Genomic DNA, 53,948 nt, shown 5'->3' with positions numbered 1-53,948 from the left:
GCCCTCGCGGCCGTGGACGCGCGGGGACTCACCGCGTGCTTCGTCGATGTCGTCGAGGATGGTCAGCGCCGTTCCGCTCGGGGCGTCGCGCTTGGCGTTGTGGTGCGTCTCCGTGAGTTCGATGTCGTAGCCGTCGAGGGCGGGAACCGCCTCGCGGACGGCCCGGCGGAGCGCCGCGATGCCGCGCGAGAAGTTCGAGGCGTACAGCACCGGGACCTCCGATGCGGACTCGCGGAGCGCGTCGAAGCCGCCCTCGCTCAGCCCGGTCGTCCCGGTGACGAAGCCGACGCCCGCCTCCGCGCAGGCCGACGCGTACTCGATGCAGGAACCCGGGCCGGTGAAGTCGACCACGACGTCGGGGTCGCGCGAGGCGAGCAGGTCGGCGAAGTCGGCCGCGTCCTCGACGGCGACGCCCTCGACCTCGTCGCCGGGCGAGCGGCTGACCGCGAAGGCGACCGAGAGGTCGTCGCGGTCGGCGGCCGCGGCGAGGACTTCCCCGCCCATGCGGCCGGTCGCGCCGGTGACGCCGAGAGAGACCGTCACTCGGCAGCACCCCCGTCCGGAATCGCCTGTTCGGCTTCGAGGTCGGACAGCAGGCGGCGCAGTTCCTCGGTGTTCTCCTCGGTGAGGCGGGTGAGCGGCGGGCGCAGGCTCGCCGGGCCGTAACCCCGAATCTCCATGGCCTCCTTGACCGGGATGGGGTTCGTCTCGGAGAACAGGTGGCGGTTCAGCGGGGCGAGGTCGTGGTGGATGTCCCGGGCGCGCTCGTAGTCGCCCTGCAGCGCCGAGTGGACCATCGCGCCGACGCGCGCGGGCTCGACGTTCGCCGTGACCGAGATGGCTCCGACGCCGCCGACCGAGAGAATCGGGAGCGTGAGCGCGTCGTCGCCCGACAGCACCGCGAACTGCTCGTCTCGGGTCCGCTCGACGACCTCCGAAATCTGGCCGAGGTCGCCGCTGGCGGCCTTGTAGGCGGTGATGTTCGGGTGCTCGGCGAGCGTCGCGGCCGTCTCGGGGAGGATGTTGCTCCCGGTGCGCCCGGGGACGTTGTAGACGATTTGCGGCAGGTCGATTTCGTCGGCGATGGTCCGGTAGTGCTCGACGAGACCGCTCTGCTCGGGCTTGTTGTAGTACGGCGAGATGAGAAGCAGCGCGTCGGCCCCGGCGTCGGCGGAGCGCCGAGAGAGTTCGAGCGCCTCGCGGGTCGAGTTCGACCCGGAGCCGGCGACGACGGGCACGTCCTCGACGGCCTCGACGGCCGCCTCGACGACCTCGACGTGTTCGTCGTGGGTGAGCGTCGCCGACTCGCCGGTCGAACCGACGGGCACGATGCCGTCGACGCCGGCCTCTTCGAGGCGTCGCACGTCGGCCTGGAACTGTTCGAAGTCGATACTGCCGTCGTCGTGGAACGGCGTGGTCATCGCGGGATAGACGCCGCGGAAGTCGAATGATGTCATGTGTCGGTGATGGGTGTGGTGACGGTCGTGGGAAGGTCGGTATCGGTCGTGTGACCGGAACGTGCGTCAGCCGAAGGCCGCCCGAGACGGGGTCGCTACTCCCGCAACGAGCGATTCAGTACGCACGTTTTTTCGAAAAGAAAGCGGCACGCGACGCTGTCGAGGGTGTGGTGACCTCCGAGGGCCGCGTCGCGTCGTTCACACCGGATGCAGGTGCTGGAAGCGTAATATAACTTGCGTCGTCTGCAGGACCTGCCGGACCTCGACGGCCCGCCTCCGGCGGCTTTGGGGCGCTCTCCGTCCGGTTTCCGGTCACCGAGGTGGACACTCGTCCGACGCGTGCCCGCCTCCCCGGACGGTTATTAGCCCGCGCCGCCCAAGCGTCGTACGAATGACCGAGATTCACCCCGACCAGCGCGTCGCCATCCTCGCCGACGCGCAGAACCTCTACCATACGGCACAGAGTCTGTACTCGCGGAACATCGACTACTCGTCGCTCCTCAAGAAGGGAACGGCGGGCCGCGCGCTCACCCGCGCCATCGCCTACGTCATCCGAGCGGACTCGCCCGACGAGGGGAGTTTTTTCGATGCACTCGTCGACATCGGTTTCGAGACGAAAATCAAGGACATCAAGACGTTCGGCGACGGCTCGAAGAAGGCCGACTGGGACCTCGGCATCGCGCTCGACGCGGTCAGCCTCGCCGACCACGTGGACACGGTCGTCCTCTGTTCGGGCGACGGCGACTTCGAGCGGCTCTGTACCCACCTCCGCCACGAGGGCGTCCGCGTCGAGGTGATGGCGTTCAAGGAGTCCACCGCGGACGAACTCGTCGAGGCGGCGGACGCGTTCATCGACCTCTCCGAACGAAAAGAGACGTTCCTGCTGTAGGTCGCAGGGCGATTATTCGAACTGCGGAATCACCGAGTCGCCGTCGATATCGGGGCCGGCCGTTCCGGCCGGTCCGTTCGAGCCCGAGTCGTGGGCCTCGAAGAAGGCGACCGCGTAGACGTACTGGAACGTCGCCAGAACCATCTGCGTCGCCAGCGAGATGGCGGCGATGGCGGCGATTTCGGTCGGCGAGAATCCGAGGCCCGCCTGCGCCGCCGCGGGGTTCGCCGCGTCCTGTACCTGCTGGACGTTCTGGAACGTCCGAAAGACGATGAATCCCGTGACGGGGATGCTGATGAGGAGGCCGACGACGAACCGGATGACCGAGTAGCCGAGCGAGGGGACGATGTTGTTCCGGACGAGTCGGTAGCTCTCGCCGAACGACTCGATTGCGCCCTTGTCGCCGACGACGACCGCGACGGGGTAGAACTGAACGAGGAAGATGACGACGAAGTACGCCAGCCCGATGAGGCCGAGCACGGCGAGGCCGACGAGGAAGCCGCCGCCGAGAGCGAAGTTGGAGACGTCGCCACCGCCGGCGGCGAGGCCGCCGAGGCCGAGCGAGATGGCCATGACGACCGCGGCGATGAGGAACACGATACCGAAGGCGATGACGATGCCGAGTTGGACGATGTTCGCGAGGAGCATCGGGACGTACTTCTCGCGGCCGACGTCGGTCAGGGTCGAAAGCGAGGTCGACCCCCCGCTGTCGACCGCCTCGTCGGCCATCCCGTAGAGGCCGGCGGCGACGAACGGCGTGACGAAGAACGTCACCGCCATCAGGGCGGTCGGGACGATGGGTATCTGCGCCAACTGCGTGGCGAGTTGCGGGAGCGTGACGAGACCTAAGGCGAGCCCGGCGAGGAACAACACCGGGTTCGAACGGATGCCTCGGAGGGCGGTCTGGAGGGAGCTAATCGCAGCCATACCTCGACGTGTCGATGCGATAATACGTAAAACGGGTGGGTCGAGACGGCGGCGTACTGGGGTCGCGGCCGAGCCCGCGAGCGGCGTGTCAGGCCGTTGGCGTCGCCAGTCGGGCGACGGTGGCGACCGCGCCGAACGCCGCGATGGCGGCGAGCACCGTCGGGAGCCGCCAGTCGAGCGCCGTCTGGGTGAGGAGCGCGCTGCTCGCGAGCAGCAGCACAGTCCCCACGGCGGCGAGTCGAACGTCCACAGACATACTCCGACGGGGGTCTGTCCCGTACTTAGGGCTTTCCGTCTCGAACGTGCGTGCTAACCCGGTACACGCGGCCGGGCGGGACCGCGACCCACTTTAGCCGGCGGGGCGAACGACTGGGTATGACCGAAGGCCACGCGACCGATTTGGACGACCTCCGGGTCGTCGCCGACTACCAGTTCGGGGCCGGCGCGGGCGACGCGCTGTTCCCGACCGACGCGGACATCGAACTCTCGCGCTCGCGCAGCGGCCGCCCGCGGCAGGTGTACGTCGAGGGCGACCGCGTCACCTCCTACGGCACCGACGGCCGGTTCACGCTCGGCGTCGCCGGCGGCCGCCGCCTCTACGACAGTCTCGACGGCGACGCCTACGTCGTCCGCGTCGGCGACGAGTCGGTTCCGTTCGTCAGCGACGGCAAGAACGCCTTCGCCAAGTTCGTCACCGACGCCGACCCGGCGGTTCGCTCGGGCGACGAGGTGTGCGTCGTCGGCCCGGACGGCGACCTGCTGGGCGTCGGCCGCGCGGAACTCTCCGCGGACGCGATGCTCGACTTCGAGGCGGGGATGGCGGTTCGCGTCCGCGAGGGCGCGGACGAAGAATAGGGAAAGCAGACGCGGCCCGCGGACCTCGATTCTACAGGTACGGCGCGAGTCCGAGCGCGGAGACGAGCGGGACGCCGGCGACGACCGAGCCGACGAGGTAGCCGCCTATCGCGCCGCCGTTGAGAAGCGGCAGACCGGCGTGCGCCCGCCCCTTCATCACGGCCCACATCAGCCCGCTGAACCCGGCGAACGTCCCGACCATGGCGAGGAGCGCCGGGAGATTGAGCGCCGGAAGCGCACCAAAGCCGAGCGACGGCGCTTCGGAGAAGAACGCGCCCGAGGCGACCATCACGGTCGGCATGACCGCGTCGCCGAGGCCGATGAAGAACGCGTCGCGGTCGCCGGGGTCTGACTCGTCGGCGTCGGCGTCGGTATCTGCGTCAGCCGCTTCTGCGTCAGCCGCTTCTGCGTCAGCCGTCTCCGCGTCGACCGCACCCGCGGGTTCGCCCCCGTCAGTCGCGTTCTCGCCGTCGCCGACCTCGTTGGCGTCGCGGGCGAAGTCGTCGTCGAGAAGCGAGTACGACAGCGTCGTCGGGATGACGAGCACGACCGGGATGCGGAGGTCCATCACGCCCTCCGCGAGGTCGAGCATGTGCTTCGTCTTGTAGACGCTGATGGCGTCGTAGATGGCGAGGACGGAAAGGAGCACGATGGCCGGGAGGAGGCCGAAGCTGATGCCGAACAGGGCGGCCGCGCCGGCACCCATGAGCGCCCCGGCGGCGTCGATGACGTACCACTCGGGGTAGACCAGCAGGGCGAGCGAGACGCCCGCCGAGAGGGCGATGGCGACCAACCCGTTGGGGACGAGCGCGGCGAAGACGTACCACGCGAGCAGGCCGCTCGTGAAGACGATGACGAGGCGGATGAGCTGGTCGAGGTCGTACTTGAACGCCGCGAGCATGAACGCGGTCATGGCGATAATCGCGCCGATGTAGAGGAGGCTGTTCGTCGGGTCGGTGGGGTCTTCGACCGTCTGGTACCCCTGTTCGAAGAACGTCGGCACGAGGGCGAGCGCACCCACCTGCACGACGAGGAAGATGAGGGCGGCGAGGGCGACCCCCCGATAGGCGCGGCGTGACATGCAGGGGCGTTCCCACCCGAGGAGTATGGGGGTTGCGCTCTGGAGTCGTCAGCGAGCGTAGAGCTTGCTGCCGACGAGTCGGGCGGGCGAGCCGTCGTCCGCCGTGACGGCGACATAGGGTCGGTCGACCGGGCCGAACACGTCCACGATGCGGCCGACCGTCGACAGCGACTCGTCGAGGACCATGGTTCCGATGTCGGGCGTGTCGTCGTCGTCGAGGCGGACGATAGCGAGCCCCTGCGCCGTTCGGGAGACCGTGCCGATTCGCCGCATCAGTCGCGGAGGATTCCGACGTAGGCGGCGACCGCCTGCACGATGTCGTTTTTCGTGGCGTCGTCGGCGTTGTTCACGAGGACGCGCCCGCGGGTTTCGAACTCCCGAGAGTACCGCTTGTCCCGTTCGATGACGGCGTCGTAGCCGACCTGCTGGACGGCCTTCGCAATCTCGTCGACGGTCGGCGCTTCGACCGCCGCGGACTGGGCGACCCGTCGGCCCTCGCTGCGCGAGAGCGCGGCGTCGAGGTAGGCGGGGTAGATGACGTTCTCGACCATACCCGTGTGTCCGCCATCCGCCGGTAATACGGTTGTGGTCTCACGGAGCCGGACGACGAGAAGTGGAAAACGACGCGCGGGTCGGTCCGGTTACCGGCGACGCGCGAGCAGGACGACCGCGCCGATGGCGGCGAGGCCGACGACGACGCCGAATCCGGGCGCGTCGCTCTCGGTGGTCGATTCCGACGACTCGGTCGTCGCGGGCGACTCGGTCGCGTCGGTTTCGGTCGCGTCCGCGTCCGCGGTCGTCTCAGTTGCGTTCTCGGTGGCGTCCGTCGCCGACTCGGTTTCGAGCTGCTGGTAGCGCTCGTAGGCGTCGGGGTGGACCGCTTCGAGAATCTCCTCGCTCGCCTCGATGGCGCGCGGGGCGGGCTGTTGGAGCTTGTGCGCCTCGATGACGATGACGTTGCCCTCCTGTATCGCCGTCGTGCTGTTGTACGCCGGACTGCTCGGCACCGGCGCGTGGTCGGGGACGACGATGTACTCGGGGTTCATGTCGACGACGAGTTCCTCGTTAATCTGGGCGAAGCCGGTGAGGTTCGCCTCCGCCGCGCCGTTGCGCAGGCCGGCGGTCGTCATGATGTCGGAGATGAACGTCTCGGAGCCGGAAGTGTAGCCGAAAAAGGAGTTGAGACCGACGGGACGCTCCGCGCCGTCGAGGGCCTGTCGCATGTGCTCCATCGACTCGCGCATCTCGCCCGCGCGCTCGACGCCGGCCTCGCAGTTGCCGGTCATGCGGCCGACGCGCTCGGTCTTGTCGGCGACGGCGTCGAGCGACTTCCCGGACTCGAAGACGACGACCGAGATGTCCGCCGAGCGAAGCTGTCCGACGCGGTCTGGCTCGGCGTTGTACGAGGAGTTCGGGACGAGCACGAGGTCGGGTTCGAGGCCGATGACGGCCTCGACGTTGAGGCCGCCGGAGCCGGAGACGTTCCCCTTCTCCGACGCGCCGTCGAGGTACATGGCGTACTGCGAGACGCCGACGACCTCGTCGCGCGCGCCGAGCTCCCACATGGTCTGGGCGGCGCTCGGGTTGGTCGTGACGACCCGCTCGGGGTCGTCGGTGATGGTGACTTCGGTTCCCGTGGCGTCGGTGACTGTCATCGGGAACGTACACTGCGCGGGCTGCTGCTGTGCGGTCTGGTCTACCGCGGCCGCGGCCGGTGCCGGAACCCCGGCGAACACGGTCGCGAGCGCCAGTAGGGCGACGACGAGTTGTCGGTTCACGGTAGTGGCCTCAGCGACTGTTCAATAAATATTTACCTACTGAAAGCGCGGTTGTGTTCAATGAGCGTTCGCACGCGGGCGACCACGTGGTCGCTCGGCCTCTCCGGGCTCTTGCTTCTCGTCGTCGTCGTGAGCGCCGGCATCGGGGCCGTGACCATCCCGCCCCGGACCGTCGCCGCCATCCTCGCCGACGCGGTTCCCGTCCCGGTCGGCGTCTCCCTCGGCGGCGCGACGGTCCTCCCCCTCGTCGGGCCGGTTCCGACGCCGACGCTGGAGTTCGTCTCGCCGTTCGCGTTCTCCGTACCGAGACCCGCCCGCATCATCGTGCTGTCGGTCCGCCTGCCGCGCATCCTCCTCGCGGCGCTCGTCGGCTTCGCGCTCGCCACCGCGGGAACCGTGATGCAGGGCTTCTTCCGCAATCCGATGGCCGACCCCTCCATCGTCGGCGTCTCCTCGGGGGCCGCCGTCGGCGCGGTCGCGACCATCGTGCTTTCGCTTTCGATTCCGTTCGGTCTCGAGGGCGCGGCCTTCGTCAGCGCCGTCGTCACCGCCTTCGTCGTCTACCTCCTCGCCAGCGAGAACGGTCGGACGCCCGTGGCGACCCTGCTTCTCGCGGGCGTCGCCATCCAGACGTTCCTCGGCGCGGTCATCTCGTTTCTCCTCCTCCAGAGCGGCGAGAGCCTCCGACAGGTCGTCTTCTGGCTCATGGGCCACCTCGCGGGCGCGACGTGGAGCGAGGTCGGCATGCTCGCGCTCGTCCTGCCGCTTCCGTTCGTCGTCTTGTTGGTCCACGCCCGCGACCTGAACGTCCTGCTGCTCGGCGAGGAGGACGCCCACGCCCTCGGAATCGAGGTCGAGCGGACGAAACAACTGCTCCTCGCCACCGCGAGCGTCGTCACCGCCGCGGCCGTCTCGGTCTCCGGCGTCATCGGCTTCGTCGGCCTCGTCGTCCCCCACATGCTCCGACTGCTCGTCGGCCCCGACCACCGGGTGTTGCTCCCGGCGTCGGCGCTGGCGGGCGCGTCGTTCCTCGTCGCCACCGACACCGTCGCCCGCTCCGGCGGCGCGGAGATACCGGTCGGCGTCGTCACCGCCGCCGTGGGCGCGCCGTTCTTCCTCTACCTGCTCCGCACGCGGGAGGTGCGCTCGCCGTGAGCGACTTCGACCGCTCCGGCGACACCGACCTCGGTGCCGACGCGGACTCCGCCGACTCCGACCCCTTCGGCGACGCCGGCCCGGCGATTCGACTCGACGACGTGTCGCTCTCGCTCGGCGGACACTCGATTCTCGACTCCGTCTCCGTCGACGTGGGCGAGGGAACGTTCGTGGGCCTCATCGGTCCCAACGGCGCGGGGAAGACGACCCTGCTCCGGACGCTCAACGGCGCGCTCGCGCCCGACGAGGGGTCGGTCCGCGTCGTCGGCGAGGACGTGCACGCCCTGTCGTCGAAGGCGGCGAGCAGGCTCGTGGCGACGGTCCCCCAGACGACGAGCGTCACCTTCGACTTCCCCGTCCGCGACGTCGTCGAGATGGGGCGGACCCCGCACCGCGGGCGGTTCGACGGCTGGCGCGAGCGCGATACGGCCGCCGTCGACGACGCCATGCGTCGGACCGCCGTCGAGTCGCTTGCCGACCGTCCCGTCACGGAGGTCAGCGGCGGCGAGCGCCAGCGCGTCCTCATCGCCCGCGCGCTGGCACAGGAGACGCCCGTCTTGCTCCTCGACGAACCCACCGCCAGCCTCGACATCAACCACCAGGTCCGCACGCTCGAACTCGTCTCCGACCTCGTCGCGGACGGGACGACCGCGGTCGCGGCCATCCACGACCTCAACCTCGCGGCCCACTACTGCGACGCGCTCGTCCTCCTGTCGGGCGGGCGCATCCTCTCGGCGGGCGACCCCGCGGCGGTGCTCTCCGAGGAGCACTTACGCGAGGCCTTCGACGCCGAGGCGGTCGTCTCCCGCCACCCCGTCACCGGTTCGGTGTACGTGACCGCCCTCCCGCCGTCGTCGGACGACGCCAACGGTCGGGTTCACGTCGTCGGCGGGGGCGGCACCGGCGCGCGGGCGCTCCACCTGCTCTCGGCGGCCGGCTACGCCCTCTCAGCCGGCGCGCTCAACGAGGGCGACACGGACGCCGAGGCGGCCCGCCGGGTCGGCGCGGACCTCGTGACCGTGCCGCCGTACTCGCCCGTCGACGACGCCGCGCGGGCCGCGGTCGAGTCGCGGGTCGAAGCCGCCGACGTGACCGTCGTCGCCGACGTGGAGGTCGGAGACGGCAACCTCGCCAACCTCGACGCGGCCGCCGAGGCCGACCGCCTCGTCCTCGTCGAGGAACGCCCCTTCTCTGAGCGAAACTACGCGGGAGACGAGGGCTTCGCGGTCTACGAGCGCCTCCGGGAGCGCGGCACCATCGTCGAACCCGGTGACCTGCTCTCGGTCGTCGGCGAACTCGCCTGCGACTCGTTCCGCGAGCGCGACGACGGCGCGGACGGCACCCGCGACGGCGAAACCGGTCCGGGCGACGCCGACGCCGGCGCGAACGACGCAGAACCGACCCACGACGACGCCGGTGGCGACGACACGGCGGCCGACCTGTTCTCCGATTAAGCTGTCGTTGCACAGCGCTACGCACAGCATATTCAAGGCCTGAGCGCGCGTCTAGTGGTTCGTTTTCTGAGAGGAACACGGACATGAAACTCGCACTCATCGGTATCGGACAGGCTGGCGGCAAGGTCGTCGACGCCCTCGTCGACTACGAGCGGCGGACGAAGACGGGGTTCGTCGTCGACGCCATCGCGGTCAACTCGGCTCGCGCGGACCTCCGGGGGCTCCGAAACGTCCCCGAATCGCGGCAGGTGCTCGTCGGTCTGACGCGCGTCAAGGGCCACGGCGTCGGCGCGGACAACGAACTCGGCGCGGAGGTGACCGCGGAGGACGTGGGCGACGTGCTCTCGATGGTCGACGACCTCCCGGTCCACGAGATAGACGCGTTTCTCGTCGTCGCCGGGCTCGGCGGCGGCACCGGCTCGGGCGGCGCGCCCGTCATCGCGCGCGAACTGAAGCACATCTACACCGAGCCCGTCTACGGCCTCGGTATCCTCCCCGCGCGGGACGAAGGCGGCATCTACACGCTCAACGCCGCGCGGTCGCTCCAGACGTTCGTCCGCGAGGTGGACAACCTCATCGTGTTCGACAACGACGCCTGGCGGAAGACCGGCGAGTCGCTCGAATCCGGCTACGGCAGCCTCAACGCCGAACTCGCTCGCCGCCTCGGCGTGCTGTTCAGCGCCGGCGAGGGCGACGGCTCCGGCGCGGTTGCGGAGTCCGTCGTGGACGCCTCCGAGATAATCAACACGCTCGGGAGCGGCGGCGTCTCGACTATCGGCTACGCCGCCGTCGAACTCGACCGCCCCAAGCGCGGCCTGCTCTCCCGGCTCTCCGGCGGGAAGGCCGACGCCGAGGACGGCGGCGACTCGACGAACCGAATCACCAGTCTCGTGCGCCGCGCCGCCCTCGGCCGGCTCACGATGCCCTGCGAGATTGCCGGCGCGGAGCGCGGCCTCGTCGTCATCGCCGGCCCGTCGGACGTGCTCTCGCGCCGCGGCATCGAGCGCGCGCGGACGTGGCTCGAAGACGAGACCGGGACGATGGAGATTCGCGGCGGCGACTACCCCGTCGGCTCGGACTTCGTCGCCGCGGTCGTGCTCCTGTCGGGCGTCTACGACGTGCCGCGGGTGAAAGAGTTGCAGGCGGTCGCCATCGAGACCCAACGCGACATGCTCGCCAAGCGCGAGTCCAGCGCGGCGTCGCTCGACGACCTCGTCTCGACCGGCGACGACCGCATCGAACCGCTGTTCTGAGCCTCCCGCTCCCGGTTTCTCTCAGCTTCATCCACGGGAAGGGTCATAGTGCCGCGGTACCAATTGACGACCGATGGCCGAGTACCCGCTGAAACAACGGTTCGTGCTCGACACCTCGCTGTTTCTCTCCGAGGAGATTCGAGACGACGACGAGACGTTCGAGGAGGGAATCGAACGGCTCCTCGACACCATCGCCGCCGCGCGGCTGGACCTGAACATCTCGTGTTACATGCCGCCGTCCATCGCCGCGGAGCTGGAACACATCCTGCGCGAGCGCGGCGTCTCGGAGGACGTACTCGGCAAACTCGACACGTGGGTCATCAAGAAACACCCCGACCGCTACGAGGTGTACATCCCCGCGGAGGTCGTCTACCGCTTCATCGACGAGATGTCCGACCGGGTCAACCGCGGGCTCCGCGTCTCCGAGAAGGCCGTCCGCAAGGCCGAGGAGTCGAAACAGCGGTCCAACGGCGGGTCGAAGCTCTCCGACGTGGACAAGGTCATCTCCGACCTCCGCGAGGACTACCGCGGCGCGCTCAGACAGGGCGTCCTCGACTCCCGCGAGGACTTCGACCTCCTCATCCTCGCCCGCGAACTGAACGCCGGCGTCGTCACGGAGGACACCGGCATCATCAGTTGGGCCGCCGACTTCGGCCTGCGGAACCTCCGCGGGCGGGCGTTCCCAACCCTCTTAGAAGAGTACCTCATGGCGCTCGACAGCCCGCGCCCGTGGAGCAGGGGCGACGACGGCGCCGACCCGGACCGGCTGTAACCCTCCGGTCACGCCGACACCTACTCCATCGAGTCGAGGTCGACGAAGCTCCCTTCGAACGCCGATAGCCATCGGGTCAGTTGCTCCTCGGGCGTCGCGTCGGCGGGGTAAATCGTGCACTCCTCGCGCCCGTCTGGATGCGTGGTCAGCCGAGACGCGAGCCGCGGACGCACGGGGTGTTCGGTCCCCGAATCCGGCGGGTGTGCCGGCTCCGACCCCATCAGCGGTCCCCACCGAGGGCGACTTCTAGCCCCCGTTCGTCGTTCAACGAGACGGTGACCGACTCGACGCTCGACCGGTACTGGTGGGTGTGGGTCCCGTTCGCCCGCAGTTGGAGCGTCTCTTCGAGCAGGGCCGCCTCCGAGAGCTGTTCGACCTTCCGGTAGGTCGTCGACAGCGGCACGTCGCACACCTCGGAGAGGTCCTGTGCGGTCATCGGCTCGGTCGCGCTCTGTAGCGTCGTGAGGATTCGCCGGCACGCGCGGTCCGAGAGCGCTTCCAGCACCTGTTCCGCCTCCAGTTCGGCGGGCTTCGGTCCGGTCGGCGTGCGTCTGAGGCCGGTCTGCATGCTCGCCCGTAGATTAGCCCGCGTCGCCCGTCGAAGGGCACCCAGAATATGCGGGGCGCTTTATACACCCCGCGACCCGCCGTGGTCCGCGCGACGGCAGTCAGCGGGGGAAACGAACCACGATATAAAGGCCCGGTGTATCGGGGGTGTTTATATCAGGGGGTGGAGCGACTGCATACTCTTATGACGAGCGCAGCGGGCATCAGAGCGGAGTTGAAAGTGACGGGGCCGGACGGCTGTCCGGTCGCGACCGTCTCCGAGGGCGACACCTCGGGCTACGCGCTCTCGCGGAGCATGGCTCCCAACGAGCGCGGGTCGGTCGTCGAGGAGTTCGTCTTCGACGACGACGCCGAGGTCCCGGAGGAGATGGAGGAGTTGTTCGAGTACGGCGACGGGAGCGTCTACCGGTTCGACCGCGAGGGCGGCATCGGCTGTCCCTGCGAGCGCGTCGAGGCGTTCGACTGCCCGGTCGTGGACGTCCAGACGCGCGACGGCGCGCTGTTTTTGACCTTCCACGCGCCCGACGTGGAGACGCTCCGCGACGTGGTCGCCTCCCTTCGAGAGTCGTCGGGCTCTGTGGACGTGCGCCGACTGCTCCAGTCGTCGTCCGACGAGTCGCGGGACCTCGTGTTGGTCGAGCGCGGCCAGCTCACCGACCGTCAGCGCGAGGTGCTGGAGACGGCCCACGAGATGGGCTACTTCGACCACCCGCGGCGCGCGAACAAGGGCGAGGTCGCAACCGAACTCGGCATCACGACCTCGACGTTCTCCGAGCACCTCGCCATGGCGCAAAAGAAGCTCATGGGTGCCATCCTTCAGGGGTGACGAGATGAGACGCGCCGACGGGGTATCAGCCCCCCGCGAATGCAGGGTGCGCCCCCTCGGGTCTCCGCGGCGTACCGCTACCCGGTGAGCAACGATGCGCGAGTTCGACGTGACCTGTCCCGAGTGCGGCGAGCGCTATCGGGTCAACGAGCCGATGATGCGGACGCTCCGGGAGACCGGCTGCGTCCTCTGTACCGCACCGCTGAACGACGCCCTGCGGTCCGCGTGACGCCGACGCCGGCCGGCCTGCCCGCGGACTGAGGGGCGAGGAGTTCACTCGCCCGCGACGACGCGCGGACGACGACGCGAGGACGACGACGCGCGCTTACTCGACGACGACGACGCCGACCATGCCGAGCGTCTCGTGCGGGACGCAGACGTACTTGTACTCGCCGGACTCCTCGAACGTGTACTCGAAGGTGTGGCCCTCCGAGACGGTGAGTTCCGACTCGAACAGCCCGTCTTCGCGGTTGACGACGTTGTGGGTGCCGCCGTTTCCGGTCCACTCCCAGACGACCGTCGTCCCCGGCGAGACCTCGGCTGCGGCGGGGGCGAACGCGTAGCCGCCGCCGTTGCCGTCCGCGCCGACCGCGACCGTGACGGTGTCCTGTCCCGTCAGGTCGTGGACGCCGTCGTAGTTCCCCGTCCGGTCGAACCAGCCGCCGAAGTCCCGCATCTCGCGGTCGGCGGTGTCCTCCCCGCCGGACGAGTCGCCGCCGTCGTCCGCGCCGCCGGAGCCGTCGCCGGACGAACTCGAACAGCCCGCCAACAGCGCGATACCTGTCGAAGCCGCCGTTGCGCGGAGAACCGACCGCCGGGTGAACCGTTGCGTCATTAGCTGGCCGTAGTGAGTGGCCGAACAAGTCTAAAGCTTCGATTCCCACGCGCTGAAAACGGGCGAAACGAGCGTGGCCACTCCACCCGAAGGCGACGACATGGACGACGACGACCCGAGGCGACGACCGCGAATCGACGGCAGCCGCCAGTGGGAAGTGTTCTCCCGCGACGCGTCGGCCGAGCCGATGCGCCACGTCGGCAGCGTGAGCGCGCCCGCCGAGGACCTCGCGACCGAGCAGGCGCGGACGCTGTTCGGCGACGGCGACGCGGACCTCTGGCTCGCGCCGGCCGACGAGTTCCTCCGACTCGGCGGGAACGACCTCGCCGCGAAGGGCGACGCGGCGGACGGCGAGACGGCGGGGGCCGCCCGCGGTGCCGAAAACGGGGTGTCGGTCGAGTGATTTCCATCAGCAAGCTCCTGTGCGGGCAGGGCGCCGAGGGCGACGGCCTCCGCTACGACGACCCCGACGCCGACATCGACCAGATACGCGAGGAGAAACAGAAACGTCCGGTCGTGGTCTGGAACACGACGCGGCGCTGTAACCTCTACTGCGAACACTGCTACGCCGGGGCCGACCTCGACCCCGCACAGGGCGAGCTCTCGACCGCCGAGGCGAAGGGGCTCATCGACGACCTCGCGGCCTACGACGTGCCCGTCCTGCTGTTTTCGGGCGGCGAGCCGCTCGTCCGCGAGGACCTCGTCGAACTCGTCGACTACGCCACCGACGCCGGCATCCGGGCGGTGCTTTCGACCAACGGGACGCTCATCACCGAGGAGAAGGCCCGGGCGCTCCGCGACGCGGGGCTCTCCTACGCCGGCGTCTCAGTCGACGGGTTAGAGGAGCGCAACGACCGCTTCCGCGGGAAAGACGGCGCGTTCGACGCCGCCGTCCGCGGCATCGAAAACTGCCTGTCGGTGGGGCTCAAGACCGGCCTCCGGTACACCATCACCGAGCACAACGCCGCCGACATGGAGGACGTGGTCGACCTGCTGTACGACGTGGGCGTCGACCGCTTCTGCTTCTACCACCTCGACTACGGCGGCCGCGGCGGCGACATCGCCGACGCCGACCTCGACGACGAGGCCCAGCGCCGCGCCGTCCGCCGGCTGTTCGACATGACCCGCGAGTACCACGCCGAGGGCGAGGAGATAGAGACGCTTCTGGTCGGCAACTACGCCGACTCCGCCTACGTGGTCGAGTACGCCCGGGACGAACTCGACGCCGAGCACGCCGAGCGGATTCACCGGTATCTCCGCGTCAACGGCGGCGACCCGACCGGCGAGCGCGTCGCCGACGTGGACTACCGCGGCGACGTCCACCTCACGCAGTTCTGGCAGGGCTACAGCCTCGGCAACGTCCGCGACCGGCCGTTCGGCGACATCTGGGACGACGAGTCGAACCCGCTTCTCGCCAAGCTCCGCGAGCGGGAAGAGCATCTGACCGGCAAGTGTGCTTCGTGCCAGTATCAGGACGTCTGCCGCGGCTCCTCGCGGCTTCGGTCGCTCGCGGCGACGGGCGAACTGTTCGGTCCCGACCCGCAGTGCTACCTGACACCAGAAGAGCGCGGCGCGGGTGCCGACGCGAGTCCGGGCGCGGCCGACTGACGACTGCGGGCGGGCCGCGCCCGTCGGACCGCAACCGCGTCCCGTTTCACCCGCTGGGAACGCTCCGCACGCTTATTTTTCGCCGACTCCAACCGCGGGGTATGGAAACCAAACGAGGGGTCCCGAACATCCTCGGGAACGGTCTCGTCGGCGTCGGACTCGTCCTCTTCGCCGTGGCGGTCGCGGGCGCGGTCGGCGTCGTGGACGTGCGCTTCTCCCCGGGGGTCTACCTCATCTTCGTGGCGATTAGCTTCATCCTCGCGTGGCTGTTGCGGTCGCTGACGTAGGGAGCCGAAGAGAAATCGAGTGAGATGAAACCCGAACGCCGAGCGCGGAGGTCGCTCGCTCGCCTTACTCGGCCGCGCCCGCGGCCGCCCGCTTTTCCTCGCGTTCGAGCTCTTCGAGGTAGTCGTCGGCGTCGAGGGCGGCCTTCACGCCCATGCCGCCGGCGGTCGCGGCCTGCTGGTAGTGGTAGTCGACCACGTCACCCGCGGCGAAGATGCCGGGCACGTCGGTCGCCGTCTGGCCGCCGCCGGAGCCGCCCTTGGCGACGATGTAGCCGTCGTCGTCGCGCTGGACGCCCGTCCCCTCGAGGTAGTCGGCGTTCGGCGTGTGGCCGATGGCGTAGAACACCGCGCCCACGTCGAAGTCGAACTCCTCGGTCTCGGGGTCGTCGAGCTTGTCGCTCGGGTGGCCCTCGGGGTTGCGGACGAGCGTCACGTGGTCGACGCCCTCCTCGGGCGAGCCGTGAAGCTCCGTCGCCTCGGTGTTGAGCATGAGTTCGATTTCGCCCTCGTCGACCTTCTCCATCAGGCGGTCGACCCAGTAGTCCTCGGCGCGGAACTCCTCGCGGCGGTGGACGAGGTAGACCGTCGAGGCGAACTTCGTGAGGAAGTTGGCCTCCTCGACGGCGGCGTCGCCCCCGCCGATGACCATGATTTTCTCGCCGCGGAAGAACGCGCCGTCGCAGGTCGCACACGTCGACAGGCCGTAGCCCATCAGGTTCTCCTCGCCGGGGATGCCGAGGGTGCGGGCCGACGCGCCCGACGCCGCGATGATGGCGTCCGCGGTGTACACGTCGCCGTTCTTGAGCGTGACCGTGAACGGGCGCTCGGAGGCGTCCACGTCCTCGATGATGCCGTGGCGAATCTCCGTGCCGAAGCGCTCGGCCTGCTCTTTCATGTTGTTGATGAGCTCCGGCCCGGAGATGCCCTCGGGGAAGCCGGGGTAGTTGTCGACCTCGGTCGTGAGCGTGAGCTGTCCGCCCGGCTCGTCGCCCTCCAGCACCAGCGGCTCGTTGTTGGAGCGGGCCGCGTAGATGGCCGACGAGAGCCCGGAGATGCCCGAGCCGGCGATGATGAGTTTCCTGTGTTCCACGAACGAATCGGCGTCCTCTGTCATAGCCGATAGTTCGCTACACCGGTGTCTTAAGGTTTCGCTGTATTGCGAGGAGCGCTACAACACCGGCACGATAACGCATGCCACGGGCTCCGAAGCGCGCGGAGCGAAAGACCGGTATCCGTCGCCGACGCATCACTCCGCATGGCCGCCGACCTACAGGAGAAGACGAACCGCTACGAGGGGATGCTCGCCGACGCGCTCGACGAGGCGGTGCAGGCCGTCCCCGACGAGACGCACCTCGGCGACGCAGCCGCCGACTGCCTGGAGATGGCCGGATCCTACCTCGACGACGGCCGGCACTTCAAGGCCGACGACGACTGGGTGAACGCGCTGGCGTCGTTTTCGTACGGCTACGGCTGGCTCGACGCGGGCGTCAGGATGGGGCTGTTCGACATCCCGGACGACTCGCACCTGTTCACGATGTGACCCGCTTCGCACCTGCCTCGCACCCGTTCGGCGTGTGACCGGTTTTTCTCCGGCGGGGTCGTACGAATACGCGAACAGATGTCCCCGACGACCGCCACCGCCCGCGTTTCGGACGCACAGCGAACCCTCGAACAGCGGTTCGCCAACCCGTTTCTGCGTCGCGTGCTCCGCTCACCGCTCCATCGACTCGCCAGTCGCTGGTTCGTGCTCGTCTCTTACGTCGGCCCCAAGAGCGGCCGGCGGTACACGTTCCCCGTCGCCTACGCCGTCGCGGGCGGCGGTCTCGTCGCCGTCACGCCCGAAGCGGAGAGCAACTGGTGGAAGAACTTCCGCCGGCCGATGGCGTGCCGCCTGTGGTACCGCGGCCGGCGGCGGGACGCGACCGGCGAGGTCGTCACGGGGGAGTTCGCCGCGGACCTGCTCGACCGCTACGCCGCGGCGCACAGCCTGTTGGCTCGCGAACTCGGACTCTCGGAGAACGGCGGCGGTCGCACCGCGGCCGACGAGGCGGCGCGAGACGACCTCGCAGTTGTGCTGTTTCGGTTCGACTGACTACTCGAAGCGGAACGTCGCGCCGTCGGGGCCGTCTTCGACCTCGACGCCGAGCGCCGTCAGGTCGTCGCGCAGGTCGTCGGCGCGCTCGTAGTTGCCGGCATCGCGCTCGGCCTCGCGCACGTCCAAGACGAGCTGCACGAGGTCTTCCGCGACCGACACGTCGCCGCCCTCGCCCGCGCCGCCGAACGAGAGCCCGAACACCTCGCCGCCGAGGTCCTCGAACGCCTCGATTGCCCGCCGGAGCGCGCGGTAGTCGTACTCGTCGGCGTCGGCGACGTGGCGGTTGACCGCGCCGGCGAGGCCGAGCAGTTCGGCCATCGCCTCGCGGACGTTGAAGTCGTCGTTCATCGCCTCGCGGAAGCGCTCGCGGGTCTCGGTCACGGTGTCGCGGAGTTCCGTCGCCTCGACTTTCGTCCGGGCGTCGGGGCTGTCGACCGCGTCGACGGCGGCCTCGTAGGCCCGTTCGAGGCGCTCCCAGCGCTCTTCGGCCTCGGCGATGGTCTCCTCGGAGTACGTCTGTTCGGAGCCGTAGGCCGTCGAGAGGTAGAACGTCCGAATCACGTCCGCGCCGAACTCGTCGAGGGCGTCGCCGACGGTGAAGAAGTTGCCGAGGCTCGAACTCATCTTGTCGCCCTCGGTCTGGAGCAGGCCGACGTGGAGCCAGTAGCGGGCGAACTGCTGGCCGGTCGCCGCCTCCGATTGGGCGATTTCGTTCTCGTGGTGCGGGAACACGAGGTCGCGGCCGCCGACGTGGATGTCGAGGGTGTCGCCGAGGTGCGTCATCGACATCGCCGAGCACTCGATGTGCCAGCCGGGTCGGCCCTCGCCCCACGGCGACTCCCACGTCTCGCCGCACGGCTCGTGGAGCGGTTCGAGGTCGGGGTTCCGGTGTTCGGCGGCCGTCTTGGGGTCGACCGCGCCGGCCTTCCAGAGCGCGAAGTCGGTCGGGTTGCGCTTCTCGGAGCGCTCGTCTTTCGTGGCCCGCGACTCCAGTTCCTCGAGTTTCTGGTTCGAGAGCTTCCCGTAGTCGTCGAACGTTGACACGTCGAAGTAGACGGAGCCGTTTGACTCGTAGGCGTGGCCGCGGTCGACGAGCGTCCGAATGAGGTCGATAATCTCGGGGATGTGCTCGGAGACGCGCGGGTAGACCTCGGCGCGCTTCAGGTTGAGCCCGCGCATGTCGCGAATCACGTCGCCGACGAAGTGCTCGGCGACGCTCGCCTCGTCGTCGCCGAGGTCGCCCTCGCCGATGCGGGCGGCTATCTTCTCGTTCACGTCGGTGAAGTTCTCGACGTGGCGCACGTCGTAGCCCTCGTAGGCCAGCCAGCGGTGCATCAGGTCGGCGTGCATCCACAGGCGGGCGTGGCCGAGGTGGGCGTCGTCCGAGACCGTCAGTCCGCAGACGTAGAGCAACACTTCGTCGCCGTGCGACTCGAACTCCTCGCGCTCTCCCGTCAGGGTGTTGGTCACGGACAGGGTCATCACACTCGGCTACTTCCGGGACCACTTTCAACCCGTCGGAAGCGCGGTCGGTCTCTCGGGGCCAAACGTCTCCCTCTCGCAGTCGTCACCCTCGCGGCCGTCGCCCCCGTCGCCGCCGCTACTTCGTCCACTCCGGACGGTCGGCCTCGCCGCGACGAATCTTCGCCAGCGTCTCCTCCGAGAGCAGTCGCTTGACGAACGCCGGAATCCGGTCCGTCGGGTCGCCGTCGGTCGCATCGCCGTCGGTCGTGGCCGGCCCCGCTTTGCCGACTCGGTCGCCGGTCGCGTTCGTCGGTGTCGTGTCTCTGCTGACCGCGCGGTCGGCGTTCGTCGCCGACGCGAGCGCGTAGTGGCCGCCTCTGGTCGCGACGCCGCCGTCGGTCGTCGTCTCCGCGCGCCGGCGGAACGATTCGAGGTCGGCCTCGCGGTCCAGACTGTCGACGGCCGTGTCGAGGTCGGCGGCCTGTTCGGCCTGCTCGGAGACGCTCTCGGAGATGCGGTCTATCTCCGCGGTCACCTCGTCGACCTGCGTCGCCGCGTCGTCGACGAAGGTGGCGATGTCGGAGGTGAGCGTCGCCTGCTCGTCGGTCGCCCGCGCGACCTCGTCGATGCCGTCGGTCACGTCGGCGACCGAGTCGGTTATCTCGTCGAGGCTCTCGACGGTCGATTCGACCCGCTCGATGCCGTGGTCGATGTTCTCGTCGGCCGACGACAGCGCCTCGGCGGTGTCCTCGATGTGGTCGGTCACGTCCTCTATCATCTGGCCGATGCGCTCGGCCTGCGACTTCGACTCGTTGGCGAGCGACTTCACCTCGTCCGCGACGACGGCGAACCCGGAGCCGGCCTCGCCGGCGCGGGCGGCCTCGATGGAGGCGTTGAGCGCGAGCAGGTTCGTCCGGTCTGCCACCTCGTCGATGACCTCGACGATGTCCTGAATCTCGTCGATGGCGGCCACGAGCGCCTCGACGTTCACGGTGATCTCGTCGCGGTCGTCGCCGACCTGCCGCATCGCGTCGATGGCCTCGCCGGCCTCGGCGCGGCCCTCCTCGGCCCGCGTGGTTGCCTCGTCGCTCCGGGAGGACACGTCGTCGGCGGTGGCCGCGACCTCCTCGACGGTCGCGCTGAGGTTCGACAGCTCGGCGGCGATTTCCTCGGTCATGTCGGCCTGTCGGGCCGCCAGCCCCTCGATTTCCGCGATGCTCTGGCTCGTGCCGGCGGTCTCCTCGTGGAGCTGGGACGCGACCGACTCCAGATTCCCGCGGCTCTCCCTGGCTCGGCGGACCTCCTCGCGGACGTCCAGCGAGTACGAGTAGAGGTAGGTGGCGTTGACGACCTGTCGGTCGAGGTTGAGCCCGCGGACGACGGCCATCATATCGGCGAACGCCTCCTCGACGGCGCGTTCGACGCGGTCGGCGTCGTCGCCGGACAGCGACTCGGTGGCGTCGGCGACGGCGCGTTCGCGGAGTTCGTCCGCGAAGATGCCGGTGACGTTGGCGAACATCCCGCCGAAGTAGTGCAGCGGCATGTCGAGTTTGTCGTGGAGCAGACCGATTCGCGTGCGCGCCGCGTAGTGGTTCCGGTCGTAGTTCCCGTCGGTGAACGAGCGGTAGTAGCCGGAGACGACCGCGCGGAGGCCGTCGAGGTCGGTCTTCGAGCGGTCGATGACGTCCGTCGTCCGCTCGTTGGCGAGAATCGGCTCGACGAAGCCGTCGACGAGCGCCTCGTCGCGGGCCTCGACGACGCCCCGGAGGTCCGCGAGGCGCGCGGCGTCCTCGTCGTCGAAGCCGACGAACGACTGCCGCCAGCCCAACTCGTCGGCGTCGAGGTCGAGCTCGTCGAGGAGTTCCGTGGATGAAAGCGAGATGTTCCCGGCGTCGTCGCGGGGGCTGGGCGAAACCATTGACGTACTCACCGGCTCCGAGGTAATAAGCGCCGGCCGCCGGCTATCACAGTTGATAGCCGGAAATCAGACGTATAAATCGCTGACGGCCGCTTCGACCACGCGGAGGGCGGCGGCCCCCTGTCGGCGCGGAACGACCACGGCGAGCGCGTCGCCCGCGACGCCGGCGGCGTCGACGACGACGGACTCGGCGTCGAGTCGGGAGAGGACGGCGGCGAGGACTTTCGGGTCGACCTCGCCCTCAGCGATGATAGCCGTGAGCGGGCCGCCGCCCGCGAGGTCGACGCCGGCGACCGAGAGCACGGGGTCGCCGTCGGTCTCCTCGACGTCCTCGCCCACGAGGCCGACGCCGCTTCGCATCGTCACGGCGGCGTCTCGGGGGTCGGCTTCGAGCGGCGGGAGGTCGGCGGCGAACCGGCGGAGCGCGGCCGCGACCGCCTCGTCGTCGCCGAGGTCGAGTTCGGCCGCGGCGGCGGCGTAGTTGACGACGCCCGCGCGGAGCGCGGCGAGGAGATACGGTCGTTCGCGGACTGCGTCGCGCGCGTCGGCGGCGAGGGACATGTCTGCCGGGTCGTCGGGCGCGCGCAAAAAAGCGCCGCTCGCCGGGCGCTGTCGCGGTCGTCCGCGGGTCGCGACTCCCCGCGCCCCGCCTCGCGTCTCCTGAACGAGTGGCGAACGCGAGTTGTCCGAATCCGAAGATTCCTTTCTTCGATGCGAAGTCCATAAGACAGTCGCCTCGTAACCCCCGGACATGCAAGCCCTGGTCATCGTGGCGCACGGGTCGCACCTGAACCCGGATTCGAGCGCCCCCACCTACGACCACGCGGACACGGTCCGCGAGGTGGGCGCGTTCGACGAGGTGCGGACCGGCTTCTGGAAGGAAGAGCCGTCGATTCGCGAGGTGCTCCGGACCGTCGAGGCCGACGAGGTGTACGTCGTCCCGCTTTTCATCAGCGAGGGCTACTTCACGGAGCAGGTCATCCCGCGCGAACTCCGCCTCGAGGGGTGGGACGTGGCCGACTGGGACTCCGACGGCCTGTCGGCGTCGCACGTCACCCTCTCCGCGACGGACGTGCCCGAGAAGACGATTCACTACTGCGGGCCGGTCGGAACCCACGCGGCGATGACCGACGTGTTGGTCCGCCGCGCCGAGACGGTCACCGGCGACCCGAACGTCGGCGAGGGCTTCGGCCTCGCCGTCGTCGGCCACGGCACCGAGCGCAACGAGAACTCCGCGAAAGCCATCGAGTACCACGCCGACCGCATCCGAGAGATGGACCGCTTCGACGAGGTGCAGGCGCTCTACATGGACGAGGAACCCGAGGTCGACGACGTGACCGACTACTTCGAGTCCGAGGACGTGGTCGTCGTCCCGCTGTTTATCGCCGACGGGTTCCACACCCAGGAGGACATCCCGGAGGACATGGGCCTGACCGACGACTACCGCACGGGCTACGACGTGCCCGCCGAGGTCGACGGCCACCGCATCTGGTACGCCGGCGCGGTCGGGACCGAGGGGCTCATGGCCGACGTGGTGCTCGAACGCGCCGCCGACGCGGGCGCCGACATCGGTAACAGCCTCGAAGTCGTGCGCGAACGCACCCGGAAGACGCCGCAGGAGGCGAACTGATGGGGCACCACCTCGACGCCCTCGTCGACGCCGCGGCGACCGGCGACGGCGTCTCCCTCGACGGGTTCACCGTCTCCCGTTCCGACGACGGATTCCGCCTCGAAACCGCCGATTCGACGCTGAACGGGCTCACGGAAGGAGGTCTCCGCGAGGCCCTCGCCGACTACGACGACTACGCGACGAACTGGTACTTCTGGTCCGAGGTCGTCGGCGAGTCCAGCCCCCAGCGGCGGGCGTTCCTCCGCTGGGTCGAGGGCGCGTCCGTCGATGCGGGAGGCGACGACGGTGGAGACGGAGACGGAGACGACAGCGAGAACGACGGCGACGCCGCCTCAGTCCCCGAGCGCTACGACGCCCTCAGAGACGGGGTCAGCCGCGAGTGGGGCCAACTACTCGTCACGGTCACCGTCGACGACCACGGCGAGCGGTCCTACGAACTCCGCCACGCCGACGAGGTCGACGCCGACCGCGACGACCTCGACCCCTACCGCGAACCGCTCGCGGCCCGCCAGTTGGCGACCTACGACGAGAAGGGGCGCTATCGCCCGCTGAAGACCGGCAACAACCTCGCCGGCGGCTGGGTGTTCCCCGACCTCGACGCTCGCGACCTCGTCGAGACCGTCGAGACGTTCTACCCCGCGTCGGTGCCGAACTGGTACCGCGAGCGCCGGGGCGAACTCGACGTGGCCCACTGGGAGGACGCCATCGGCCGCCAGACCGGGATGTACAGCGTCGTGAAGACGTGGAACCGCGGCGACGGCCACGAGCACGTCGACTGGGTCGCGGAGGCCTGCTGCGACGACAGCCAGTGCGTCAAGCGCCGCGAGTGGCAGTACGACGACGACACCGACCTCGACGTGGACGGCGGCGACGGCGCGTTCCCGTGCCGCGAGCCGTGTTCCGTCGTCATCGCGGCGTCCCGAAAGTGGACGCGGCTGGAGGGCGAGGGGACCCAAACGTACGAGTTCGAACTCACGCCCTCGGAGAAGGAACAGGTCGAAGATATCATCGAGGCCGTCGCGGACGACCGCACCGACGACATCCGCGAGGGCGACGTGTACGAGGGCGCGAACCGCTACCGGGCGCGGTTCCTGCGCGCGAAACTGTTCGACGACGAGGGCAACCTCGGCGGCGTCCCGACCGACGCGTCCGACGACGAGTAGGTCGCGCCGCGAGCGCTCCGCGTTTCGTTTTCCGATTTCGTCACCGCATCGTCAGCACCAGCGCCGCGAGGACGCCGCCGACGACGACGCCGGCACCGAGGGTGATGGCGAAGCTCTCGAACACCGACGCGAGCGCCACCGCGAGGACGAGCGCGACGAGCGCGAGGCCGAAAAGCGGGGCGGCCCGCGGGTCGACGCTCGGGAACACGTCCGCGATGCTCTCGGTCACGCTCGGCTCGGGGTCGGGTTGCTTGGGCTTCGAGAGCGTCTCGTCCACGTCGACCGGCGGTTTGCCGCCCTCGCCGGGTTCGACGGTCACGTCGACGTACCTCGTCTCCGAGCCGTGGCCGGAGACTATCTTCAGCTTCCCCGACACTGGCTCCGGCGGCGGGGTGACGAACACCTCGACGTGCTTCGTCTGGCCGCCGTCGACGAAGTGATTTCCTTCGGACAGGCTCGCCGCGCGCGCGAGTTCGTCGTCGATGTGGAGGTGGACGTGCACCGCCTGTCCCTTGTTCACGAGTTCGACCGAGAACGGGCCGTTCGTTGCGAACGACGGCGCTACCGAGAGGTCGTGGGGGCGCTCGTCGTTCAGCGTGACGGTGAGCGGCGCGTTCGACACGGCTTCACCGTCGATACGAGAATAGAAAAACGTTCAGGTCCGATGAGGTGCGCGCCTCAGTCGTCGCGCATGTCCGGCGGCAGGAGGTTCGGGATGCCGTCCTCGATGGGGTACACCTCGCCGGTGACCGTACCGATGAGCCGCCCCTCGAGGATTTCGTCGCCGTCGCGCTCGTCGACTTCCAGCTCGAGTTCGCTCTTGTCGAGGGGGTCACAGAGGATGTCCATCAGGGATTCTTTCATCGTCGTGACGGTGGATTGCGCGAAGTAAAAGCGTACGGGTTCGCCGCCGTCACGGCGGGCTCGGCGGAGGGGACGGCCGCCGCAGTCGCGTCAGCCGCGAATCGGTGGCCGGTCGTCGAGGCTCAGTTGTCGAACGGGTTTTCGAGGTGGACCGTCTGCTCGCGGCCCGGGCCGACGCCGACGGCGTAAATCGGCACGTCGAGTTCGTCCGAGAGGTATTCGAGGTAGTCCTGTGCGGCGTCGGGGATGGCGTCGTAGCCCTCCTCGGCGACCGCCGCCCAGTCCACTTCCGGCCACGTGTCGAACTCCTTGAGGACGGGTTCGCACTCGCCCCAGCGCTCGGTCGTCGCGGGCATCGTCAGGCGTTCCTCGCCCTCCAGTTCGTAGGCGTGGCCGACCGTGACCTCGTCGAGGCCGGCGAGCACGTCGAGGTGGTTGACCGCGATGCCGGTGAACCCGCTGACGCGGGCGGCGTGGCGGAGCATCGGCATGTCGAGCCAACCGATGCGGCGCGGGCGGCCGGTGACGGTGCCGAACTCGCCGCCCTTCTCGCGGATGAAGTCGGCGAGTTCCTCCTCGCGGTCGTCGTCTTTCAGTTCGGTCGGCATCGGGCCCTCGCCAACGCGGGAGAGGTAGGCCTTGACGATGCCGACGACCTCGCCCTGTCCGACGACGGTCGGGCCGACGCCGGTGCCGGTGGCCGCGCCGCCCGCGGTCGGGTTCGAGGAGGTCACGTACGGGTAGCTCCCGTGGTCGATGTCGATGAGGGTGCCCTGTGCGCCCTCGAACATCACGTTGTCGCCGGCCTCGCGGCGCTCGGCGAGGAAGTCGCCGCAGTTGACGGCCATGTCGTCCTCGCGGAGGCGGCGGCCGATTTCGGTGTACTCCTCGACGAGCGCTTCGACGTCGCACTCCTCGCCGGCTTCGAGGCCGTACACGTCCTCGATGAGCGCCTTCTTCTTGGGAACCACGTACTCCAGTCGCTGGCGGAGCACGTCGGGGTCGAGCAGGTCGCCGACGCGGATGCCGCGGCGGCCCGCCTTGTCCTCGTAGGTGGGGCCGATGCCGCGACCGGTCGTGCCGACGGTGAGGTCCGAGTCGGCCTTCGCCTCCTCTTCGATGTTGTCGAGGCGGCGGTGGTACGGCATGATGACGTGCGCGCGCTTGGCGAGGCGCACGTCGGGGTCGAGGCCGCGCTCGCGGAGGTCGTCGATCTCGGAGAACAGCGTCCGGGGGTTGATGACACAGCCGTTTCCGAGGACGCCGACCTTGTCGCGGACGGCCCCGCTCGGGACGAGCGAAAGCTTGTACTCCTCGCCGTCTTCGACGACGGTGTGGCCGGCGTTGTCGCCGCCCTGATAGCGGACGACGATGTCAGCGTCGCCGCCCCACAGGTCGACGAGCGCGCCTTTGCCCTCGTCGCCGAGTTGCGAACCGACGATGGTAACAGTCATACGTCGGCCGTTCCCCGCGCCGCACTAAACAGATTACGGTCGCGGCCGACGAGCAATGCACATTCGTGCCTAATTATCGAGTCGTCGCCGAAGAATACGCCATGAACACGCATTGGCGTGACGACGGATAACACAACGGTTAATTAGTGTCCTCGTTAAGGTCGCGTTATCTCATTATTCGCCGACCCGGAGGGCAAGGCTTAAAGCCTCCCAAGAAGAGTTAACAAATGGCATGATAGACCGACTTGAGAAGGAAGTCGATATGTTGGAGCGCCATCTCCAGGTCCTGAAGATGGTCATCGAAAGTGAGCCAATCGGCATCGTGAAGATGTCCAACGAGACAGGCTACCCGCACCACAAAGTCCGCTACTCCCTCCGCGTTCTCGAAGAAGAGAACCTCATCGAACCCTCCAGCCAGGGCGCAATCACCACCGAGCGCACCCAAGAGTTCGTCGACGAACTCGACGACAAGCTCGACGAAATCGTCGGCAAACTCGAATCGATGAAGATCGAGGAAGCGGCCGAAATCGAGAACTAACCACACTTCAGGCGCACGCGGTCGTTCTATCCTGTTTCGTCCGACGAGTCTTTCCGGGCACGACATCGGACCGACCGCGTTAGCTGCGCTTCGATTCAGTCGGTACCGAACGGTTCCGACACGACACCACGGACACTCGCCGCGGACGCGCTCCGAGCGCCGCGGTCGTTTCACTATCGTTCAGTAACGTCGACAGCCGCGGCGCTTCGCGCGCGACCGCCGAGCGGAACGCGAGAACGAAAAATAACACAGCGACGGCGCCGGTCGACGCGAGCCGTCGCCGACTCAGAGGTCGGGGACGTTCAGGTGGAACTCGCCGCCGCGGGCCTCCACCAGACAGAGGTGGTACCCCTGCTTCCGCGAGAGTTTCACGAAGCTCTTGCGCTTCGACCGACTCAGGAGGCCGCCGCCGGTCTCGGCCGTGGCGGCTTCGAGCGCCTCCGGCTCGAAGAAGCTCCTCGTGACGACGAACGCCGAGCCGAGGGTCTCTTTCGCGTCGGCGACGGCCTTCGAGTCCTTGATGAGTTGGGTGACCATCGGCTGGGTCGCCGGGTCCCGCGAGTCGTTCAGGTTCGCCACGAACAGCGGCTCGCCCATCTGGTCGCGGACGATGACGTCGAACTGCCGCGACTCGGTTTCGCCGTCGCCGATGGGCACCGAGACGCTCCCGTACAGCTCGATTCGGTCGGCCTTCGGAATCGAGTCGAAGACGCCGGCGAGGCTCGACCGGTTGCCCGTCTCGCCGATTTCGTAGAGCAGGTCGGTGACGACCCACTTGGCGAAGCCGTACTCGGGCGTCCCGCGGAGGAACTCCTCGTAGGGCTGGCCGTCGATGCCGAGCCCCTCCGTGTCGAACGTGGTGTGGTGTTCCAGCCGGAGGTTCTCGATGACCTCCTCACGGGAGGCCTGCCCGTCGTGGGCCTTCTCCAGCGTCGCCTGCCCTTTCTGGGCGTAGCGGACGAAGAGGTTCGTCCCGCGGAGCGCCTCGTCGGCCGACATAGACCGGTCGGTCGACCGGACACCCGCCTCGTCGAGCCGGTCGCGGAGGCGTTCGACCTCGGATTCGAGTTCGGCGACGCGGTCTTCGAGCTCCTCGGCGCGCGAGCGGTGTTCGTCCCGCTCCTCGCGGAGGGCGTTTCGCTCGGATTCGAGCCGGTCGCGCTCGGTCGCCAGCGCCTCGACTCGTTCTTTCAGCGACTCGGCTTCCGCCGGGTCGACGGCGGGCTCGTCCGGCGTCTGTTCGGTCGGCTGGGACTGCTGCTGGTTCGACTGGTCTTTCGGCGACGGTCGCGCCTCGCCGCCCGTCCCACTCCGGGACGGACGGTGATGCGTCGCCTGCGTCGTGTTCCCCCGACGGCTTCGGGGGGTTCCGGGGCGGTCGTCCACGGCCTCGCCCTTTGCGTCGCGGGGGTCGAGCGAGGGTATCGACCGGGCGTTCCGCCACTGCGCCTCGGCGGAGAACACGTCGTCGTCGGTCGCGCCGTCCTCCGCGAGCGGGTCCGGAGACGACGCTTCCCCGTTCTTCTGCGGGGCGTCGGCGACGACGGGCCCCTCGGACATCGGCGAGGCCGGTTCGTCGGACGCCGGCCGGTCCGTCGCTGCCGCCTCTGTCTCGGCGGGCTCCGGGGACCGTGACTCGATGGGGCCCGCGGACGGGTTGTCGGTCGTCTCGGTGCCGTCGTCGTCGGGCGTCGATGGCTCCGGGTCGGCCGCGGTCTCGGCCGGGGGTTCCGCGCTCGCCGGGGTGTCGGCCGTCGCCGGCTCCGGCTCCCCGTCGGCGGGGTTGTCGTCGCCGTCGGCAGCGCGCTCCGACGCGACGTCGTCGGCTGCCGCGGTCGTACTCGGCTCGTCCGCGGTCGTGGTCGTCGGCGTCTCCGGCTCTTCGGACGTGTCCGTCACGTCGGCCTCGCTACCCGCCGCGGCGACTCCCGCGGCGTCCTCGTCCTCGTCGGACTCGGGCTCCGGGATATCGACGAGGTCGAGGTCCACGTCGTAGACTTTGTAGATGCCGACCTCGTCGCTCGCGCGCTCGAACGCGTCGTCGCCGGTGACGAGTCGCTTGCTGTTGCCGACGAAGGCCGCGCTCATCGACTTCCCCCCGTGGTAGACGACGTAGTAGTCGCCCGAGAGCACGTTCTCGGACAGTTCGACGTAGCCGGTGAAGCCGCCCGCCGAGAGCGTTCCGTCGGCGTCCCCCAGCGGCGTCTCCTCGGTGTAGTACTGCGCGCGGATGTCGCCGCCGGTCTCCCGCATCGCGTACAGAAGCGGCAGCGCCGGGTCCGGTGCGCGGTGCGCCTCGAACGATTCACCCTCGAAATCCGCGACCGTCCCGTCGAAGACGCCGAGGAGACGGCCGTTGAGCATGAATCCCCACGTCATGCCAGCGACGACGGCTCCTGTGAAGCCGTCGTCCGCGAGCGACCGGAGGCCACCGTAGCCTCGTCCGGCGGGCGCGGAGTCCCACCCGGTCACCGCGTCGATAATCTCGCTATCCATTTGGGGTTACATCACCGGAACCGAATCAAATACTTTCCGGGCGAATCGGGCGAACGTTTCGCTCAGTTCACACTTCAGCGTGCCCACTGTAACCGATTCGCTCGCACCCGTCGGGCCGGCGTCGGGAGAACGGTTATACGAGTCCGCCGAGACGGGGCGGTCGTGACCAGCCACGACGACCGGTTCGTCCACTACCTCCGCGCGAAGGAGTCCGTGGACGACCGCGCGCTCCACCGACCGACCCTCGCCAGTCTCATCGACCGGCTGGAAGCGCGCGCCGAGTCGCGGTCGGGACAGCCGCTTCGCGTCGTCTCCGTCGGCGCGGGGACGGGCGCGATGTGTCGGCGACTCCTCTCGTGGGGCGTCTTCGACGCGCACGACGAGATAAAGTACGTCATGGTCGACCGGAAGCGCGGGATGGCCGACCACGCGGCCGCGGCGTTCGCGAAGTGGGCGCGCGCCGCCGGCTGGACCGCCGAGCCGACGCCCGACGGCTTCCGCATCGAGCGCCACGGTCGCAGCGTCTCTCTCACCTACGTGACGAGCGACCTCTTCGAGGCGATGACGGTCCTCCCGAAGGCCATCGACCTCGTGGTCGCGCACGCGGTCCTCGACGTGCTCCCGCTCCGCCGCGCGGTCGACGCGCTCCTCTCGCGGCTGACGGACGAGGGGCTCTTCTACGCGCCTATCACGTTCGACGGCCGAACCGCGTTCCGCCCGAGTCACCCCGACGACGACGCGGTTCTCGGCGCGTATCACGAGACGATGCGCGGCGGCGAACGCGCGGGGCCGGACACCGGTTCCGACCTCCTTTCGGTCCTTCCCGACCTCGGCGCGCCGGTCGTCGCCGCCGGCGGCTCCGACTGGGTCGTCCACCCGCCGCACGACGACGAGGCGCGAATCTTCCTCGACCGCGTCCTCGGCTTCGTCGAGGAGTCGGTCGGCGAGTCGGCTGCGGTCGACCGCGAGAGCCTCGACGGGTGGCTCGAGGCCCGGCACGACGACCTCGCGGGCGACGAACTCGCGTACGTCGCCCACAACCTCGACGTGTTGGCCGAACTCGACTGATTACTCCGGAACTGACGCGTCTCCGTCGCCTTCTCTCCCGACCCGGCCCGAGACGTAGCCCCAGTCCCGAGCGAACCCGAGCAGGAGCGCCGCCGCCGCGACGCCGGTCACGAGGGGCATCCACGCGTCGAAGACGCCGGGAGCGAGCGCCAGCGGGACGACGGCCATCTGGACGCCGGCGAGGACGCGCCGCGAGGCGCGAGGCGGGAGGTCGAACGTCGGTCGGCCCGCTCGCTCGCGGAGCCGGAGGCCGAGGAGAAAGACGTACCGCGCCGCCCCGACCGAGAGGTACCACCACGCGAGTTCTCCGAGGAAGACGCCGGCCAGCGGGGCCACGAGGAGGCCGAAGGCGTCGACCGCGGTGTCGAGTCGCGCGCCGAGTCGGCTGACGCGGTCGAGTCGGCGGGCGAGCGCTCCGTCGAGGGCGTCAAGCGCGGCCGCAGCCCCGTAGCCGACGGCGGCGGCCCACGCCCACGACGGGCTCAGCGGCCCGTAGAGCGCCACGCCGGCGATGCCCGCGACGCCCGCGACGAGGAAGCCGCGAGCGAGCGTGACAGCGGTCGGGAGCCCGAGGCCGTCGTAGGGCCGCCCCGGCTCCGACTCGGTCGCTCCGCCGCCGGGCGCGACGTTCTCGTCCGCGTTCGCGTAGGCGTACGCGCAGAGGCCGACGACGACGAGCAGGGTTCCGGCGGCCCACGTCGCCGCGGCGGTCTCGGGCGAGGGCTCGGCGCGCGAGACGAGCCACACCCACTCGGTCGCGAGGAGCGCGCCGAACCCCAGCGTGGCCGCTGCCGCCGCGCCGCCGGTTTCGAGCACGCGGCGTCTCGTCCGGCGGGTCGTCCGAGCAGTCGCCCCGCTGCTCCCCGAGAGCGTCACGGTCGCGGACTGTCGCCTCGGCGGTCGGACGGTGTGCTGCACATACCCGTACTGGTGGACGGGCGCGGGTTAAGTATTCCTCGCGTAACAGGTCGGCGAGACCGACTCACGGGCGGCTATCTCCTCGGCGACGGCTCCGGAGTTCCACGGCCGCGAGGAGGAACAGATAGGTCGAGAGCCCGGCCGCGACGGCGAGTAGCGTCGCGCGTCCGAAGACGACGGCACCCAGGGCGGTTCCGACGACGGCGACCGCGACGGAGGCGGCCTGCACGGTTCGTCGCTCCCACAGCGCGCGGACGCTCGACGCCCGAAGCGACAGCGCCGCTTCCAGCGCGAGCGCCCCGACGACGCCGACGAGGACCGGCCCCGGTGTCACCGGCGTCCGTAGGAGGACCGCCGCGGCCGCGATGGGGACGAGCAGCGCCCCCGCGAGTGCGGCGTCTCGGCGGCGGCTCATGGAACTCCTACCGTGTCAGGACGCTTTTAGCCACCGGCGCTCATAGCCCGACTATGTCTATTTCGGGCGACGGCCCCGGGTTGTCGAAGGCGAAGCGGCGACTCGGTCGCTATCTCGCGGGAGCCGGGCTGTTGATGCTCGCGTTCTCCATCGCCTACCAGTGGGCGGCGGGCTTTTTCGCCGGAGAAGATATCACCTTCCTGCAGGCGGTCCACGTCGTCGTCGAGACGTTCACGACGACGGGCTACGGCGAACAGACCCGGTTTTGGGTCGACCACCCGCCGCTGCTCATGCTGTCGATTCTGATGCAGCTCACGGGCGTCACGACCGTCTTCCTCACGCTCCCGCTGTTTCTCGTCCCGCTCGTCGAAGACGCCCTGCGGACCGCGCCGCCGACGACCTCGACGCGCACGGACCACGTCGTCATCTGTACGTTCACCCCCCGCGGCGACGCCCTCGTGGACGAACTCGACTCGATGGACGTGCCCTACGTGATTCTCGAAGCCGACCGCGACCGCGCCGAGGAACTGTACGGCGAGGGCTACGAGGTCGTCCACGGCGACCCCGAGGCCATCGAGTCGCTCGAAGCCGCGAACGCGGCCGAGGCGCTCGCCATCGTCGCCGACGACGACGACGAGACGAACGCGAGCATCATCCTCGCCGCCAAGCAGGCCGCTCCCGACGCCCGCGTCGTCAGCCTCATCGAGGACCCCGAGGTCGCCGACTACCACCGCTACGCCGGAGCCGACCGGGTCGTCTCCCCGCGCCGACTGCTCGGCGAGAGCCTCGCCGGCAAGGCGACCACGTCCATCTCCTCGGAACTCGGCGACGCCATCGAAATCGGCGAGGACTTCGAGGTCGCGGAGCTGCTCGTCCAGCGCGGGAGCCCCGTCGAGGGGCGGACCATCGCCGAGAGCGGCATCGGCGGAGTCACCGGGGTCAACGTCATCGGCGCGTGGTTCACCGGCGAGTTCGTCTCCCCGCCCGCCCCGGACGCCGTCATCGACGAGCACACCATCCTGCTCGTCGTCGGCCGCGAGAAGCAGCTCGAAGAGCTCCGCGCGCTGACGCTGTCGTCGGCGCGGCGGTTCCGCCGCGGGACCGTCATCGTCGCCGGGTACGGCGAGGTCGGCTCGACCGCGGCCGAGACGCTGGCGAGTGCCGGCGTCCCGCACCTCGTCGTCGACAAGCGGGACAAACCCGGCGTCGACCTCGTCGGCGACATCACCGACCCGCAGACGCTCTCGGAGGCGAACGTCACCGAGGCTCGCGGCGTCCTTCTCGCGCTCGACAACGACACGACGGCGGTGTTCGCCACGCTCGTCTCCGAGCGCGTCTCCGAGGAGACGGAGGTCATCGCCCGCGCCAACGAGACCGAGAGCATCGCCAAACTCTACCGCGCCGGCGCGGACTACGTCCTCGCGCTGTCGACGGTCGCCGGCCGGATGCTCGCCTCGACGGTCCTCGACGAGGAGGTCATCGCGCCCCAGTCGCAGATAGAAATCGTCCGGACCCACGCGCCCAGCCTCGTGGGACGGACGCTCGCCGGGGCCGACGTTCGCGCTCGGACGAACTGCACCGTCATCGCCGTCGAGCGAAACGGCGCGCTCGTCACCGAAATCGGCCCGGAGTTCCGAGTCGAGGCCGACGACGACCTCATCGTCGCCGGCGTGGACGAGGACATCTACCGGTTCAACGAACAGTTCGGGTGAGCGGTCGCGGGCGAGGGTTACGGTCGCGGACGTGGGCGTGGCTCTCGGTCGGTGTACCGGACCCGCCGCTCGGCGGTCGAGACGTCCGACACGTCCACGTCGCGTCCGAGGACGTGGTCCGAACAACCCATGGCAGTGGACGCCCGTTACCATCCCTCGACAGGACGTGCCGGCGTCCGTGGCTCTCGGAGGAGTAGATTAAAAAAGAATCGGTCGCCGTCGCGTCGCGGCGACGGGGGTTACGCGCCGACTTCCGCGCCGACGTAGAGGACGACGACGAGGAATATCCAGACGACGTCCACGAAGTGCCAGTACATCGAGGCCGTGCTGACGGAGACGTGACGCTCGGCGGAGTACTGTCCGCGGAGCGCGCGGACGAAGACGATACCGAGAAGCACCGCGCCGAGGCTGACGTGGAGGCCGTGCAGGCCGGTGAGGCCGTAGAACGCCGACCCGAAGATGCCGTCGGTGATGGAGAAGTTCGAGTGGACGATGAACTCGTAGTACTCGTAGACCTGCCCGCCGATGAATATCACGCCGAGCAGGAGCGTGACGGCGAGGCCGAGGATGAAGTTACGGTGGTTCTCCTCGCGGATGGCGACGTGCGCCCAGTGGAGCGTGAAACTGGACACGATGAGGATGGCGGTGTTAGCCAACACCAGTGACCCGGTGAGATGCGGTAGCTCTTGCGGTGGCCACGTTCCCGCGCGGATGAAGAAGTAGTACGCGAACAGCGCGCCGAACGTCCCGAGTTCGGAGCCGAGGAAGGCAATCATGCCCCAACGGAGCTTCGATGCGCTCTTCTGGCTCGCGTCGCGCGACCAGAAGTGGCTCACGAACGCGTGGTACAACCAGCCGTAGAGTCCGGCCAGGAAGAGGAAGATACTGCCGATGAACACGGCGGGGCCTGCCGTCTGGCCGACGATTCCGTCCTGTGCCATGACGTACAGCCCGGCACCGGCGTAGATGCCCGCGCCCCCGACGGCGGTGACGAACGGCCACCAGCTCGCCTCGCCGAAGCCGCGCGGCCAGTCCTGAACCGCCGGCAGGTGATGGCCGTGGTCGTCGTGTGCTTCTTCGGTACTCATAGACGCCCGTTATGCTTGGGTTACTAAAAATCCTCCCAAACTGCGTTCGTCACGGGACCGCATGGGTCTCGGACCGCGGTTCCGACGGCGACCGCCGCGGGTGCGAAACACGGCGCTCGCGAGACCCGAAGCTGCCGGCGCGTTCGGCGGCGCTCGGCGCGAAGCGACGCGAGAAGAGAAGCGAGACAGAACCGGGCCCGACCGACAGCGCCTCTGCGTCGTTCAGTCGGCGTTCGTCGTCGCTCGGTGGAACGGCTGGCGCGAGATGATTTCGCGCATCTCGGCGAGCGACTCGGCGCTCGCGCCGTTCATCTCGGAGACGACGGCGAACACCTCTTGGCGGGAGATTTTGATCCCCTCACCCGTCACCGCGTGTTCGGGGTTGGCGACGAGTTCGCGGAGCGTGCCGACCGCGAGCAGGAACGGAATCGCCCACGCGGCGAGCGTGTTGCCCTCGCGGAGCGGCACCGTCTCCAGGTAGGTCTGGGCGTCGTCGAGGAACGACTTGGCGTGGTCGGCGGTCCGCTTGACCACCGAGGCCGCCCGGTCGTTGTGCTCGGGGGCGACGACCTCCTCTTGGGGGACGCCCGCGTCGTCGAGCCAGTCGGCGGGGAGGTAGACGTTGTTCTCCGCCGTGTAGTCGTCGTGAACGTCCTTCGCGATGTTCACGAGCTGGAGGAGCAGGCCGAACTCCTCGGCGGTGTCGTAGAGCCGCGAGCGGCGCTCGCTGTCGACGTTGCCGCGGGTCACGAGGTTCGTGATGAGGTTGCCGACGGTGCCGGCGGCGTAGTAGCAGTACTCCTCTAACTCCTCGCGGGACTGGATGCGGAGCCCGCCGGTCTGGGAGTAGCGTTCGACGAACATCGCCATGCCCGAGACGAGTTCGCGGACCGGCGGCGTGACCGCCTCCCGCACGTCCTCCGGAAGCGCCTCGAACGTCCGGAAGACCCGAGCGGTGTTGGCGACGACCATCCAGTCGTCGGACTGTTCGCCCTCCGGGGGGAGGTGCGGCTGTACTGCGCTCACGAACTCGTCGACGGTGGTGTCGTCGTCGGGGTCGAGCGCGCGGTCGTAGAGTCGAAGGAGGTGTGCCTGCTCGTCGGGCGCGATTGAAGACGAATCCTCCACGGTGTCGGCGATTCGACAGAGGAGATATCCGATACAGATGTGCGACGCCATCGGTTCGTCGAGGACGTCGACCGTGAGGGCGAAGGTACGAGAGACCCCCTGAACTGCATCGTGACACCAATCGAGGTCGTCATCAGTTGCCGGTGGCCGGGCATCGGCGTGTCGAGACATTCGAAGCGTACCGGTATTACGGAAGGGGGGATAAAAAGTCTCGTGGGGGAGTCCACGCTCAAACGGCCGAGACGGCGCAGGAGAAAATCATAAGCATAGTCGATGACAGACTCACGTATGGACTTCGCGCTCACTGCGGAGCAGAAGCAAATCAAGGACATGGTCTCGGAGTTCGTCGACGAGGAGGTCAAACCTCGCGCGGCGGAGATAGACGAGACCGACGAGTTCCCCGCCGACCTCGTGCGCGAGATGGGCCAACTCGGCTTGATGGGCATGCCCTTCCCCGAGGAGTACGGCGGTGCCGGCCTCGACTATCACTCCTACGCCATCGGTCTCGAAGAGATTTCCCGCGGCTCCGGCGGCCTCGGCACCATCGTCGCCGCCCACACGAGCCTCGCCGGCAACATGCTCTACGAGTTCGGGAACGAGGACCAGAAGCAGACCTACCTGACGCCGGTCAACGAGGGCACCGACATCGGCGCGTTCGCGCTCTCCGAACCCGGCGCGGGCAGCGACGTGCCGGCCATGGAGACCACGGCGGTCAAGGACGGCGACGAGTACGTCGTCGACGGCGGCAAGCTCTGGATTTCGAACGGCTCGGTCGCGGACACCGTCGTCGTCTTCGCCAAGACCGACCCCGACGCGGGCAACAAGGGCATCTCGTCGTTCGTCGTCCGCCCCGAGGAGGACGACGGCTTCGTCGTCGAGGGCACGGAGCACAAACTCGGCGACAAGGGCTGTCCGACCGCCGAACTCCGCTTCGACGACATGCGCATCCCCGAGGACCGGCTCCTCGGCGACGAGGGCGACGGCTTCGTGCAGGCGCTGAAGACGCTCAACGGCGGCCGCATCACCATCGCGGCGCGCTCTATCGGTATCGCCCGCGCCGCCCTCGACGACGCCGTGAAGTACGCCGGCGAGCGCGAGCAGTTCGACCAGCCCATCGGCGACTTCCAGGCCATCAAGCACAAACTGGCCGACATGGACACGAAGGTCCAGGCCGCGAAGCTCCTCATGCATAAGGCCGCGGACCTGAAGATGCGCGACGAGACGTTCATCAAGGAGGCCGCGCAAGCGAAGCTCTACGCCAGCGAAATCAGCCGCGAGGTGGCGAACGAGGGCATCCAGATTCACGGCGGCTACGGCTACACCAAGGACTTCGCCGCCGAGCGCTACTACCGCGACGCGAAGCTCAACGAGATTTACGAGGGGACGAGCGAGATTCTCCGCAACACCATCGGCGACTGGCTCCAGAAGTAGCCGTCAGTCGACGACCGATTCGTCCGCGTCGGCTGTGTCGGCCACCCGGCGCGCTCCGTTTTCGACCCGCTCCGCGAGCCACGCGTGGTACGATTCGACCCGGTCTGCGCCCGCGTCGGTGAGGCCGTACACGTCGTAGATTCCCTCGGTTCGCCGTTCGAGGTGGTCCCCCTCGACGAGCGCGTCGAGCGTCCCGTAGAACGCTTGGGGGTCGATTCGGAGGTCGTAGTAGCGTTCCAGTCGGGTCTTCAGCTTCTGTCCGCGGAGTTCGCCCGCCTCGTAGAGGATGGCACAAAGGTCGCGCCGGCGGCCGCTCTGAAACCACATAGCTCACCCCTCGGCGGAGACACACACGTCACTTTCGTTCCGCCGGCCCGCCGCGACGACTCTCCCACCGGAACCGGTAGTTTAGACAGTCCCTACTCCCTAGCGCCTCGCATGACCGACGCAACCAAAGAAGCGAACGGCGTCACCGCGCGGTACTACGTCACCGACTCCGAGCGCGTCCTCGAATTCGACCGCGACGGTCGAACCGCCGCCGTGGCCCAGAACATCGACGGCTACGCCATGCTGAAAGTCCGCCCGACCGCCGACGGCGACGAACTCGAACGCTACTACGGCTTCGACATGGCCTTGGACCACGCCGCGGAGCTCCTCGGCGTCTCGCCGCACGACCTGCCGGTCCCGGACGACGCGGCCGACATGGGGATGTGACTCTAGCGCGCGGCTCTCGCCGCGCCGATTAGCCCCAGTAGAAGCGCGGCCCCAAAAACAGGTAGCCGAGCGCCAAGAACAGCAAGCCGAACGAAAAGCCCTGCCCGAGCGTCCCCGAGCAGACGATGGCGAGGCCCTGCACCACGCCCATGACGAGCGCGTCCTGCGCGTGGAGGTCCGGGTAGGTCACGTCCGAGAGCATGAGCGCGGCCATAACCGCCGAGAGGACGACGAGTAACATCGGCTCGACGAAGCCGACGAGGACGCCCGCCGACAGAATCGTCGCGGCGAGCGTCGTCGGCACGCCGACCGTCTCGTCGGAGCCGCTGTCGTAGGCGGTGTAGAGCGCCAGTCTGACGACCGCGGCCGCGACGAACAGCGCGGCGACGGCGACGCCGGCGACGACCCGAATCCGGTCGAAGCCCCACATCTCGCGGACGACGGTGACGACGAGCAGGGCGGGGGCGACGCCGAAGGAGGCCACGTCAGCGAGGGAATCGAGGTACGGCCCCGCGTCGGTTCCCCCGTAGCGCCGGGCGACCACGCCGTCGAGGCCGTCGGCCATCGCGGCGAGCAGGATGGCCTTGGCCGCGAGGCGCACGTCGACCGCGGTCAGCACCGCCGCGACGAATCCGAGCGCCGCGTTCCCGGCGGTGACCACGTCGGCGGGCCCCAACCGACCGACGAATCGGGGTCTCATACCGATGCGATTGCGTACCTTCCCTTTCCCTCTTACGTTCCGTCCGTCGGTGGGCGCCCCCGCGAACCGACCTCGAACCGGCGGCGTTCCGGCCGGTCACGGTCGATTCGGCGGTTCGGCGAGCGAACCATGCGACATTTATCGGTCGCGTCCCGAGAGGCGACTATGCGAGACCACGGGTCCTCGGACGACGGTCGGACGCGGCGTCAGTTCCTCGCGGCGGCCGGAGCGGCCGCGACGACCGGCCTCGCGGGCTGTGCGACCTTGATGGCTTCGGGCGACGACTTCGACATCGGAATGACCGCGGTCGCGTTCGACCCGCCGACGCTGACCGTCGAGGTCGGCGACGAGGTCGTCTGGCGGAACACGAGTTCGCGCGGCCACACCGTTACCGCCTACGAGGGCACGCTTCCCGAGGACGCCGCGTTCTTCGCCAGCGGGGACTACGAGACCGAGCAGGCCGCCCGCGACGCCTACTCTAACTCGCTCGGCGGGCTCATCGGGAGCGGCGAGACCTACACGTACACCTTCGACGTGCCCGGCGAGTACGAGTACCTCTGTATCCCCCACGAGCAAGCCGGCATGGTCGGCACCATCGTCGCCGAGGAGTAAACTCGGCGCGTACCGTCGCGCCCGGGATCCAACGGCCGAGAGCGGCGTGGCTCTCGCTCCGCGCGCTATCGCGAAAAAGTCGAAATTCGAAGTCGGGCCGTCGGCGAGACGGGCTTACGCTTCGGTCTCTTCGTCGACGTCGACTGCGACGTCGTCCTCGTCGACGCTGACGGCGGCTTCCTCTTCGGCCTCGACCTCTTCGGGGCGGGCTTCGAGGGAGAACTTCTTGACCTCGACGCGGCGCAGGGGGTAGATGACCTTCGCGTCGCCGTAGATGGCCGACGAGAGGCGACCTTCGACGACGCTCTCGGTGAGCGCGTCGTAGGTGTGGCCCGTGATGGCCTCGCGGGTGAGCTTCGTCATGATGCGACGAATCTCGTGTTCCTGGCTGCGGTCGGCCTTCTTCGTGGTGAAGGCGACGGGCTGGACCTGGACGCGGTAGTCGTCCTTGGTGATAGCCGTGACGTTGGCCTCGATTTTGGACGCGCCGCGGCGGACGAGGCTACGGAGGTAGTCTCGGGTGAGCTCCTGCTGGATGAACTCGGTGTAGGCGGCGTCGCTGCCCACGTCGGTAATCTTGAACGTGAGCTTGACGTTGTTCGCGCCCTGGTCGTCGTTGAGTTCGCCGAGGGTGGACTCGACGGTGCGACCGTTGATCTTCTCGGGTTCGTCCGCGAAGGTCGAACCGAGTTCCTTACGGTCGAAATTCTCGGGAGCGATGACGGTGTACCATCGCTTTCCGCGCTTCTGCTTGGAGACGGATCGTTCACTCATGGTTAGTGTCTGTGTGCGTTCGTGTGGCTTCGATGACGGTCTCGGCGACCGTCACGTTGACGACGTAGTCATCGACCGTGGCGTGCAGGCCACCGGTCGAATCGCGTTCGATTGTGGTGATGAGTTCGTCCCCCTCGACTCGGGTGCGCATCGACTCCGTGTTGTCCGGTTCGAGCGCGCCGGCGACGATGCCGGGGTCGTCGTGGGTCGTCCGCAGGGTCGAGCGCCGCGTCATCGGCGCACCTCCCTGACGGCCGCGACGACGTCGCTCGGCTCCGCCGCGGAGTCGAACGTCATCGTCGCCTCCGACGGCGACCCGGTCGCGGACGCGTCCGGCAGTTCGTCCGCGGCCGCGGCGAGGTCCTCGTCCAGTCCGGCGGGGCCGGTCGAGACGAGGGCCGCGGCACCGACGCCGACCGCGAGAACGGTCGGCTCGGGCGAGCGGAAGTCGCGGGCGAGCCTCGCCACCGTGGCGAGTCGCCCCGGCGACGACAGGTCACAGGAGAGCGCGTAGAGGCTCTCGTAGCGTCCCGTCGTCGCCTCGCGAAGCGCGCCGTGGGTCGCCTGCGCGTGGTCGCGCCACGCGTCGAGCGCCGCGTCTCGAACGCCGTGTCCGAGCGCCAGCGCGACGGCGGTTCCGGGCGACTCCCGGACGGTCGCGTCGAGCACGTCGGCGAAGCCGCCGACGGTTTCGAACGGCCCGTTCGGGGTCGCCTCCGAGCGCAAGACGCGCTCGACGGCGGTCGCCGCTCGGGCGGTCGCCTCGCCGGTCGTCGCGTCGATGGCGACGAGGGAGGCGACGCGTCTGCGGGCGTCCGCGTCGAGTTCGGCCGGGAGCGACAGTTCGGCGAGCGTCGCCTGCGCGCGCTCCCTGTCGGCCGAAAACGACGCGTGAACGAACGTCGAGTGCGCCAGCCCGTCTGCGAGGTCGCCCGTCGGGACGGCCACGCCGGGTCCGGCTTCGACGCCCGCGTCGGCCGCGGCGTCCGCGAGGTCGTCGTCCGGGGCTACGCCGGCGGTGTGGAAGCCGGCCAGCGCGACCGCCGGGTCGGGGTCGACCCCGAGTTCGCGGACGATAGAGACGGCGTCGGTCGGGTCGAGTTCGAGGTCCGCATCGGCGTTTGACAGGCCCACGACTGCCACAACGTCGTCGTTTGCGACAGTGTCCGGGGCGTCGGTCGCGCGGATGCGGAAGGGGACGTCGAGTGTCCTGAGCGCCCGGCCGATGACACCGGCGGCCGCGACGGCGGCACCGCTCGCGCTGACGCGGAGGCGAACGAACGTCGCCTCGCGGAGCGTCGCGGCGGCGTCGGCGGCGGGTGTCTGTTCGGCGGGGCTCACGGACATTCAGTTATTCTTCGAGGAGTTCGACAGCGACGTCGTAGCTGTAGGTGAAGTCGTCGTCGAGCTTGTCGCCGCGGTAGTACGAGACGAGGCGACGAATCTTCGATTCCGTGTTCTGCAGGGCGCGACGGTTGGACTTGTCCTGCTGGTTCTCCTCCATGTGCTCGCGGAGACGGACGGCGCGCTCCATGAGGTTACGGAGGTCCTCGGGGAGGTCGCCTGCGGCGTCGTTCTCCTCGAGGATGGTGGTGACCTTCTTGCCCGTGGCGAGCTTGACGTCCGGGACGGGAACGCCCTTGACGCCTTCGTCGCGCAGGGACAGGCCGATCTGGCTCGGGTCCTTGCCCTGTTCTGCAAGTTCGACGACGCGGGCTTCGATGTCAGCCGCGTCGACGTCGCTCCACTCCGGTGCTTCGTCTGCCACCGGCTTGTCCGAGCTGGACGAGCCACGGCGGCGGGTGTGCATTCGTGCCATTGTTGCGGGTTGGAACCGCACTGACCGCAGAAACGAGTACCCCGCAGTCGTCTCACCGACTGCTGGGGCACTACCGCAATCCCAAGCCCGAACCGGGCGAGTCAGATTTGCGGCCGTGCTGGATTCCCATCGGGTTGTCCACGCGCGCCGGGTTAAACCGTTTCGACTCGGATTCGACTCGGCCTCAACTCGCCTCGGTCGGAATCGAAGGGCTTCTAAACGGGCGACGGCTATCGGAGGATGCGGGCTCGTAGATCAGGGGTAGATCACTCCCTTGGCATGGGAGAGGCCCCGGGTTCAAATCCCGGCGAGTCCATCAACTTCTGTCGATACCACCGGCGAGCGCAGCGAGCCGCGTGTATCGACTGTATTGATGTCTGTTCGAGACGGGATTTGAGCAGCGAGCAACGCGGAGCGTTGCGAGTGAGTTCAAATCCCGGCGAGTCCACTCACTTCCTTTCGGTCACTTCGTTCCGTCAGTCGTTCGTGGACTCGCACTCGAACAACTGGTGGATTCCGGGTCAGCTGTTTGCCCCGCTACGGGTGTCCCACAAGTCCGGCAATCGGTATCCGAGCTACCGCGGCTGAAAAGAGCCGATGCGGCGCGCCAGCGCCTCCCGCGGCTCACGCCTCGTCTTCGAACACGCTCATGTCCTTCGCCGCGAGGTCGGTCACGTGCTTGACGATTTCGGGGTCGACCTGCGCGATGTCGTCCCCGTCGTGGACCTGTTCGTTGTGTCGCTCGATGGCGTCCGCGACCTCGGAGAGCGAAACGCGCGTGGTCGTGTCGCAGGCCTCGCACACGACCGGGACTTCGGGAGCGTCGTCGTCAGTCATACCGAATCGTTCCGTCAGCGACGGAAAAAACGAGTCGGTTCGTTGCCGGGAGCGGAGAAACGTTCGGAACGCGTCTCGGCCGTTCCAACAAGCCAATACGGGATAACGCCGACAGCGGTTACACGATGCAATACGGAGCCGGCGAGTATGAACTCGTTTTCAGGCGGTTGACGGGGACCAGCACAATCGAGGGGGAGGGGCGAACCTACCTAGAGAAGGATTGGGCGACGGACACGGCGTCGTACCCGGGGTCGTTCGAATCGCCGGAAACGTACGAGTATTGCTACGAGGGCGATGCAGTCAACGCCGAGGATTTGGTTTCGACCTACCTCACCGAGTGTCTCGGCGGCCTCGTCATCAATATCGACAGCACGCGGAATCATCCCGTCCTCGACGGCGAACAATTCGTAGAGTCGGCGTGGGAGACCGACAATCTGGACGAACACGGTCGATTTTCACGTGTCAGATTCGCGGACGCGATTGAACGGGGCCTCCGCGAAATCGCCGGACCGATGCGGACCGACACGTCTGAAACGGTTCTCACCGAAATATTCGACCGAACCGAACCCCTCGAGCGCTTGCGTGAGGCACTCGGGTTCTCCGGCGCACCAGACCTCGTTGGTATCGACCAACAGCTGTTCGGCGGCCCGGTTCTCGTGGAAGTCAAAGCACACACAGACCAGTTTCAGGACACCCAAGAGCATTGGATGGGGACGTTCCGAAACCTGTTCACGGATGTGTACGTTTGTGAAGTTCGGCCCGCGTAGGCAAGGCCCCGACGGAATGCGATCTGTGTCCGCACCCCACAGCAGTCGAACGATTCGAAGCCCTTATTTATTCGACCGGGGAATGAATGATTGCGTTTGAGGGCTCGTAGATCAGGGGTAGATCACTCCCTTGGCATGGGAGAGGCCCCGGGTTCAAATCCCGGCGAGTCCATTTCTGAACGGAGTGAAGAAATGGCGAGCAGAGCGCTCGCTGCAGCGAGCGCGTGGATTTGAAGCCCTGGAAGTCGCGCGCAGCGAACCGTGTGAGCGAGCACGTCTTCCTTCGGGTTCAAATCCCGGCGAGCCCATCAACTTCTGTCGATACCACCGGCGAGCGTAGCGAGCGGCGTGTATCGACTGTATTGATGTCTGTTCGAGACGGGATTTGAGCAGCGAGCAACGCGGAGCGTTGCGAGTGAGTTCAAATCCCGGTGAGTCCACTCACTTCCTTTCGGTCACTTCGTTCCCTTCAGTCGTTCGTGGACTCGCCGACGTCCCACTCGCTCCGTCTGCGGGCGACCCGCGAGTCGCCCGCATGTCATGCGAGACGGCAGTGCCGTCTCGTTCTGCTCGCGGGACTCCCGGTGAGTCCGGCAATTGAACCGGGTGATGAACCAATCGGGACTCGCCTGTGGGTGCTCTATCGGTCAATACACGCTATCTACCCGACGAGCGCCGCGAGCCCACCATCACCCGTCGCCGCGAGGGCGATTCCCGCGATGAGCAGGAGGACGCAGCTGAGCGTCAGGCCGATTGCGATGCCGATTCGCCTGGCGTTTCGGTAGTATATCTTCGTCGTCTCCTCGGGGAGTTCGTCGTCGTCGCCGCCCTCCAGGACCTCCTCGATGGCGCTGGAACTCGCTCCCGAGGTGCGACACGAATGATACGCCAAGAGGGTGAACCCCGTGGATAGCACCCACGCGAGTCCGCCGAACCCGACGCCGAAGTTCACCAACGCGGAGACGTCCGTCACGACGTCCGCTTGGAGGAGCACCGTGACGCCCGTCCCGAAGACGCTCGCGATGAGGACGTTCAGTTTCGTTATCTCGATGGCGTCGCCCGCGAACGCCTCGACCGTGCTCGCGTGGTTTCTCGCTTTCGCCCGCTCGCGGAAGTCGCGCTGGAGGCTCGACGCGATTCTGTCGCCGAGTTCGCCCATGTCGAACCGCCGGTGGCAGTTCGGACACAGCGTGACGAGGTTCTCGGGGGTGTCGGCATCGTTGGAGTTCTCGAAATCCCGCGCCGGGCGCTGATGGGCGACCTCCAAGATATTCGAGCCCTCGTCGTACTCGCGCCCGCAGTTCTGACACGTGTAGTCGTCGCGGCGAAATATCCGCTCGCGGTCGATGGTTCTCCGCCTTCGCGTCGTCCGCCCGGTCGTCGTCTCGGCGTCCTCCGACATCGGTCACTCGTCTGTCTGTCTCGTATCCCGGTGAAATTCGTTTTCCTTGACACGGAACCGGTCGACGCGGCGCAGGTCAGCCCCAGCGAACGGTTCCACTTACCAGACTGTCAGGTACCCCGCGAGGTTTTCACCCCGCGTCGCCTTCAGTCAGGTAATGAGCGGTCGTCCCCGTGTTCCACTGGTCTATCGCGTCGTCAGAGACCGGACGGCGCAGACCTCGCCGATTGCGGTCGTTCTCCTGTTGGCGATTACGGTCGCCGGAACGACCGCCGTCGTCGCGCTCGGCGGGGTCGCCCTCGAGGAGACGAAACAGGAGTCCCAACTGACGCGCGCCGAGCACTCGATGACGCTGTTCGACTCGCGGGTCGCCATCTCCGCGCTCGGCGAGGGAGAGACGCAGTTCGTCGACCTCGGCGGGACCGGCGGCGGCACCTACGTCGTCGACGACGACACCGGCTGGATACGCGTCACGCACGAGAACTACACGGACGCCGGCGACGACCAAGAGCTCTACAACGAGTCGCTCGGGAGCGTCGAGTACCGCGACGGCGACGCCCGAATCGCCTACGAAGGAGGCGGCGTCTGGCGCACGCAGGACGGCGGGACGACGATGGTCTCGCCGCCGGAGTTCCACTACCGCGGCGCGACGCTGACGCTTCCGGTCGTTCGGGTCGCCGGCGACGGGTCCGCGTCGGGCGACGTGTCCGCGAGGGTCTCGGCGACCGAGCGCGCTCGGCGCGTCTACCCCAACGACACCGCGAGCTACGACACGATACCGGCCACCTTCGACAACCCCGTCAGCAACGGGACGGTCGTCGTGACGGTCCACAGCGACCACTACCGCGGTTGGGCCTCGTTCTTCGAGTCGCGGAGTGAGGGCACCGTGACGGTCGACGACACCAATCAGACCGCGAGCGTGGAACTGGAGACGCTCGGGCTCGTCGGCGAGTTCCAGATGCCGAACGAGGGCACGTCGGTCGACGTGCGCGGGATGGCCGCGAACCACAACGTCTCGGCGTTCTCGCTCACGCTCTCGAACGACCAGCACCTCCAGAACATGGAGTGGGGGATGTACTACGACGGCGACCAGAAGGACCTCGAACTCCACGTGCAGGCGGACGACAAGTGCAAGAGCGGGAGTTACGACGGCACGTTCGACCTGACGCTCTACTACGCCACCGAGGACGGCAGGTACCACGGTTGGCAGGCGACCGACCTCGACCCGGACACGAGCGACGCGGTGAGCATCGACTGCACGGCCAGCACCCCCGAACTCACCGTCGACTTCACGAGTTCGGAGACGATGACCTACGGCGACATCCAGTCGGACAAGGGCTTCGGCAACCAGAACAAGTGGCAGTTCGCCCCCGAAATCGTCGACGGCGAGGCCTACGACAGCGTCACCTTCGACGAGCACGACGCCGACGGCGGCCAGACGTTCTCGAAGGCCGACGGCGACACCGCTCGGATGGACTTCGTCGTCAACCACTACTTCTCGCTGGCCGCGCCGCAGTTCGAACTGACCGTCACGGACGGTCCGGGCAACAGCCAGAGCGTCGACGAGGCAGGCTCGCGCGGCGAACTCGTCTACGACCAGGCCGAGGGCGGCCAGTTCATCACCTTCCTGCACGTCACCGAAAACGAGGTCGAAGTCGACGTCGAGTGAGCGACCGGAGCCGGCCGTGGCGGCGTCCTATCCTCAGTCGGCGAACGTCATATCGACCGACGTCGAGACGACGTAGACGCGGTCGGCCCCGTTCACGTAACACGAGACGCTCGGATAGCCGTCGGGCGTCGCGGCCGGGACGACCGGGTCGCAGGTCACGTCGGGACGGCTCGATAGCTCCGCGCGCCAGAGCGCCGCACGCGGGGAGCGAACGGTTAGATTCACGTCGTACTGCCCGTCGGTCCGCGCGGCCAACACGTCGCTCGCGGCCTTGTCGGCTCGGATGAGGAACGTCCCCGACCCGCCGACCGAGGTCGTCGCCTCCTCGTCGGGGCGCGTCACGAACGCCGGAATCAACACCCGCTCTTCGGTGAGCACGAACGACGGTCGCCGGACGAACGTCCCGCTGTCGCCGCGGGTCCTGAGGAGCGCGTCGAACGCGTAGACCACTCGTTCGTCGCTTGAATCGGCCGCGTAGACGACCGGCGAGACGTCGTAGGTGTTCGTGAAGTTGACCGACGGGTCCGACGTCAACTCCCCGGAGACGACGAACTCGACGGGGCGGTCGAGTGTCAGGCGGGCGTCCTGGAGCTTCACCTCCGTGGCCCGACTCGGCGCGCCGCGGTCGGCGATGTCCTCCATGTTGTCGCCGAGGATGTCGAGCGCGCGCTCGGCGTTGTTGACGCGCTCCACGTCGCGGGCGTCTTGGAGACCGGTCATCCCGACGGCGGACACGAGACCGACCATCGAGAGGACGATGGCGAAGACGAAGACGAACCCGAGGGTGTCGCTCACCGCGCGGTCGCTCACGAGCTCACCTCCAGCCCCGACGACGGGTCGTAGGTGATGGTCACGTCGCCGCCGTCGACCCGGCTCGCGGTCAGCGAGGTCTCGGTCGAGACGGGGACGCGAACCGTCACTTCGGGGTCGGTCGAAGTGAGCACGAGTTCGTTCGGCGACCCCGACACCACCTCGATGGAGTAGGTCGTGCCGGTGACCCTCGGGGGCAGTCGAACCGTCGCCTCGACCCGCGACTCGCCCGGCGCGGCCCCGATTCGGTCGACCGATTCGACGCCGGCCGCGAGCCGGTTTCCGACCACGTCGAGTTCCGTCTCGGTGACCCGCTCGCGCTCGTCGGAGACGAAGCCGCCGGCGGCGACCAACAGCCCCGAGATGAGAACGACCGTGATGGAGAGCGTGAGGACGTAGCCGAGCGCCGTCGAGACGCCGCGGTCGGTCGAACGGGAGCGGGAGCGGGCGCGGGCGCGGCTCCCGCGCCGAACGCGGTCCCCGCGTCCGTCCGGAGCCGTCGGCGGCGTCACGCAATCTCACCCGGCGCGACCCGAAGCTCTCGGTAGACGTACGTCTCGCCGGTCTCGTAGACGTACGAGACGGTGACGGCGTACAGCGCCTGCTCTGCGACCGGCGACGACCCGCTCTCGGCGGACGCGTACTTCGCCGCGTCGAACACCGTCGCGTTCGTCTCGTTCACGTACAGTTCGTAGCTCCCCTCGGCCTGCACGGCGTTCCGGTACGAGACCGCGACCGTGCCGTCGAGGTCGGTGTGGACCGCGTCGAGCGGGTCGCAGGCGGTCCCGTTGAGTCGGCCGTCGGCAACGTCAATCGTGACGTAATCGCCCGCGTCGGCCGCCACGCTACAGGTCGCCCGCGTCCCGCCGGCGTCCTCGACGGTCACGAAGGCCCGCGTCGAATTCCGGTAGACCTCCGTCTCGACGACGTTCGTCCCGTCGTCGACGACGAGTTCGAACGCCGACCCGCTACTCGTCGCGAGCGAGTCGCGCGAGACGTTGAACCGAACGCCGCGGACGCCGACGTCGCTCGCGAGCGTCCAGTCGGTCGACTCGCTCCCGTCCGTGAAGTTCCGCGCCGCGTCGGTCTGCGAGATTCGGGTGCCCTCGACGTGGTCGACGCGCGAGGCGTTCGTCGCGGCTCCCCTGACCGCGGCGAGCGTCGCGGCCGCGTCGCTCCAGTTGCCGAACGTCTCGTCGAACGAGCCGGCGAGTTCGGCGTACGTTCCGCCCTCGCGGTTGGTCTCGTCGAGGAGGACTCCCGCGCCGGCTTCGACCGTGCGGCCGTGGCTCACCGCCCCGTCGAGGCTCGTATCGGTCGTCCGCGTGGCGAGGTTCTCCGTGTAAATCGCGGTGTTGAGCGTCAGCGCGAGACCGACGAGGAGGACCGCGATTGCGAGCGCGGCGACGAGCATCAGTTGGCCGCGGTCGTCGCCGGTGAAGCGCGCGGCTCCCGTCGCCTCGTCGCTCGCGCGCTCGAAGGAGTCGGTCACATCCGCCATACGACCACCTCCACTTCGACGACGCCGTAGAGCGGCCCCGCGCTCCCGTCTTGGATGAAATACGTCTCGTCGCTCGCGGCGGCGACCGATTCGAGCGTCTTGGTCGTCTCGACCGCGCGCGGCTCGCCGCCCGGCGACGTTCCCGGCTCGGTCAGCGCGTCGTCGTCCGCGAGCGTCACGACCCGAGTCCGCGAGACGGCGTGGTCGCTCGGTTCACCCATGAACACGAGTCGGCTCGTCCGGCGGACCTCTCGGTCGCGGAGGTAGTGCACGTAGACGTTGAACGCGATGCCGCGGTCCAAGAAGGACTCGTCGAGCATCGCCCCGAAGGCGGTCGGCGGGCCGCCGTCGACGTAGTAGCCGCGCGCGTCGATGCCGTAGAAGCTCCCGTTTTCGGGGTGCGTGAACAGCACCGTCCGCTTCAGCGCGCCGGTCTCGGCGGCCGCCGTCAGGACGCCGTCGGCGACGGCGGCCTGCTGGTTCTCGATGTGCTGGCTCGACGTACTCGCGGTCAGGGGCGTCACCGCGGTCACCTGCAGCGCGAACGTGACGCTGGCGAGGAGCACCATCGCGGCGACGATGGCTTCGAGCGCGTGGGCCTGTGCGCGAGACACGGTCACCACACCCTCACCGATAGCTCGTGGAGTTCGCCGTCGAGGAGGACGGCCCGCCGGGCGGCGACGACGCTCCGGGTTGTCGAGACCGGCTCGCCGGTCGTCTCGACGACGGTCCCACCCCGCGAGAGCGTGACGTTGAGGCCGTAGGACGCGTCGATTCCGGTCGCGGCGTTGGGGTCGGCGCTCCCGTAGTCGCAGTCGCCGGGCGGCGGGTCCCCGTCGAAGAACGCCTCGGTGCAGACCGCGTCGAGCACGTCCGGATTCTCGTCGTCGACGAGCAGGCGCTGGGTGAGCGAGTCGGCGGCGCGGTTCGCGACGAGCGGGCGGTCCTGTTCGGCCTCGAAGGGGTCGAGAATCTGCGGGATGGTGCCGACGACCCACGCGACCGCAAGGAGGAAGATGCCGACGCCGACGGCGAAGTCGATGGTCGTCTGGGCGCGGGCGCTCCGGCCGCTCGTCTCGCGTCGGTCGTCCGGCGGGCCGCGTCGCCGCATCAGCCGACCACCATCCACACCGCGAGCGAGAGCGTCTGGAGGATGACGACGAACTTGACCCCCGAGAGGAGGTCCGCGTTGCGGATGTAGCCGCTGATGAACCCCGAGAGCATCGCCTGGATGGTGACGCCGTGGAAGAACAGAAGCGACAGCAGGTCGGGGTCGATGCCGCCGCCGAAGCTCGGGCCACCGGTCGTCGCGCCGCCGGAACTCGACGCCTGCGAGGAGAGGCCGGCCATCACGTCGAGGAACTGCGTCTTCAGGATGGCCATCACCGCCAGCAGCGTCACGTAGGTCATGAGGATGATTGCGACCTGCATCCGGGTCCGCGAGATGCGCTCGCGCTCGATGTCGTCTTGGTTCTCGGAGGCCTGCGCGGCCGTCGTCAGGACCTCGGTTATCTGGCTCGACGCCTCCTGGGCCTTCGTGATGAGCTTGACCGTCCGGGCGAGCCGCGGGATGTGGTACTTGTTGTTGAACTCGACGAGCGCCTCCTTGAGGCTCATCCCGTAGTGGACCTTCGCGTACATCACCTCGAACTCGTCGGCGAGCTTCCCCGAGGAGGTGTCCGAGACGGTCTTGATGGACTCGAGGAGCGTCTGGCCGGTGTCGTTCGCGCTCGACAGTTTTCGGAGGTTGTCGGAGAGCTTCCCGGTGATGGCCGCCCGCGAGTGGACGTTCCACTCGTGGAAGACGGCGAGCGGCACCGCGACGAGGTAGACCGGGACGTAGAACCAGATGAACGTCCCCCAGACGGGGTTGGAAACCATCCCGTCCCACGTCGTCGGGGCGGCACCTTCGACGACGGAGACGGCGAGGAGCGAGAGCGCCGCGGGCACCGTCAGCGCGAGGGTGAAAAGCGGATGCCGCTTGAAGAACAGATGCGGGCGGCGCAGGAGTTCTTTCGTCTTGAACGTCCCCTCGCGGGATTTGATGCGCGAAAAGAGGCTGAACTCGCCGACGTAGCTCTCGACGAGCCCCATGTGGACGAGCCCCTCGCGCTGTTGGCCCTGCAGGCGGTCGCTCTCGTCTTCGGGGCTGAGGAAGCCGTCGCCGATTTCGTCCTGCTTGACCGTCGAGACGAGGACGAGGAAGCCGACGCCGGTCAGCGGGATGAGCCCGTAGACGGTCGCGTACAGCAGCCTCGACTGGGCCTCCCCGAGCATGCTCATGATGACGAGGATGATGATGAGAAGCAGCGGAAACAGCGAGAGCGTCATGTACATCTCGCCGAATAGTTCCATCGTCTCCAGCGTCTGTTCTTGCTGTTGTTTCGCGGTCCGGAGGTGTTTGTCCTTCTTGTCGTCGAGGAAGCCCTGCATGTTGCCGCCGGAGTTGACGATAGAGAGCATGTCCGTCAGGAACTGCGAGAGGTCGTCCGAGGGGGTCAAAATCGCCTGCTGGCGGATGGCGTTTCGGTAGTCGGTGCCGAAGTACTCCGTCTCCTGGACGATGCTCTGGAACTCCCGGGAGACCTCGCCGTAGGTGTCTTCGGCGCGCGCCATCGCCTCCAGAATCTCCAGTTGGTTCAGCCCGCCCACCGAAAGGGCGTACATGAACGAGATGGAGTCCGACAGGAGCATGTTTATCTCGCGCTTGCGGGCGGACGCGGTCGAGTACGGAATCGCAACGAGCGTCCCGAACCCGCCTGCGAAGCCGAGCGACCCGAAGAAGAGCCCCGAGAGGACGACGGCCGCGGGCATCGCGAGCGACCGGAGCGTGGCCGCCGTGGACTCGCTTCCGACCGGAATGCCGAGGCTCAGCGAGTCCGCCGAGACGAGGCCGAGCGCGAAGACGCCGTAGCCGACGACCATCCCGACGAGCCACAGCGCGAGGCCGACGAGCACGCCGACCGCGAGCGCCCGCGAGAGGTAGAGTTCGACGGTGTCGGGCATCCGCGCCTGCTGCAGCTTTTCTTCGATGTCGGCGACGAACTCGCCGTCCTCGTCGAAGATGAGCTGAAACAGCGGGTAGAAGGCGTCGCCGAGGGTGTCGGTGCTGCGGTCGAGACCGCCCGAGGTCTTCGAATCGAGGTTGCTCATCTACTCGCCCTCTCCGGAGTCGGCCCCGCGAGCGCCCGCGTCGTCGGCCTCGTCGCCCTCGTGTGGGTCGTCGGCCTCGGCGGCCTCGAACCCGCCCCACGTCTCGTCGGCCGCGTCTTGGTCGTCGGCCGCGTCGTCGGCGTCGGCCTCATCGTCGGGGGCGGCCCTGTCGGGTTCGCCTCGCCCCGCCGTGCCGTCCGAAGCCGCGGCCGAGTCCGACTCGTCGTCGATACCGAACGCGCCGAAGAAGTCGTCGAGGTCCGGGTCGTCGCCGTCGGAGTCGGGGAAGGAGGGCGCGTCGTCGAAGCCGAACGCCCCGCTGGTGTCGCCGAAGCCGGTCGGCTCGTCGCCCTCGCGGTCCGCGTCCGCCTCGTCGCGCCCCGCCTCCAGCGCCGGCGTCTCGTCCTCGCCGTCGAGCGAGGACGGCCCGTCGTCGCCTTCGATTTCGGGGGTTTCGTCGCCGGCGTCCAGTTCGTCGCGGTCGTCTCCCTCGTCGAGTTCGGGGTCTCGGGTCGACGCGTCGAGCGAGTCGAGTTCGCCGCGCTCGCCGGGCGTCGCCTCCACGTCCGGCTCGTCGCGCATGTGGTTGAGCGCCTCCGCGACCTCGCCCACGTCGCGGTCGCGGTAGTCGGGGAACAGTTCGTCTTCGGCCCGGCGGAGGATTTCCTTCGCCAGCTTTCGGACGTGTTCCGGCGGGTCGGGTCGCGGGACCATCGCCTCGCTCTCGGGGTCGATGTTGATGTGGACCGACTCCATCTCCCGGAGGTCTTCGAGGCTCCGTTCGAGGTCGTCGGTCGCCATCAGCCCGAGGATGGTGTCCTGGTCGTTGATGAACGCCTGGAACGTCGCCGCGACCTGCGTGTAGGTGTTGAGCCCGCGGTCGATGAGGTACGCGAGGATGACCTGTCGCTTGAAAATCTCCAGTTCGAGCGTCTCCTGATTCCAGCCGCGGTCGAACTTGATCTCTTCGAGCGTGTTCGACGAACCCATCTGGAGGAACTCGTCGGTCTCGGCCTGCCACTGGTAGACGTCTTGGACGTTTATCTCGTCGTTCTCGGGGTCGTAGTGGTTGATCTCGGTGAGCGACTTGTTCCGGCGCACCTTGTTGCCGCCGACCCGCGTCGAGGTCTGGATGGACACGAGGTCGAGGGCGGTGAACATCGTCTTCGAGACGTTGATGGGCGCGGTCGTAAACCGCTTGAGCACCTCGCCGACCGAGTCGGCGTGGAACGTCGTGTAGGTGGTGTGACCCGTGGACATGACCTGAAACAGCGTCCGACCCTCCTCGCCGCGGATCTCGCCCATGACGATGTAGTCCGGGCGCTGGCGGAGCGCGGCTTCGAGCAGGTCGAACTCGTCCACGTCGCCCTTGTCGTCGTCCGCGAACGACGGCCGGGTGACGGAGGCGATCCAGTTACGCTGGGGCAGTTCGACCTCGCGGGTGTCCTCGATGGAGACGATTTTCGTGTTCGACGGGATGAAAAGCGAGACGGCGTTGAGCGAGGTGGTCTTTCCCGACGCCGTGCCGCCCGCGAAGATGAGGCTCTTGTCGTTCTCGATACAGAGCCAGAGGAACGCCATCTCCTCCAGCGAGAACGTCGACCAGTTGATGAGGTCGATGGGCGTGAAGGGGACGTCCTTGAACTGGCGGATGGTGTAGTTCGTCCCGTGGTCCGACACCTCGCGACCGAGGGTGAGTTGCGCGCGCGACCCGTCGGGGAGCGTCGCGTCCACCTGCGGGCGGCGCTTCGAGATGCCCTTCCCGGAGCGCTGGGCGAGTTTCACGACGAAGTCGTCGAGTTCGCCCTCGCCGTGGTAGACGTTCGAGATGATCTGCTCGTAGTCGGAGTGGTAGACGAACACCGGCGAGTTGTAGCCGTCGCAGGAGATGTCCTCGACGTTGATGTCGTGTTTGATGCCGTCGATGCGCTCGTAGCCGATGAAGTCGCGGCGGAGGTAGTACTGGAGTTTTCGCACCTGGTAGTCGTTCAGGTCGTCGGCGTCGTCGGCGAGGACCGCCGGTTCGGGTCGGGCCTGTCTCTTATACACATCTCTGAGCGGGCT

The 53,948-nt window shown here is 68.2% G+C and carries 61 protein-coding genes and 2 tRNA genes (1 of these 63 running past the window's edge); 25 read left to right on the top strand and 38 right to left on the bottom strand.

Annotation, left to right across the window (positions count from 1 at the left end; genetic code table 11):
* Together dapB and dapA are read right to left on the bottom strand one after the other, a co-directional pair.
* Positions 1–543, bottom strand: the 5' portion of a protein-coding gene (gene dapB / locus C454_RS16905; protein WP_004977508.1) for a 4-hydroxy-tetrahydrodipicolinate reductase. The gene continues 219 nt to the left of window position 1, outside the view; only the first 543 of its 762 coding nucleotides appear in the window; its start codon is at positions 541–543; its stop codon lies beyond the left edge, outside the window.
* The gene (gene dapA, locus C454_RS16900) at positions 540–1,457 is read right to left on the bottom strand and encodes a 4-hydroxy-tetrahydrodipicolinate synthase (RefSeq protein WP_004977507.1); all 918 of its coding nucleotides are present in this window, start codon (positions 1,455–1,457) and stop codon (positions 540–542) included. The genes dapB and dapA overlap by 4 nt, the downstream gene beginning before the upstream one ends.
* A gap of 391 nt (positions 1,458–1,848) precedes the next feature.
* On the opposite strand from dapA, the gene C454_RS16895 reads away from it, so the two are divergent.
* Positions 1,849–2,346: a LabA-like NYN domain-containing protein gene (locus C454_RS16895; protein ID WP_004977506.1), complete on the top strand. Its 498-nt coding sequence runs from the start codon at positions 1,849–1,851 to the stop codon at positions 2,344–2,346.
* A gap of 12 nt (positions 2,347–2,358) precedes the next feature.
* Here C454_RS16895 and C454_RS16890 read toward each other — a convergent pair whose 3' ends face one another.
* Both C454_RS16890 and C454_RS20565 read right to left on the bottom strand, forming a co-directional pair.
* On the bottom strand, positions 2,359–3,273 hold the full coding sequence (locus tag C454_RS16890) for a DUF7847 domain-containing protein (RefSeq protein ID WP_004977503.1): 915 nt from the start codon (positions 3,271–3,273) through the stop codon (positions 2,359–2,361).
* A gap of 88 nt (positions 3,274–3,361) precedes the next feature.
* On the bottom strand, positions 3,362–3,529 hold the full coding sequence (locus tag C454_RS20565; protein WP_156224355.1) for a hypothetical protein: 168 nt from the start codon (positions 3,527–3,529) through the stop codon (positions 3,362–3,364).
* A 119-nt stretch (positions 3,530–3,648) separates the two neighbouring features.
* Here C454_RS20565 and C454_RS16885 point away from each other — a divergent pair, with 119 nt between their 5' ends.
* The gene (locus tag C454_RS16885; protein WP_004977500.1) at positions 3,649–4,128 is read left to right on the top strand and encodes a PUA domain-containing protein; all 480 of its coding nucleotides are present in this window, start codon (positions 3,649–3,651) and stop codon (positions 4,126–4,128) included.
* Between the two features lie 31 nt (positions 4,129–4,159).
* On the opposite strand, the gene C454_RS16880 is transcribed toward C454_RS16885, so the two are convergent.
* The 4 genes from C454_RS16880 to C454_RS16865 all read right to left on the bottom strand — a co-directional run bounded on the left by C454_RS16880 (position 4,160) and on the right by C454_RS16865 (position 6,987).
* Positions 4,160–5,209: a presenilin family intramembrane aspartyl protease PSH gene (locus C454_RS16880; protein WP_004977498.1), complete on the bottom strand. Its 1,050-nt coding sequence runs from the start codon at positions 5,207–5,209 to the stop codon at positions 4,160–4,162.
* Between the two features lie 48 nt (positions 5,210–5,257).
* Positions 5,258–5,482, bottom strand: coding sequence for an H/ACA ribonucleoprotein complex subunit GAR1 (locus tag C454_RS16875; RefSeq protein ID WP_004977496.1), 225 nt, complete (start codon positions 5,480–5,482; stop codon positions 5,258–5,260).
* Positions 5,482–5,760 (bottom strand): signal recognition particle subunit SRP19, encoded by a 279-nt coding sequence (gene srp19 / locus C454_RS16870; protein ID WP_004977493.1) that lies wholly within the window; start codon positions 5,758–5,760, stop codon positions 5,482–5,484. The genes C454_RS16875 and srp19 overlap by 1 nt, the downstream gene beginning before the upstream one ends.
* Before the next feature lie 90 nt (positions 5,761–5,850).
* A complete protein-coding gene (locus tag C454_RS16865) occupies positions 5,851–6,987 on the bottom strand; it encodes a PGF-CTERM-anchored ABC transporter substrate-binding protein (RefSeq protein WP_004977491.1) in 1,137 nt (378 codons plus the stop codon).
* Positions 6,988–7,047: 60 nt separating this feature from the next.
* Between C454_RS16865 and btuC the strand changes: the two genes are divergently transcribed.
* The 4 genes from btuC to C454_RS16845 all read left to right on the top strand — a co-directional run bounded on the left by btuC (position 7,048) and on the right by C454_RS16845 (position 11,621).
* The gene (gene btuC / locus C454_RS16860) at positions 7,048–8,142 is read left to right on the top strand and encodes a vitamin B12 ABC transporter permease BtuC (protein ID WP_004977489.1); all 1,095 of its coding nucleotides are present in this window, start codon (positions 7,048–7,050) and stop codon (positions 8,140–8,142) included.
* Entirely contained in the window at positions 8,139–9,596 is a 1,458-nt protein-coding gene (locus tag C454_RS16855; RefSeq protein WP_004977488.1) for a heme ABC transporter ATP-binding protein, read from the top strand. The genes btuC and C454_RS16855 overlap by 4 nt, the downstream gene beginning before the upstream one ends.
* Positions 9,597–9,679: 83 nt before the next feature.
* Entirely contained in the window at positions 9,680–10,849 is a 1,170-nt protein-coding gene (gene cetZ3, locus C454_RS16850) for a tubulin-like protein CetZ3 (protein WP_004977487.1), read from the top strand.
* 73 nt (positions 10,850–10,922) lie between these two features.
* Positions 10,923–11,621, top strand: coding sequence for an RNA ligase partner protein (locus C454_RS16845; protein ID WP_004977486.1), 699 nt, complete (start codon positions 10,923–10,925; stop codon positions 11,619–11,621).
* Positions 11,622–11,641: 20 nt separating this feature from the next.
* On the opposite strand, the gene C454_RS16840 is transcribed toward C454_RS16845, so the two are convergent.
* Positions 11,642–11,842 (bottom strand): DUF7511 domain-containing protein, encoded by a 201-nt coding sequence (locus tag C454_RS16840; RefSeq protein WP_004977484.1) that lies wholly within the window; start codon positions 11,840–11,842, stop codon positions 11,642–11,644.
* Entirely contained in the window at positions 11,842–12,189 is a 348-nt protein-coding gene (locus C454_RS16835) for a winged helix-turn-helix domain-containing protein (RefSeq protein ID WP_004977483.1), read from the bottom strand. The genes C454_RS16840 and C454_RS16835 overlap by 1 nt, the downstream gene beginning before the upstream one ends.
* Positions 12,190–12,372: 183 nt before the next feature.
* Between C454_RS16835 and C454_RS16830 the strand changes: the two genes are divergently transcribed.
* Both C454_RS16830 and C454_RS21150 read left to right on the top strand, forming a co-directional pair.
* Complete coding sequence (locus C454_RS16830) at positions 12,373–13,014, top strand: helix-turn-helix domain-containing protein (protein ID WP_004977482.1); 642 nt, start codon at positions 12,373–12,375, stop codon at positions 13,012–13,014.
* A 94-nt stretch (positions 13,015–13,108) separates the two neighbouring features.
* Positions 13,109–13,243: a DUF7560 family zinc ribbon protein gene (locus C454_RS21150; protein WP_004977481.1), complete on the top strand. Its 135-nt coding sequence runs from the start codon at positions 13,109–13,111 to the stop codon at positions 13,241–13,243.
* A 96-nt stretch (positions 13,244–13,339) separates the two neighbouring features.
* On the opposite strand, the gene C454_RS16825 is transcribed toward C454_RS21150, so the two are convergent.
* The gene (locus tag C454_RS16825) at positions 13,340–13,849 is read right to left on the bottom strand and encodes a halocyanin domain-containing protein (protein ID WP_049905249.1); all 510 of its coding nucleotides are present in this window, start codon (positions 13,847–13,849) and stop codon (positions 13,340–13,342) included.
* Positions 13,850–13,922: 73 nt separating this feature from the next.
* Between C454_RS16825 and C454_RS16820 the strand changes: the two genes are divergently transcribed.
* The 3 genes from C454_RS16820 (at position 13,923) to C454_RS16810 (ending at position 15,744) form a co-directional block, all read left to right on the top strand.
* On the top strand, positions 13,923–14,252 hold the full coding sequence (locus C454_RS16820; protein WP_193363465.1) for an Htur_1727 family rSAM-partnered candidate RiPP: 330 nt from the start codon (positions 13,923–13,925) through the stop codon (positions 14,250–14,252).
* A complete protein-coding gene (locus tag C454_RS16815; protein WP_004977476.1) occupies positions 14,249–15,457 on the top strand; it encodes a TIGR04347 family pseudo-SAM/SPASM protein in 1,209 nt (402 codons plus the stop codon). The genes C454_RS16820 and C454_RS16815 overlap by 4 nt, the downstream gene beginning before the upstream one ends.
* A gap of 101 nt (positions 15,458–15,558) precedes the next feature.
* Positions 15,559–15,744, top strand: a complete 186-nt coding sequence (locus C454_RS16810) for a hypothetical protein (RefSeq protein WP_004977475.1) — start codon at positions 15,559–15,561, stop codon at positions 15,742–15,744.
* 64 nt (positions 15,745–15,808) lie between these two features.
* Here C454_RS16810 and C454_RS16805 read toward each other — a convergent pair whose 3' ends face one another.
* Positions 15,809–16,858 (bottom strand): NAD(P)/FAD-dependent oxidoreductase, encoded by a 1,050-nt coding sequence (locus C454_RS16805; RefSeq protein WP_004977474.1) that lies wholly within the window; start codon positions 16,856–16,858, stop codon positions 15,809–15,811.
* 141 nt (positions 16,859–16,999) lie between these two features.
* Between C454_RS16805 and C454_RS16800 the strand changes: the two genes are divergently transcribed.
* Positions 17,000–17,284, top strand: coding sequence for a DUF357 domain-containing protein (locus C454_RS16800; RefSeq protein WP_004977473.1), 285 nt, complete (start codon positions 17,000–17,002; stop codon positions 17,282–17,284).
* A gap of 78 nt (positions 17,285–17,362) precedes the next feature.
* Entirely contained in the window at positions 17,363–17,836 is a 474-nt protein-coding gene (locus tag C454_RS16795; protein ID WP_004977472.1) for a PNPOx family protein, read from the top strand.
* Here the strand turns inward: C454_RS16795 and cysS are convergent, their stop codons facing one another.
* From cysS to C454_RS16780, 3 genes are all read right to left on the bottom strand, one after another.
* Positions 17,837–19,321: a cysteine--tRNA ligase gene (gene cysS, locus C454_RS16790; RefSeq protein WP_004977471.1), complete on the bottom strand. Its 1,485-nt coding sequence runs from the start codon at positions 19,319–19,321 to the stop codon at positions 17,837–17,839.
* A 118-nt stretch (positions 19,322–19,439) separates the two neighbouring features.
* Positions 19,440–21,221: a globin-coupled sensor protein gene (locus C454_RS16785; protein ID WP_004977470.1), complete on the bottom strand. Its 1,782-nt coding sequence runs from the start codon at positions 21,219–21,221 to the stop codon at positions 19,440–19,442.
* 66 nt (positions 21,222–21,287) lie between these two features.
* Positions 21,288–21,782 (bottom strand): DUF7523 family protein, encoded by a 495-nt coding sequence (locus tag C454_RS16780; protein ID WP_004977469.1) that lies wholly within the window; start codon positions 21,780–21,782, stop codon positions 21,288–21,290.
* 190 nt (positions 21,783–21,972) lie between these two features.
* Between C454_RS16780 and C454_RS16775 the strand changes: the two genes are divergently transcribed.
* Positions 21,973–22,851, top strand: coding sequence for a CbiX/SirB N-terminal domain-containing protein (locus C454_RS16775; RefSeq protein WP_004977468.1), 879 nt, complete (start codon positions 21,973–21,975; stop codon positions 22,849–22,851).
* The gene (locus C454_RS16770) at positions 22,851–24,014 is read left to right on the top strand and encodes a DR2241 family protein (protein WP_004977467.1); all 1,164 of its coding nucleotides are present in this window, start codon (positions 22,851–22,853) and stop codon (positions 24,012–24,014) included. The genes C454_RS16775 and C454_RS16770 overlap by 1 nt, the downstream gene beginning before the upstream one ends.
* Before the next feature lie 40 nt (positions 24,015–24,054).
* Here C454_RS16770 and C454_RS16765 read toward each other — a convergent pair whose 3' ends face one another.
* From C454_RS16765 to C454_RS16755, 3 genes are all read right to left on the bottom strand, one after another.
* Positions 24,055–24,636: a DUF7524 family protein gene (locus C454_RS16765; RefSeq protein WP_004977466.1), complete on the bottom strand. Its 582-nt coding sequence runs from the start codon at positions 24,634–24,636 to the stop codon at positions 24,055–24,057.
* Between the two features lie 56 nt (positions 24,637–24,692).
* On the bottom strand, positions 24,693–24,878 hold the full coding sequence (locus tag C454_RS16760; protein WP_049905248.1) for a methytransferase partner Trm112: 186 nt from the start codon (positions 24,876–24,878) through the stop codon (positions 24,693–24,695).
* 122 nt (positions 24,879–25,000) lie between these two features.
* Positions 25,001–26,332, bottom strand: coding sequence for an adenylosuccinate synthase (locus C454_RS16755; RefSeq protein WP_004977464.1), 1,332 nt, complete (start codon positions 26,330–26,332; stop codon positions 25,001–25,003).
* A 232-nt stretch (positions 26,333–26,564) separates the two neighbouring features.
* On the opposite strand from C454_RS16755, the gene C454_RS16750 reads away from it, so the two are divergent.
* Complete coding sequence (locus tag C454_RS16750) at positions 26,565–26,870, top strand: hypothetical protein (RefSeq protein ID WP_004043804.1); 306 nt, start codon at positions 26,565–26,567, stop codon at positions 26,868–26,870.
* A gap of 285 nt (positions 26,871–27,155) precedes the next feature.
* On the opposite strand, the gene C454_RS16745 is transcribed toward C454_RS16750, so the two are convergent.
* On the bottom strand, positions 27,156–29,366 hold the full coding sequence (locus C454_RS16745; RefSeq protein WP_004977463.1) for a DUF7527 domain-containing protein: 2,211 nt from the start codon (positions 29,364–29,366) through the stop codon (positions 27,156–27,158).
* 162 nt (positions 29,367–29,528) lie between these two features.
* Between C454_RS16745 and C454_RS16740 the strand changes: the two genes are divergently transcribed.
* Positions 29,529–30,434 carry a methyltransferase domain-containing protein gene (locus C454_RS16740; RefSeq protein WP_004977462.1) on the top strand — a complete coding sequence of 302 codons (906 nt, stop codon included), beginning with the start codon at positions 29,529–29,531 and terminating at the stop codon, positions 30,432–30,434.
* On the opposite strand, the gene C454_RS16735 is transcribed toward C454_RS16740, so the two are convergent.
* Both C454_RS16735 and C454_RS16730 read right to left on the bottom strand, forming a co-directional pair.
* Entirely contained in the window at positions 30,435–31,250 is an 816-nt protein-coding gene (locus tag C454_RS16735) for a CDP-alcohol phosphatidyltransferase family protein (protein ID WP_004977461.1), read from the bottom strand.
* Positions 31,251–31,416: 166 nt separating this feature from the next.
* Positions 31,417–31,767, bottom strand: a complete 351-nt coding sequence (locus tag C454_RS16730; RefSeq protein ID WP_004977459.1) for a hypothetical protein — start codon at positions 31,765–31,767, stop codon at positions 31,417–31,419.
* Between the two features lie 53 nt (positions 31,768–31,820).
* On the opposite strand from C454_RS16730, the gene C454_RS16725 reads away from it, so the two are divergent.
* Complete coding sequence (locus C454_RS16725) at positions 31,821–33,479, top strand: potassium channel family protein (protein ID WP_004977458.1); 1,659 nt, start codon at positions 31,821–31,823, stop codon at positions 33,477–33,479.
* A 239-nt stretch (positions 33,480–33,718) separates the two neighbouring features.
* On the opposite strand, the gene C454_RS16720 is transcribed toward C454_RS16725, so the two are convergent.
* A complete protein-coding gene (locus C454_RS16720; protein WP_004977455.1) occupies positions 33,719–34,567 on the bottom strand; it encodes a cytochrome c oxidase subunit 3 in 849 nt (282 codons plus the stop codon).
* Between the two features lie 222 nt (positions 34,568–34,789).
* The gene (locus C454_RS16715; RefSeq protein ID WP_049905247.1) at positions 34,790–35,866 is read right to left on the bottom strand and encodes a phytoene/squalene synthase family protein; all 1,077 of its coding nucleotides are present in this window, start codon (positions 35,864–35,866) and stop codon (positions 34,790–34,792) included.
* 117 nt (positions 35,867–35,983) lie between these two features.
* On the opposite strand from C454_RS16715, the gene C454_RS16710 reads away from it, so the two are divergent.
* Complete coding sequence (locus C454_RS16710; RefSeq protein ID WP_004977450.1) at positions 35,984–37,126, top strand: acyl-CoA dehydrogenase; 1,143 nt, start codon at positions 35,984–35,986, stop codon at positions 37,124–37,126.
* A gap of 3 nt (positions 37,127–37,129) precedes the next feature.
* Here C454_RS16710 and C454_RS16705 read toward each other — a convergent pair whose 3' ends face one another.
* On the bottom strand, positions 37,130–37,453 hold the full coding sequence (locus C454_RS16705; protein WP_004977448.1) for a hypothetical protein: 324 nt from the start codon (positions 37,451–37,453) through the stop codon (positions 37,130–37,132).
* Positions 37,454–37,564: 111 nt separating this feature from the next.
* On the opposite strand from C454_RS16705, the gene C454_RS16700 reads away from it, so the two are divergent.
* Positions 37,565–37,840, top strand: a complete 276-nt coding sequence (locus C454_RS16700) for a DUF7111 family protein (protein WP_004977446.1) — start codon at positions 37,565–37,567, stop codon at positions 37,838–37,840.
* Between the two features lie 28 nt (positions 37,841–37,868).
* Here C454_RS16700 and C454_RS16695 read toward each other — a convergent pair whose 3' ends face one another.
* Entirely contained in the window at positions 37,869–38,540 is a 672-nt protein-coding gene (locus C454_RS16695; protein WP_008092815.1) for a protein sorting system archaetidylserine synthase, read from the bottom strand.
* 165 nt (positions 38,541–38,705) lie between these two features.
* Between C454_RS16695 and C454_RS16690 the strand changes: the two genes are divergently transcribed.
* Complete coding sequence (locus C454_RS16690; RefSeq protein WP_004977444.1) at positions 38,706–39,152, top strand: cupredoxin domain-containing protein; 447 nt, start codon at positions 38,706–38,708, stop codon at positions 39,150–39,152.
* A gap of 114 nt (positions 39,153–39,266) precedes the next feature.
* Here C454_RS16690 and C454_RS16685 read toward each other — a convergent pair whose 3' ends face one another.
* From C454_RS16685 to C454_RS16670, 4 genes are read right to left on the bottom strand one after another with little or no spacing between them, the layout of a single operon-like run.
* Positions 39,267–39,926: a 30S ribosomal protein S3ae gene (locus tag C454_RS16685; RefSeq protein ID WP_004977443.1), complete on the bottom strand. Its 660-nt coding sequence runs from the start codon at positions 39,924–39,926 to the stop codon at positions 39,267–39,269.
* On the bottom strand, positions 39,919–40,161 hold the full coding sequence (locus C454_RS16680; RefSeq protein WP_004977441.1) for a KEOPS complex subunit Pcc1: 243 nt from the start codon (positions 40,159–40,161) through the stop codon (positions 39,919–39,921). The genes C454_RS16685 and C454_RS16680 overlap by 8 nt, the downstream gene beginning before the upstream one ends.
* On the bottom strand, positions 40,158–41,273 hold the full coding sequence (locus C454_RS16675) for a hypothetical protein (RefSeq protein WP_004977440.1): 1,116 nt from the start codon (positions 41,271–41,273) through the stop codon (positions 40,158–40,160). Before C454_RS16675 ends, C454_RS16680 begins: the two co-directional genes overlap by 4 nt.
* Before the next feature lie 4 nt (positions 41,274–41,277).
* The gene (locus C454_RS16670) at positions 41,278–41,745 is read right to left on the bottom strand and encodes a 30S ribosomal protein S15 (protein ID WP_004977438.1); all 468 of its coding nucleotides are present in this window, start codon (positions 41,743–41,745) and stop codon (positions 41,278–41,280) included.
* A gap of 244 nt (positions 41,746–41,989) precedes the next feature.
* Here C454_RS16670 and C454_RS16665 point away from each other — a divergent pair.
* Positions 41,990–42,061: transfer RNA gene (locus C454_RS16665), tRNA-Ala, on the top strand.
* Positions 42,062–42,369: 308 nt separating this feature from the next.
* On the opposite strand, the gene C454_RS16660 is transcribed toward C454_RS16665, so the two are convergent.
* Positions 42,370–42,582, bottom strand: a complete 213-nt coding sequence (locus tag C454_RS16660; RefSeq protein ID WP_004977436.1) for a hypothetical protein — start codon at positions 42,580–42,582, stop codon at positions 42,370–42,372.
* A gap of 125 nt (positions 42,583–42,707) precedes the next feature.
* Between C454_RS16660 and C454_RS16655 the strand changes: the two genes are divergently transcribed.
* Positions 42,708–43,349, top strand: a complete 642-nt coding sequence (locus C454_RS16655) for a VRR-NUC domain-containing protein (RefSeq protein WP_004977434.1) — start codon at positions 42,708–42,710, stop codon at positions 43,347–43,349.
* A gap of 100 nt (positions 43,350–43,449) precedes the next feature.
* Positions 43,450–43,521 (top strand) — tRNA-Ala (locus tag C454_RS16650).
* Between the two features lie 489 nt (positions 43,522–44,010).
* On the opposite strand, the gene C454_RS16645 is transcribed toward C454_RS16650, so the two are convergent.
* A complete protein-coding gene (locus C454_RS16645) occupies positions 44,011–44,751 on the bottom strand; it encodes an HNH endonuclease (protein ID WP_004977433.1) in 741 nt (246 codons plus the stop codon).
* A 157-nt stretch (positions 44,752–44,908) separates the two neighbouring features.
* On the opposite strand from C454_RS16645, the gene C454_RS16640 reads away from it, so the two are divergent.
* Positions 44,909–46,420: a DUF7289 family protein gene (locus tag C454_RS16640; RefSeq protein WP_004977431.1), complete on the top strand. Its 1,512-nt coding sequence runs from the start codon at positions 44,909–44,911 to the stop codon at positions 46,418–46,420.
* A gap of 33 nt (positions 46,421–46,453) precedes the next feature.
* On the opposite strand, the gene C454_RS16635 is transcribed toward C454_RS16640, so the two are convergent.
* The 7 genes from C454_RS16635 to C454_RS16605 all read right to left on the bottom strand — a co-directional run.
* The gene (locus C454_RS16635) at positions 46,454–47,230 is read right to left on the bottom strand and encodes a DUF7289 family protein (protein WP_004977430.1); all 777 of its coding nucleotides are present in this window, start codon (positions 47,228–47,230) and stop codon (positions 46,454–46,456) included.
* A complete protein-coding gene (locus tag C454_RS16630; RefSeq protein ID WP_004977429.1) occupies positions 47,227–47,742 on the bottom strand; it encodes a DUF7266 family protein in 516 nt (171 codons plus the stop codon). The genes C454_RS16635 and C454_RS16630 overlap by 4 nt, the downstream gene beginning before the upstream one ends.
* Positions 47,739–48,731 carry a DUF7261 family protein gene (locus C454_RS16625; protein WP_004977428.1) on the bottom strand — a complete coding sequence of 331 codons (993 nt, stop codon included), beginning with the start codon at positions 48,729–48,731 and terminating at the stop codon, positions 47,739–47,741. Before C454_RS16625 ends, C454_RS16630 begins: the two co-directional genes overlap by 4 nt.
* Entirely contained in the window at positions 48,719–49,354 is a 636-nt protein-coding gene (locus C454_RS16620; protein ID WP_004977427.1) for a DUF7288 family protein, read from the bottom strand. The genes C454_RS16625 and C454_RS16620 overlap by 13 nt, the downstream gene beginning before the upstream one ends.
* On the bottom strand, positions 49,348–49,842 hold the full coding sequence (locus C454_RS16615; protein WP_004977426.1) for a DUF7287 family protein: 495 nt from the start codon (positions 49,840–49,842) through the stop codon (positions 49,348–49,350). The genes C454_RS16620 and C454_RS16615 overlap by 7 nt, the downstream gene beginning before the upstream one ends.
* On the bottom strand, positions 49,842–51,884 hold the full coding sequence (locus C454_RS16610) for a type II secretion system F family protein (protein ID WP_004977425.1): 2,043 nt from the start codon (positions 51,882–51,884) through the stop codon (positions 49,842–49,844). The genes C454_RS16615 and C454_RS16610 overlap by 1 nt, the downstream gene beginning before the upstream one ends.
* Positions 51,885–53,948: ATPase, T2SS/T4P/T4SS family (locus tag C454_RS16605; RefSeq protein ID WP_160163087.1), on the bottom strand; the 2,064-nt coding region annotated here is incomplete at its 5' end.

The organism is Haloferax gibbonsii ATCC 33959 (assembly GCF_000336775.1).
Taxonomy (GTDB): Archaea; Halobacteriota; Halobacteria; order Halobacteriales; family Haloferacaceae; genus Haloferax; species Haloferax gibbonsii.
The sequence above is the reverse complement of the archived record's forward strand: the minus strand, read 5'-3'. Positions and strand labels throughout refer to the sequence as shown.

Bases quoted from the DNA above. Each gene is read 5' to 3' on its own strand.
- C454_RS16625 (WP_004977428.1), bottom strand. From the start codon at position 48,731: ATGGCGGATGTGACCGACTCCTTCGAGCGCGCGAGCGACGAGGCGACG.
- C454_RS16840 (WP_004977484.1), bottom strand. From the start codon at position 11,842: ATGGGGTCGGAGCCGGCACACCCGCCGGATTCGGGGACCGAACACCCC.
- C454_RS16755 (WP_004977464.1), bottom strand. From the start codon at position 26,332: ATGACTGTTACCATCGTCGGTTCGCAACTCGGCGACGAGGGCAAAGGC.
- C454_RS16685 (WP_004977443.1), bottom strand. From the start codon at position 39,926: ATGAGTGAACGATCCGTCTCCAAGCAGAAGCGCGGAAAGCGATGGTAC.
- C454_RS16615 (WP_004977426.1), bottom strand. From the start codon at position 49,842: ATGCGGCGACGCGGCCCGCCGGACGACCGACGCGAGACGAGCGGCCGG.
- C454_RS20565 (WP_156224355.1), bottom strand. From the start codon at position 3,529: ATGTCTGTGGACGTTCGACTCGCCGCCGTGGGGACTGTGCTGCTGCTC.
- C454_RS16675 (WP_004977440.1), bottom strand. From the start codon at position 41,273: ATGTCCGTGAGCCCCGCCGAACAGACACCCGCCGCCGACGCCGCCGCG.
- C454_RS21150 (WP_004977481.1), top strand. From the start codon at position 13,109: ATGCGCGAGTTCGACGTGACCTGTCCCGAGTGCGGCGAGCGCTATCGG.
- C454_RS16845 (WP_004977486.1), top strand. From the start codon at position 10,923: ATGGCCGAGTACCCGCTGAAACAACGGTTCGTGCTCGACACCTCGCTG.
- srp19 (WP_004977493.1), bottom strand. From the start codon at position 5,760: ATGGTCGAGAACGTCATCTACCCCGCCTACCTCGACGCCGCGCTCTCG.
- C454_RS16760 (WP_049905248.1), bottom strand. From the start codon at position 24,878: ATGAAAGAATCCCTGATGGACATCCTCTGTGACCCCCTCGACAAGAGC.
- C454_RS16655 (WP_004977434.1), top strand. From the start codon at position 42,708: ATGCAATACGGAGCCGGCGAGTATGAACTCGTTTTCAGGCGGTTGACG.
- C454_RS16890 (WP_004977503.1), bottom strand. From the start codon at position 3,273: ATGGCTGCGATTAGCTCCCTCCAGACCGCCCTCCGAGGCATCCGTTCG.
- C454_RS16690 (WP_004977444.1), top strand. From the start codon at position 38,706: ATGCGAGACCACGGGTCCTCGGACGACGGTCGGACGCGGCGTCAGTTC.
- C454_RS16775 (WP_004977468.1), top strand. From the start codon at position 21,973: ATGCAAGCCCTGGTCATCGTGGCGCACGGGTCGCACCTGAACCCGGAT.
- btuC (WP_004977489.1), top strand. From the start codon at position 7,048: ATGAGCGTTCGCACGCGGGCGACCACGTGGTCGCTCGGCCTCTCCGGG.
- C454_RS16660 (WP_004977436.1), bottom strand. From the start codon at position 42,582: ATGACTGACGACGACGCTCCCGAAGTCCCGGTCGTGTGCGAGGCCTGC.
- C454_RS16745 (WP_004977463.1), bottom strand. From the start codon at position 29,366: ATGGATAGCGAGATTATCGACGCGGTGACCGGGTGGGACTCCGCGCCC.
- C454_RS16750 (WP_004043804.1), top strand. From the start codon at position 26,565: ATGATAGACCGACTTGAGAAGGAAGTCGATATGTTGGAGCGCCATCTC.
- C454_RS16680 (WP_004977441.1), bottom strand. From the start codon at position 40,161: ATGACGCGGCGCTCGACCCTGCGGACGACCCACGACGACCCCGGCATC.
- C454_RS16875 (WP_004977496.1), bottom strand. From the start codon at position 5,482: ATGCGGCGAATCGGCACGGTCTCCCGAACGGCGCAGGGGCTCGCTATC.
- C454_RS16830 (WP_004977482.1), top strand. From the start codon at position 12,373: ATGACGAGCGCAGCGGGCATCAGAGCGGAGTTGAAAGTGACGGGGCCG.
- cysS (WP_004977471.1), bottom strand. From the start codon at position 19,321: ATGACCCTGTCCGTGACCAACACCCTGACGGGAGAGCGCGAGGAGTTC.
- C454_RS16700 (WP_004977446.1), top strand. From the start codon at position 37,565: ATGACCGACGCAACCAAAGAAGCGAACGGCGTCACCGCGCGGTACTAC.
- C454_RS16795 (WP_004977472.1), top strand. From the start codon at position 17,363: ATGTCCCCGACGACCGCCACCGCCCGCGTTTCGGACGCACAGCGAACC.
- C454_RS16885 (WP_004977500.1), top strand. From the start codon at position 3,649: ATGACCGAAGGCCACGCGACCGATTTGGACGACCTCCGGGTCGTCGCC.
- C454_RS16610 (WP_004977425.1), bottom strand. From the start codon at position 51,884: ATGAGCAACCTCGATTCGAAGACCTCGGGCGGTCTCGACCGCAGCACC.
- C454_RS16710 (WP_004977450.1), top strand. From the start codon at position 35,984: ATGGACTTCGCGCTCACTGCGGAGCAGAAGCAAATCAAGGACATGGTC.
- C454_RS16695 (WP_008092815.1), bottom strand. From the start codon at position 38,540: ATGAGACCCCGATTCGTCGGTCGGTTGGGGCCCGCCGACGTGGTCACC.
- C454_RS16785 (WP_004977470.1), bottom strand. From the start codon at position 21,221: ATGGTTTCGCCCAGCCCCCGCGACGACGCCGGGAACATCTCGCTTTCA.
- C454_RS16880 (WP_004977498.1), bottom strand. From the start codon at position 5,209: ATGTCACGCCGCGCCTATCGGGGGGTCGCCCTCGCCGCCCTCATCTTC.
- C454_RS16640 (WP_004977431.1), top strand. From the start codon at position 44,909: ATGAGCGGTCGTCCCCGTGTTCCACTGGTCTATCGCGTCGTCAGAGAC.
- C454_RS16705 (WP_004977448.1), bottom strand. From the start codon at position 37,453: ATGTGGTTTCAGAGCGGCCGCCGGCGCGACCTTTGTGCCATCCTCTAC.
- C454_RS16800 (WP_004977473.1), top strand. From the start codon at position 17,000: ATGGCCGCCGACCTACAGGAGAAGACGAACCGCTACGAGGGGATGCTC.
- cetZ3 (WP_004977487.1), top strand. From the start codon at position 9,680: ATGAAACTCGCACTCATCGGTATCGGACAGGCTGGCGGCAAGGTCGTC.
- C454_RS16835 (WP_004977483.1), bottom strand. From the start codon at position 12,189: ATGCAGACCGGCCTCAGACGCACGCCGACCGGACCGAAGCCCGCCGAA.
- C454_RS16715 (WP_049905247.1), bottom strand. From the start codon at position 35,866: ATGTCTCGACACGCCGATGCCCGGCCACCGGCAACTGATGACGACCTC.
- C454_RS16780 (WP_004977469.1), bottom strand. From the start codon at position 21,782: ATGTCCCTCGCCGCCGACGCGCGCGACGCAGTCCGCGAACGACCGTAT.
- C454_RS16825 (WP_049905249.1), bottom strand. From the start codon at position 13,849: ATGACGCAACGGTTCACCCGGCGGTCGGTTCTCCGCGCAACGGCGGCT.
- C454_RS16670 (WP_004977438.1), bottom strand. From the start codon at position 41,745: ATGGCACGAATGCACACCCGCCGCCGTGGCTCGTCCAGCTCGGACAAG.
- C454_RS16805 (WP_004977474.1), bottom strand. From the start codon at position 16,858: ATGACAGAGGACGCCGATTCGTTCGTGGAACACAGGAAACTCATCATC.
- C454_RS16810 (WP_004977475.1), top strand. From the start codon at position 15,559: ATGGAAACCAAACGAGGGGTCCCGAACATCCTCGGGAACGGTCTCGTC.
- C454_RS16770 (WP_004977467.1), top strand. From the start codon at position 22,851: ATGGGGCACCACCTCGACGCCCTCGTCGACGCCGCGGCGACCGGCGAC.
- C454_RS16645 (WP_004977433.1), bottom strand. From the start codon at position 44,751: ATGTCGGAGGACGCCGAGACGACGACCGGGCGGACGACGCGAAGGCGG.
- dapA (WP_004977507.1), bottom strand. From the start codon at position 1,457: ATGACATCATTCGACTTCCGCGGCGTCTATCCCGCGATGACCACGCCG.
- C454_RS16725 (WP_004977458.1), top strand. From the start codon at position 31,821: ATGTCTATTTCGGGCGACGGCCCCGGGTTGTCGAAGGCGAAGCGGCGA.
- C454_RS16895 (WP_004977506.1), top strand. From the start codon at position 1,849: ATGACCGAGATTCACCCCGACCAGCGCGTCGCCATCCTCGCCGACGCG.
- C454_RS16720 (WP_004977455.1), bottom strand. From the start codon at position 34,567: ATGAGTACCGAAGAAGCACACGACGACCACGGCCATCACCTGCCGGCG.
- C454_RS16730 (WP_004977459.1), bottom strand. From the start codon at position 31,767: ATGAGCCGCCGCCGAGACGCCGCACTCGCGGGGGCGCTGCTCGTCCCC.